We start from the raw sequence: 56,670 nt of genomic DNA, 5'->3' as shown, positions 1-56,670 counted from the left end.
CGGCTTCCAGGCCGCATAGGCGCGGCGATCGCTCGAGGACAGGTAGATCAGACCCGCCTCGTCAAGGCATGCGTGCGGACGGCACGCGGTGCCGACGAAATCGTCCCCCTTGAACTGGCCGCTTCCGACGCCGGCCATCAATTGCTGGAACTGCGTAAAATCCGAGCCGAGCACCATCTTGAAGCTTGCTGCGATTTCGGCGTTGTTGAAGGCGTCGGACGGGTGCGTGAAGGTGCGCTCCCGCAGGTTGCTCCAGCCGCGCGCCTCGTCCGGCTGGAAGGCCACGGGGGCAAGCGGCGTCATGCCGCGATCGACGCTCCACTGCCATCGCTCCGTATCCCGCCCGGGAACGCTCGCCGTCGAAAACAGCAGCGTCGAGCCCTCCACCGCGTGCGACACGGGCGTGCAACTGTCCAGGGGACCGTCTATCCTCGGCGCGCCTTTCTCGGGAAACGACAGCACGAAGGGAGACCCCTCGCAGGCATTGCCTCCGACCGAGCTCGTGCCGACCACCACGACCGTCCCGTCGAAGGCATAGATGTCGTCCAGGAAGATGATCGCATTCGTGTGCAGCTCCCGGCCATCGACGGCGAGCACTTTCTCGAAGTCCCGCTCCTTGATCTCGATCGTGCGGCCCGCGATCTTCTCCAGCTCCACCGCATTGGCGGATACGGCAAGGCCGGCAAGCCAGCCGGCCAGGGAAAATGTGAGAATCAACCGTCGCGTCATGAAAACCTCCTGCACTTTGCGCGCAGGCTAGGCGGCGCGGCTGTCGATCGCAACCGGGCAATCCGTTTTCGCGAACGCCATGAACGGCGACGTTCGCCGTCACGGCTGCCCCTGCCGCGCGGGGCGCCCCGCTGCTGTCATGTCGCGCAGGCTCATTGGCCGGCTGAAAGCCGCGGGCCGGCCGATCTTCCGTCCTGCCGGCGTTTCAGACCGTCAGATGTTGACGCGCCTCCGGTTCGTCAAGCGTCGCGGCGGCGCCTTCGTGTACGATCGAGCCCCGGTCCATGATATAGACGTGATCGGCAAGCTCGCGGCAGAAGTCGAGATACTGCTCGACGAGCAGGATGGCCATGCCGGTGGAATCGCGCAGGTACCGGATCGCCCGGCCGATGTCCTTGATGATCGACGGCTGGATGCCTTCGGTCGGCTCGTCGAGCACGAGGATTTTCGGACGTGTCACCAGCGCGCGGCCGATGGCGAGCTGCTGCTGCTGGCCGCCCGAAAGATCGCCGCCGCGCCGGCCGAGCATGGTGTGCAGCACCGGGAAGAGGCTGAAGATCTCGTTCGGGATGAAGCGCTCCGAACGCTTCAGCGGCGCGTAGCCGGATTCGAGGTTCTCCCGGACGGTGAGCAGCGGGAAGATTTCGCGCCCCTGCGGCACATAGCCGATGCCCTCCCTGGCGCGGCCATAGGGCGCCATGCCGTCGAGCTTCACGCCGTTGAAGGCCACCGAGCCCGAGGAGAGCGGGTGCTGGCCGGTGATGGCGCGCAAGAGGCTCGATTTTCCGACGCCGTTGCGGCCGAGCACGCAGGTGATCCTGCCCGTCTCGGCCGTGAGCGAGATGCCGCGCAGCGCCTGGGCGGCGCCGTAGTGGAGGTTGGCGTTTTCGACGGTCAGCATGCGGGGGCTCCCTTGGTGTCGGAGGCCTTGGCACCCCCCTCTGCCCTGCCGGGCATCTCCCCCACAAGGGGGGAGACTGGATGGGGCGAGGCCTCGCCCATTACGAACGTCGCGTGGGAGCAAAGCTTCTGCCACTTGCCGATCTCCCCACTTGTGGGGGAGATGCCCGGCAGGGCAGAGGGGGGTATCGCCGCAGCGAATTCCAAAGCCAGAAATACCGAATACACCCTCACCTCCCCAGATAGTTCTCGATGACCTTCTGGTCGGCGCTGACGAAATCGATCGAGCCCTCCGCCAGAACCGAACCTTCCGCAAGGCACGTCACCTTGACGCCGAGGTCGCGGATGAAGCCCATGTCGTGCTCGACCACCACCACCGAGCGGGTCTTGGCGATCTCCTTCAAAAGGATCGCCGTCTCCGCCGTCTCGGCGTCCGTCATGCCGGCGACAGGTTCGTCGACCAGCAGCAGTTCCGGCTCCTGCGCCAAGAGCATGCCGATCTCCAGCCATTGCTTCTGGCCGTGGCTGAGGTTGGCGGCGAGGTCGTCCTTGCGGTTGGTCAGGCGCACGGTCGAGAGGATTTCCTCGATGCGGGCCTTGTCCTCCGCGGTCAGGCGATAGAACAGCGTCGAGAAGACACCGCGGTTGCGGTTGAGCGCCAGTTCCAGATTGTCCCACACGGTGTGGCTCTCGAAGACCGTCGGCTTCTGGAACTTGCGGCCGATGCCGAGCTGGGCGATCTCCGCCTCGTCCTTCTGGGTGAGATCGACCGTGCCCTTGAAGAAGACCTCGCCGGCATCCGGCCGGGTCTTGCCGGTGATGATGTCCATCATCGTCGTCTTGCCCGCGCCGTTCGGGCCGATGATGGCGCGCAGCTCGCCGGGCTCGATGACGAAGGAGAGCGAGTTCAGCGCCTTGAAGCCGTCGAAGGAAACCGAGACGCCGTCGAGATAGAGGATGCTGGTGGGTTTTGCATTGCTTGCGAGCGTGTTCATGCCGGTCACTCCGCCGCCTGGGGTTCTGCCGCCGCGAAGGCGCGCGCCTCTTCCGCCGCCTTCGCCTTGTGATATTCCCGGCGCCGCTCGACGAACTGCCGCACGGTGCCGACGATGCCCTTCGGCAGGAAGAGCGTGACGAGAATGAAGAGGCCGCCGAGCGCGAAGAGCCAGAATTCCGGGAACGCCGCGGTGAAGACGCTTTTTCCCCCGTTGACGAGGATCGCCCCGACGATGGGGCCGATCAGCGTGCCGCGCCCGCCGACCGCCGTCCAGATGACGACCTCGATGGAGTTCGCCGGATCGAATTCGCCGGGATTGATGATGCCGACCTGCGGCACATAGAGCGCGCCGGCAACGCCCGCCATCATCGCCGAGACCACGAAGGCGAAGAGTTTCACATGTTCGACCCGGTAGCCGAGGAAGCGCGTGCGGCTTTCCGCATCGCGCACCCCGACGAGGATCTTTCCGTATTTCGAGCGCACGATGCCGGAGGTGATCACCAGCGAGAGGGCGAGCGCGACGGCGGAGGCGGCGAAAAGCGCGGAGCGCGTGCCCTGCGACTGGATGTTGAAGCCTAAAATATCCTTGAAGTCGGTGAGGCCGTTGTTGCCGCCGAAACCCATGTCGTTGCGGAAGAAGGCGAGCAGCAGGGCGAAGGTCATCGCCTGGGTGATGATCGAGAGATAGACGCCGTTGACGCGCGAGCGGAAGGCGAACCAGCCGAAGACGAAGGCGAGCAGGCCCGGCGCCAGCACCGCCATCAGCGCGGCGAACCAGAACATGTCGAAGCCGTGCCAGAACCAGGGCAGTTCCTTCCAGTTGAGGAAGACCATGAAATCCGGCAGCAGCGGATTGCCGTAGGAGCCGCGCGCGCCGATCTGGCGCATCAGGTACATGCCCATGGCATAGCCGCCGAGCGCGAAGAAGGCGGCGTGTCCCAGAGAGAGGATGCCGCAGAAGCCCCAGACGAGATCGAGCGCCAGCGCCAACAGCGCATAGGTGAGGTACTTGCCGAACAGCGAGACGATATAGGTCGGCACGTGCAGCGGGTGATCGGGCGCCGTCAGAAGATTCAGCGCGGGCACGAGGGCGGCGAGCGTGAGCAGGATCGCGACCGTGACGACGATGTTGCGCCCGAGGGCTTTTGCGAGAAACGAGGTGATCATGCTTCCACCGCCCTGCCCTTGAGTGCGAAGAGCCCGCGCGGCCGCTTCTGGATGAAGAGGATGATGAGCACGAGCACGAGGATCTTTCCGAGCACCGCGCCGGCATAGGGCTCCAGCACCTTGTTGAGGATGCCGAGCGAGAAGGCGCCGACCAGCGTGCCCCAGAGATTGCCGACCCCGCCGAAGACCACGACCATGAAGCTGTCGATGATGTAGCCCTGGCCGAGGTTGGGCGAAACGTTGTCGATCTGCGAGAGCGCGACGCCGGCGATGCCCGCGATGCCCGAGCCGAGCGCGAAGGTGAGCGCGTCGACCCACGGCGTCCTGATGCCCATGGAGGAGGCCATGCGGCGGTTCTGGGTGACGGCGCGCATCTGCAGGCCCATCGGCGTCTTCTTCAGGAGGAAGAGCAGGAAGGCGAAGACGGCGAGCGAGAAGAGGATGATCCACATGCGGTTCCAGGTGACCGTGAGGCCGCCGAGCTCGAAGGCGCCGGACATCCAGGACGGGTTGCCGACCTCCTGGTTGGTCGGGCCGAAGATCGAACGCACGGCCTGCTGGAGGATCAGCGAGACGCCCCAGGTGGCGAGCAGCGTTTCGAGCGGCCGGCCGTAGAGGAAGCGGATGATGCCGCGCTCCATGACGAGGCCGACCGCGCCGGTGACGAGGAAGGCGAGCGGCAGGGCGATGGCCAGCGACCAGTCGAACAGGCCGGGAAAGGAGGTGCGGATGACCTGCTGCACGACGAAGGTCGTGTAGGCCCCGAGCATGACCATCTCGCCATGCGCCATGTTGATGATGCCCATCACGCCGAAGGTGATGGCAAGGCCGATGGCGGCGAGCAAGAGCACCGAGCCGAGCGACAGGCCGTACCAGATGTTCTGGCCGGCCGCCCAGAGCGCAAGCTGGTCCTCGATCTGCTGGATGCCGATCTCGATATCGGGACGCAGGCTTTCGTCGGCGGAGGCGAGCGCGGCGGAGAGCAGCGAAAGCGAATCCCGCCCGCCGGTCTGGGCCACCGTGGCGACGGCCGCCTTCTTCTCCGCCACGGGGCGATCGGACACCAGGATGGCAGCGGCGCGGGCCTTTTCGAGCATCGCCTTCACCGCGCCGTCGGTTTCCGCGGCAAGCGCCGTCTCCACGCCATCGAGCGCGTCGGCGGTCGGCGTGCGCAGGATCGTGCCGGCGGCTTGAAGACGCACGGAAGTATCGGGGCTCATTAGCGTCAGCCCGCCGAGCGCGCCGCGGATGACCCGACGCAAGCCGTTGTTGACCTTGACCTTTTCCAGCGCGGCCTTGGCCTCCTCGCCAACCTCATCGCCGGTCAGCGCGTCGATCAGCTTGAAATTGGCGCCGGCCGGCTTGACGATGAACACGGTGCCATCGGCCTTGCGCTGGTAGAGATCGCCCTCGGCAAGCGCTTCGAGCGCCGGCACGATCTTGGGGTCGCCCGTCTTCGCCAGCGCCTCGACCTGCTTCTGGTTCTGCTGGAAACTGCCGCCGCCGAGCGCGTCGACCATGGCACGAAGGTCATCGGCGGCGCGGAGATCGGTCGCCATGAGGCAGAAGGCAATGAGCAGGCATTGCAGGAAACGATGGATGAGCCGCGCTTGCATCTCATGGCCTCGAAGCGTTGGGTGATGTGGCCATCCCGAGCGTCGGGATGGCGGTTCGTCGGGAAGACCCTCTCTGCCTGCCGGGCAATGGCATGTGGCAGGACGATGCCGCATCCCCTTCTCCCCCGGGGGGAGAAGGTGGCCCGAAGGGTCGGATGAGGGGGTGAGACGAGTGGATCATTTTGATCTTTCGCGCCTGCGACCTCCCCCTCATCCGCCTGCCGGCACCTTCTCCCCCCAGGGGAGAAGGAGAATCGTGGCGACGGTTACATTCCATAAGCGATTGCCCTGCCCTTGAGGGAGAGAACCAGGGAAACTTGCACTTTCAGCTTGAGGAGAAGGGTTTTCCGTCCTTCCCTCTCAACCCCTCAGATCACGACCCCTTGCCACCGCACTTGCCGGTGGCGACGTTGAAGTTGCCGCATTCCATGGGCTTGCGCCAATCGGCGATCAGGTCCTTGGAGTCCGGCAGGAAATCCGACCATTCGTCGCCGACGACGAGGCCGGAGGTCTGCCAGACGGTCTCGAACTGGCCGTCGGCCTGGATCTCGCCGATCAGCACCGGCTTGGTGATGTGGTGGTTCGGCATCATGGTGGAATAGCCGCCGGACAGGTTCGGCACGGAGACGCCGATCATCGCGTCGAGCACGGCGTCCGTATCGGTCGTGCCGGCCTTTTCCACGGCCTTCAGCCACATGTTGAAGCCGATGTAATGGGCTTCCATCGGGTCGTTGGTGACGCGCTTGTCGTTCTTGGTGAACGCCTTCCACGTCTTGATGAACTCGGCGTTGGCCGGGTTGTCGACGGACTGGAAGTAGTTCCAGGCGGCGAGATGCCCGACCAGCGGACCGGTGTCGAGGCCGGCAAGCTCTTCCTCGCCGACCGAGAAGGCGACGACCGGGATGTCCTCGGCCTTGACGCCCTGGTTGCCGAGCTCCTTGTAGAAGGGAACGTTGGCGTCGCCGTTGATGGTCGAGACGACGGCGGTCTTCTTGCCGGCCGAGCCGAATTTCTTGATGTCGGAGACGATCGTCTGCCAGTCGGAATGGCCGAACGGCGTGTAGTTGATCATGATGTCCTCGGGCTTCACGCCCTTGGAGATCAGGTAGGCTTCGAGGATCTTGTTGGTGGTGCGCGGATAGACGTAGTCCGTACCCGCAAGCACCCAGCGCTCGACTTCCTCGTTCTCCATCAGGTAGTCGACGGCGGGGATCGCCTGCTGGTTCGGCGCCGCGCCCGTGTAGAAGACGTTGCGCTGGCTCTCCTCGCCCTCGTACTGCACGGGGTAGAAGAGGATCGAGTTCAGCTCCTCGAAGACCGGCAGCACGGACTTGCGCGACACGGACGTCCAGCAGCCGAAGACGGCCGAGACCTTGTTGACCGAGACCAGCTCGCGGGCCTTTTCGGCGAAGAGCGGCCAGTCGGACGCCGGATCGACGACGACGGCTTCGAGCTTCTTGCCGAGCAGGCCGCCCTTCTTGTTCTGCTCCTCGATGAGCATCAGCATGGCGTCCTTGAGGGTCGTCTCGGAAATCGCCATGGTGCCGGAAAGCGAATGCAGGATGCCGACCTTGATCGTGTCGTCGGCCGCGAACGCGCCATGAAAGGCCGTCGTCGAGAGAATGGCTGCGAGCAGTGCGCCGGTGGCGCGCGCCTTGATGGACATGGTCTGAACCCCTCTGTTCTTTTGACCGCAACGGGGCGGATTGGTTTTTTAGCCGTTGCTGGAGGGGACTATCGGCCCGGCATGCTGCGCTGCACATACGTCATATTGCGTAGATGGGAGGGAGAAGCGGGAAGTTTTTGCGGCGCAGCAGGAATTTCGGGGGCGGTACATGTGTGCTACGAAAGGTCAGTGTGTTGGGCGGGCACCGCCCTCTCCTCCGTCATCCTCGGGCTTGACCCGAGGATCCAAAGCCGCGGGTGCCGTGTGGATCCTCGGGTCAAGCCCGAGGATGACGGAGAGTGGGGACATGGCGCGCCACAACGCACCCAAAGAGGGCCGGGTGAACACGGCCCACCAGACAACCGAGGGGAATGACAGCAACACATGGCCGCACGCCAGCGCATCATCCCGATCCGCCGCGAATACAATCGCTGGGTCGCCAACCAGACGCTGGAGGACTATGCGCTGCGCTTCACCGCCAAGAGCGCGCGGCGCTTTTCGTCCGACCGCATCTCGCAGACGGCCATCGGGGCAATCTCCTTCCTCGCGCTGGAGGCCATCGGCGGCGCGATCACCATGTCCTACGGCACGACCAACGCGCTTGCCGCCATCCTCGTCGCCAGCCTGATGATCCTCCTCGTCGGCCTGCCGATCAGCCGCTACGCCATCCGCCACGGCGTCGACATCGACCTTCTCACCCGCGGCGCGAGCTTCGGCTATATCGGCTCCACGCTGACCTCGCTGATCTATGCGAGCTTCACCTTCATCCTCTTCGCCATCGAGGCGTCGATCATGTCCGGCGCGCTGGAGCTGGCGCTCGGCATACCGCTCTGGATCGGCTACATCATCTCCTCCGTGGTGGTGATCCCGCTGGTCACGCACGGCGTGCAGCTCATCTCGCGCTTCCAGCTCGTCACCCAGCCGTTCTGGATCGTGCTCAACATCCTGCCCTTCGTCTTCATCGCCTTCGCGGACTGGGAAAAGGTCGGCGCGTGGCTCGCCTATTCGGGCCTCAATCATCCCTCCGGCCCGCCCGGCACCTATGCGCCCTTCACCCTCGTTGAGTTCGGCGCGGCCTCGGCGGTCATCTTCGCGCTGATGGCGCAGATCGGCGAGCAGGTCGACTTTTTGCGCTTCCTGCCGCCGGACGGGCAGAGGAAGCTGCACCACCGCATCGCCGTCTTCCTCGCCGGCTCCGGCTGGGTCATCGTCGGCGCGCCGAAGCTGATCGCCGGTTCCTTCCTCGTCGTGCTGGCGCTCTCGACAGGCGTGCCCTCGACGCGCGCGGCCGATCCGGCGCAGATGTACTACACCGCCTTCGGCTACATGCTGCCGTGGGATAGCGCAGCGCTGCTGCTGATGGTCGCCTTCGTGGTGGTCTCGCAGCTGAAGATCAACGTGATGAACGCCTATGCGGGCTCGCTCGCCTGGTCGAATTTCTTCTCGCGCCTGACGCACAGCCATCCCGGCCGTGTCGTCTGGCTGGTCTTCAACGTGGCGATCGCGCTGCTTTTGATGGAGCTCGGCATCTACCGGCTGCTGGAAGAAACGCTCGGCGTCTTCTCCATCGTCGCCATGGCCTGGCTCTGCACCATCTCGGCCGACCTCTTCGTCAACAAGCCGCTCGGCCTCTCGCCGCCCGGCATCGAGTTCAAGCGGGCGCATCTCTACGACATCAACCCGGTCGGCCTCGGCGCGATGAGCTTTTCCGCCGTCGTCGCCCTCGTCGCGCATTTCGGCGCCTTCGGCGAAATCCCCGCCTCGCTCGCCCCCTATATCGCCGCCGTCGCGGCCTTCCTCGCCTCGCCGCTGATCGCCTGGGGGACGGGCGGCAAATATTACCTCGCGCGAAAGCCGCGCCGCAGCTGGGCGCAACGCGACACCATCACCTGCTCGATCTGCGAACACCCGTTCGAGCCGGAGGACATGGCCTGGTGCCCGGCCTATGCCGCGCCGATCTGCTCGCTGTGCTGTTCGCTCGACAGCCGCTGCCACGACCTCTGCAAGCCGAAGGCGCGCTTCAACGCGCAGGTCGCGGGCGTCGCCAAAACCATCCTGCCGGAGCCGGTGACGACGGCGCTCGCCACCCGCCTCGGCCGCTACGGCATCGCGACGGCCCTGTCGATCACCGGCATGGGCGTCATCCTCGCGATGATCGCCCACCAGGTCGGCACCGGCTCGCCGGAGACGGCGGCGGTGGTGGAGCGCACGATCGCCGTGGTCTTCTTCGTCTTCGCCGTGGTGGCCGGCGTCGTCTGCTGGTTCTATGTGCTGGCGCATGACAGCCGCGTCGTCGCGGAAGAAGAATCCTCGCGCCAGACGACGCTTCTCCTGAAGGAAATCGCCGCGCACAAGAAAACGGACGCCGCGCTTCAGCAGGCGAAGGAGACGGCGGAAGCGGCGAACCGCGCCAAGAGCCGCTACGTCGTCGGCCTCAGCCATGAATTGCGCACGCCGCTCAATGCCGTGCTCGGCTATGCGCAGGTGCTGGAGCGCGACGAGAGCATCCCGCCGCAGCGCCAGGGCGCGATCCGCGTCATCAAGCGCAGCGCGGATCACCTTTCCGGCCTCATCGACGGCCTGCTCGACATTTCCAAGATCGAGGCGGGAAAGCTGCAGGTCTATTCGAACGAGATCAACATCCACGATTTCCTCGACCAGATCATCGAAATGTTCCGCCCGCAGGCGCAGGCCAAGGGCGTCGCCTTCACCCATGAGCGCGCGAAAAACCTGCCGGCCTATGTGCGCACCGATGAAAAGCGCCTGCGCCAGATCCTTGTGAACCTCATCTCCAACGCGCTGAAATTCACCGACAGCGGCACGATCCGCCTCGACGTTTCCTATCGCAGCCAGGTCGCCACCTTCACGGTGGCCGACAGCGGCCGCGGCATCCTCGAAAAGGACCTTTCCCGCATCTTCGAGCCCTTCCAGCGCGGCGATGCCGAACACGGCCGCATGCCGGGCCTCGGCCTCGGCCTCACCATCACGCGCCTGCTCACCCAGACGCTCGGCGGCGAGATCGCCGTGACGAGCGAGCGCGGCAGGGGCACGGAATTCCGCGTGCGGCTGATGCTCTCGGCCGTCGACCGCCCGACGGCGCCGAAGGTGCGCCACATCAAGGGCTATACGGGGCGGCGGCGCACCATCCTCGTCGTCGACGACAATGCCGACCACCGAAACCTGATGGAGGAGGTACTGCGGCCGCTCGATTTCACCGTGCTGACGGCGAAGGGCGGCGCGGAATGCCTCGCCCTCGTCGAGGGGCTGAGGCCGGACCTCTTCCTCATCGACATCTCCATGCCGGGCATGAACGGCTGGGAACTGGTGGAGCGGCTGCGCGCCCTCGGCCAGCCCGGCCCGGTCGTCATGCTCTCGGCCAATATCGGCGACGGCTCGGCCGCCGCCTCCGAGACCGGGCACAACGACACGCTGGCCAAGCCCTTCGACCTGCGCCAGCTTACCGACAAGCTCGCGCTCCACATGGGGCTCGAATGGACCTACCATGGCGAGGCACGGGCGGAGGAACCGGCGCGCACCCATATCGTCATCCCGGAACGGGACGACGTGGAAGAGTTGATCCGGCTCGGCGAGATCGGCTATGTGCGGGGCATAGAGGCGAAACTGGCCGAAATCGCCCGCACGCCGAAACACCAGCCCTTCACGGAGGCGGTGCGCGCCTATGTGCAGGTGTTCGATCTTGCCGGCTACGACGCCTTCCTGAAAACCATGGACCCGGAGAAAGGACGCCGCCCGTGACGGAACCGGCCACCCCGCGCGACATCGTCCTGCTCGTCGACGATTCCCCCGAAGCGCTCGGCTTCCTGACGGAGGCGCTGGAGCAATCCGGCTTTTCCGTGCTGATCGCCACATCCGGCACGGCGGCGCTCAACATCGTCGACCGCATCACACCCGACATCATCCTGCTCGACGCCGTGATGCCCGGCATGGACGGGTTCGAGACCTGCCTGAAGCTGAAGGCCAACCCGGCCGTCAGCCCCGTGCCCGTCGTCTTCATGACCGGCCTCACCGAGACGGAGCACGTGGTGCGGGCGCTGGAGGCCGGCGGCGTCGATTACCTTACCAAGCCGATCAACATCGACGAACTGCGCGCCCGCATCCGGGTGCATCTCTCCAACGCCCGCTCCGCCCAGAGCGCGCGGGTGGCGCTCGATGCGGCGGGCCGGCATCTGCTGGCCGTCAGCGGCGAGGGAAAGATCCGCTGGTCGACGCCGCAGGCGACCCGCCTCGTCAACGCCGCGACGGGCAGCGACGACGGCCTCGACGCGGTCTCGACCCATATCAACGCCTGGATGAAGACCCGCGGCACCGTGCGCGAAAACAGTTTCGCGATCCGCCAGGCGGGCCAGGCAAGCCTGCAGCTCGCCTTTCTCGGCGCGATCGGCGCGGACGAATATCTCTTCCGCCTCACCGCCGAAAACCGGCTTTCCGAGGACGAGGTGCTGCGCCAGCATTTTGCGCTGACGCACCGCGAATCCGAGGTGCTGCTGTGGATCGCCAAGGGCAAGTCGAACCGGGATATCGGCGAAATCCTCGGCCTCAGCGCCCGCACGGTGACCAAGCACCTCGAACAGATCTACGTGAAGCTCGGCGTGGAAAACCGCGCCTCGGCGGCGGTGAAGGCCGCCCATGTGCTGCACGAGGTCTGACGACGGACAGGCGGCTTCCCGTGCGCCATGAGCTGGGTTGATGGCCACCAGCAGTCGTATGGAATCGAACCAGGGCTGAGCTGGCCGTCGATGCGCCCGCGGCCATGGGCGAAACGGATCGCCATTCCGGCCAAAACCCCGTCACGAACCGTTGCAGGCGCCGTCCTGGCCGACGCCCGGCGCGGCCAGCATCGGCAGGAAACCGTGAAGCCAGACGCCGAAGCTTGCCGCCCAGAGCACCGCGCTGATGGCATGGTGCAGGGGCGCAAGGCCGGCGGCGAAGGCGAATTCGGGAAGGACGCGGACGAACGCGGCGGCGACCATCAGCAAGGCCGCCCCGTGGGCCTGCCTTGGCAGATGCAGGAGATCGCGGCCGGTATGCCGCAGGCCGGCGATGACCAGCACGGCCATCACCGCGCAGCCGAGCGCCCCGACCGACAGCATGTGCAGGCCGGCGACGGGGGGAAGGTCGAGCCCGAGCCGCGTTGCGCCGAGCGCCAGGAAACCGGCGCCGGCAAAGGCATTGCCGAGGGCGAGAATGACCACCTCGGTCCTGAAGGCGGGGCGGCCGATGAACCATTCCGCCAGCCGGTCGAGGAACGCGGCGCCCGCCGCCAGCGCCAGCCAGGCCGAAACGCCGCTTTCCGGAAAGATCAGGGCCGAGGCCATGTAGAGCACCGTCATCGCCGCGGCCGCATGGCGCCGCCCGGGATGCGGCCTGTAGGGCGTCGTCTCGCCGGTCGGATCCAGCGCAAGGTTGATCACCACGACATTGATGCGCGAGGCGGACAGCGAAAACAGCACGATGAAGATGCAGAGCGCCGTTTCCAGCAGGCGGGCGGAGAGCGCGACATCGCCGACGAACCAGCCGTAGCGCACGCCCGCCGCCACCGCGGCGAAGGAAAGCAGCCAGAACAGGAAGGCGAGATGCTTCGTCGTGCGGCGCTCCAGCATCGCCCGGCCGATCAGGGCGGAAAGCGCGACCAGGAAGGCAAGGTCGAAGACGGCGGCCACTAGGCTCAGCGCATCCGCCCCCACCGCGCCGACCAGGCGCGCCGGCAGCCAGAGGGCGGCAAGGCAAAACAACGCCCTGCCCCGTGGCGGGCTGGTATCGGTCCATTCCGGCACGGCCGAGCCGAGGAAGCCGGCGAGCGCCATGCCGTAGGTGCCGAAGATCATTTCATGCGCATGCCACTGCGAGGACGGGATGTCGGAGGAAAAAGGCAGCTCGTAGCCGCCCAAGACCACCCAGAGGAACGGCAGCAGCGCGCCATGGGCGGCGGCCAGGGGAAAGAACAGCCGCAGCGCTTCGGCAAGGATCGGCCGCTCCCTCATCGCGCCCGCTCCGTCGCCGAGAAGAGCTCGCCGAAGACGGGATCGCGCGACCATGCCTCCACCTGCTCGAAGATCGCCCGTTCGGAGCGTTCGCCCGGCCGGCCGGCAAGCGCGCGGCTCGCGGCGATGCGTCCGTCCCGGCCCGAGAGAACCGCGATGCGATCGGCCACGCGGACCGCTTCGGCAAGATCGTGCGTCACCAGCAGCACGGAGAAGCCACGGCTGCGGGCGGCGGCGATCAGGAGGTCCTGAAGATGGCGGCGCAGGCCGACATCCGTCGCGCTGAACGGTTCATCGAGGAACAGCATGTCGGGATCGACGGCGAGCGCCCGCGCCACGTTCGCCCGCTGCCGCATGCCGCCGGAAAGCTCCGCGGGGTATTTTGTGAAGTCAGCCTCTTCCAGGCCGACGGAGAGCGCGAGGCGCTCCGCCGTCCTGCGGCGCGCCGCCTTCCCCTCGCCCCTTGCCGCAAGGCCGTAGGCGATATTGTCCGTCAGCGTCATCCACGGCAGCAGGCGCGGTTCCTGGAACACCACCGCCTGACGGCGGTATCCGCGCAAAACCCGCCCCTTGACCGGCTCGACGATGCCGGCGGCGATCTGCAGGAGGGTCGTCTTGCCGCTGCCGGACGGGCCGAGCAGCGCCACGGCCTCGCCCTTGCCGATGGCAAGGTCGAAATCCTCGAAGAGGCTGCGCCCGAGAAAGGCGTGCCCGACGCGGGAGAAGGTGAGCGCGGGGCTTTGCCTCATCGCTTCACGCCCCAGGGAAGGCCGGCGCTGCGCCAGCGCTCCGCGGCCTCGCGCACCACATGCAGCACGCCATAGTCGGTGGCGAGCGCGAGGATGACGGTGATCGCCAGCCAAGCCGTGACGAGCGGGATGTCGAAAAGCGCGCGTGCCGTCGCCAGCTCGCCGCCGATGCCGCCGGAATTGGAGAGAAGCTCCGCCATCACCGTGACCTTCCAGGCGCTGCCGGCCGTCGTCGTCCAGGCGGGAAAGAGGTAGGAGAGCACATGCGGCAGGGTGATCGTGCGCAGCCGGTAGGCCCATGAGGCGCCGAAGGACTGGGCCATGATGTCGAGCTGCCGGTCGCGCTTGGCGACGCCTTCGAGCGCGCCCGCGAAGGAGAGCGGCGCGGAGGCGATGACCACCGTCATGACGGCCGTGCCGCCGGACGAGCCGAACCAGATCAGCGCCAGCACGATCCAGCCGATCGGCGGCACGCCCAGCATGACCGTGACCACCGGCTTCATCAGCCGCATGGCGGCGAAGGAATAGCCGGCGACGAGGCCGGCCGCCGTGCCGGTCACGGCGGCGAGCGCGAAGCCCGAAAGCGCCCGGCCGGCACTCTGCGACAGGATCGTCCAGAAATCCGGCCGCGCGGCGAGCGCGTCGATGGCTGCTGCCGTTTCCGCCGGCGACGGCAGGATGAAGGAGCCGTAGATCTCGTGCCCGGCCTGCCAGACGGCGAGGAAACAGAAGATGCCGGCAAGGCCCGCCCATCCGGCCCACAGATAGCGCCCCGTCCAGCCGAGGCCGGCGAGAACATGGCTCATCGCATCACACCAGATAGAATCCGTCGCCCGGCAGCTTGCCGCCGATGATCGCCGGATTGGCCTTGGCCAGCACGCCGTAGAAGCCTTCGAGGGTCTGCCTCGCCGCGCTGGCGGGGATTGCGCTCAGGTGGCTGGTCGGGAAGGATGCGGCGATGATCTCCGGCGGGAAACCGAGCGCGTCCGCGACGGCATTCGCCGCGGCCTCGGGATCGGCCAGCGCATCGGCGAGCGCGGCCTCGATCGCCGTCTGCAGGGCGTGGGCGCCTTCCTTGCCGAGCGCCTGCTGCACCTCGGTCGTCAGCGCGAGCCCGGCCTGCGGGATCTCCGACGTGCCCGCGACGGCCTGCCATTCCGCCTGGACGTCGATGGCGCGGTAGACGGTCATGAAGAGCGATTTCGCCTTGATGATGACGCCGGTCGCCGCCGGTTCGCTGAGGAGAGCGGCATCGACGCGGCCGGTCAGGAGCAGTTGCACCGCCTCGGGCGGCGAGGCGGTATATTCGAGCGTCACGTCGCCCTCTCCCAGCCCCGCCTGTGCCAGAAGCCGTGCCATCACGAAATCCGGCATGTCGTTCTTGAACGGCAGGGCGAGCGTCCTGCCCTTGAGCCCGGCGACCGTCTTCAGGCTCTCGTCCTTCGAGACCACGTAGAGGAGGCCGGTGGTCAGCACATCGAGGAGCCCGATGCCGAGGCCCCGGTTGTGCAGGTTGGCGGCGGCATAGCTCGGCATCACCACGGCGCCCATGGAGCCGGAGGCAACGGCGGCGCGCATCTCGTCCGGCGTCTTCCAGGCGCGGAAGACCGCCGAGGGCGCAACGTCCTTCAGGAAGCCGCCCTTGACCGCATGGGCAAGGACGGCGGAGGGCGCGGCCGGCGGACCGTAGAGCGTCAGCGGCGCGGCGGCCCTGAGGATCGCGGGCGCCGCCAGCGTCGTGACCGCGAGCGCGGAGAGGCCGGCAAGAACGTCACGGCGGGTGGGAAGGGTCATGTCCATCGTCCTTTCGTCAGAAACGCGCCTTGATACCGGCGTAGAAGCCGCGGCCATCGCCCGGCAGGTAGACCGCCTGCCCGGGGCCCGCCTGGTCGAGGACCAGGGTGGAGGAGGCATAGGTCTTGTCGAAGAGGTTGGTGACGGCGCCGTAAAGGCTGAAGGCCTCGCTGATGCGGTATTCGGTCTTGAGGTCGACGACCGCATAGGGATCGGCGTAGAGCGTGTTCATGTTGTCGACGGGCGTCTTTGCCGGGACCCATTGCAGGGCCGCGCCGATATCCCAGTCCTCCGCCACCGCATATTGCAGCGCGAGGTGGACGACATGGCGGGGCGCGCCGGCGAGGCGATTGTCGCCGCGCACCGGATCGTCGTCGAAGCGGAAGTCCTGGAACGTATAGGCAAGCCGGCCCGTGAGCGCCTGCACGATCTCGCCGGAGACGCCGAGCTCCAGTCCCGCATGGATCGTCCGGTCGGCATTGACGGCGGCCAGCAGCGAACCGCTGCTGTCACGCAGGCTGAGAAGCTCGTCGTCCACCCAGGAATAGTAGGCGACGGCATCGACGCTCCACGTCTCGTAGCTGCCCCGCCAGCCGATCTCGACGGTGGTCGCGGTCTGGGCGTCGAGGTCAGGCGTGGAGAAGCCGGTCGCCGAACTGTTGGGCGTGCCGCCCATGGTGCCGAGCAGGTCGTCATGGGTCGGCGGCTCGAAGCTGCGGCTGATCGCGGCGAACAGCAGGTTGCTTTCGTCGGGCCGCCAGCTTGCGGCCAGCGCCGGCGACCAGCCGCTATAGCTTCGGTCATAGCTCGTATCGACCGCCGGAATTCTCGACAGGACCGGCCCGCCGGGCGTGAAGCCCAGCCACGGGCGGGTCGCCGTGCCCCAGAGATCGTCGTTTCCGCGCGTCGCATAGGTGTAGGACAGCGAGGGCGACAGCGTCACCGCATCGCCGACCGGCACATTGAGGCCGGCCGTGAGCGACAGGGTCTTGGCGTCGAGATCGTTCCGGGAGAAGGCCGGCCCGTCGGCGCCGGCGCGATTGATGTTGTAGGTCCGCTCGGCCGAGCCGATGGAATATTGCGCCGTCGTTTCGAAGAGCGGCAGGAGAGCATCCGCATCCGGCTGGTAGGCATAGCGCAGGAGGCCGGTCAGGTCGCCGCCCTCCGTGCGGCGCACGCCGCTCGACACGGGGAAGCGGAACATGTCCTCGGTATAGGTGTAGCCGAGCCCGATATCGAACAGGTGGTCGTCCAGCACGATGGAGGTGCGCGAGCCGATGAGGAACTGGGTGGCCTCGCGGCGCGGCCTGTCGCGCTCGACATTGGGGCCGAGGCTGGTCGGCGGGCCGAGCGAGATCTGCGTCGGGTCGGCGTTCAGCGCGCTCAGCGTCAGGGGACCGGAAACGTCGAAGCCGAGATCGGTATAGCCGATGAAGGCGCGCGTCGTGACGCTGTCGGAAATCTCCGCCTCGATCGTGCCGCCGACGCTCGTCCGGCGGGAGCCGTTGTGCCGGCGGAAGCCGTCGCGGCGGCTGCTGTCGATGGAGAAGCTGCCGGCGAAGCGGTCGCTGTCGAAGCCCGTGCGGGCGGAAACCTCCGCCGCGCCGAAACTTCCGCCGCCCGCCGAAACGCTCGTTCCGGCCTCCACCGGCGAGGCGAAGTTGATCGCCCCGCCGAGCACGCTCGCGCCGAGCCGGTTGGCGGTATAACCGCGATAGACCTCGATCAGGCTCGCCTGGCCGGGATTTGCGAGGCCGACGATGTAGGACCCGTCCGCGCGGTTGATCGGCAGGCCGTCCCGCAGGACGAGGATGCCGCGCTCGACCGGGTTCTGCTGCAGGCCTGAGCCGCGGATCTGCACCCGCGGCTGGTCGTTGCCCCCGAAGAAGCGCTGCACGACGACGCCCGGAACGAGGGCGAGCGCTTCGGAAAGTGTCGGCACGGCCCGTACCGCCGGCTCCTCCCCGCCGATGGCCGCCACCCCGCCGGGAATGGCCGCCAGGCGCTCGCGCGCCCTCTGGACCGTGTCGCTCCACCTTGTGCCATCGACCACGACGGCGTCCAGAACCGTGGTCGAGCCGGGTGTCGCCGACTGTGCCAAAGCCCCCGTCGCCGTCCCGGCCAGAAGAACCGCCGTAACGAAACCAAGTCCACCGATGCGCGCCATGATATCCCCGCTCGCCAATTGCCCTGCCATGGGAATTGCACATCCGGGAAACGCCGCTCTTTGCGCTGGCGCAAACAAGAGTCAAAACTTGAGTATTTCACGCATGTTATTGCGGGACAGTGCCGCGCAAGGCGCGCCCAAGCGGCCCCAACGCGATCTATGGCGCGATTTCAACCGTTTCCTGCAATCGCACGAGCTCGAAATCGCTGACGAGAATGTCGATCCTCACGCGCCACCGCCCGGCCAGGGGAAGGATGACGTCCGTGGCCTGCCAGGTCCCGTCGCCCTGCAATGCGGCCCGCCGGCGCATCGGCTCGATGCCCGCTTCCGGGTTCGAGAGCACGAACGTGACCTCCTTCGGGCTGAGGGGCGTGAAGTCGGGCGACAGGATGACGGCGGATAGCCGGACCGGGCCGGCGCGACCCGGCGTGAGGGCGATTTCGGCCATCGCCTTGTCCGAATGGATATGGATCGAGGCCGGCTGCGCCGCCGCGAGCGCCAGTGCGCGCGGCGGCGGCGTGAACCGCCAGGCCGCGGCGACGGCAAGAACCGCAAGGACGATCATGGTCTCCACGATGATCGACCGGACAAGCCGCCGCGTCGCGCCGCGATCCCCGCGCGCGGCGGGCCGGGTGAAAACCCAGCGGTTGAGAGCCACGAGCGAAAACAGGACCGCAAGCAGCGCCATCTTCACCAGAAGCACGGCGCCGTAGGCCGTCGAAAAGAGCGCGCCGAATGCCTGGATCTGGACGACGGCAAGCAGCAGGCCGGCAAGGGCCAGCGCGGCAACGCAGGCCGGGATCAGGCGCGAAAACCGGTCAAGCGCCTGCCGGCCGGCATCGCCGCCCCGCCGCACGGCACAGGCCAGCGGCAGGAGGGCGCCGATCCAGACGGCGATCGTGATCGCATGCACGAAGACGGCGGGTTGCGTCAGCCATTGCGGCGCGGCCGAACTTGCATGGCCGCTCAACGCCAGGGCCCCGCCTCCGGCGAGGAGAGACGCAAGGGATGCCGCACGACCGGCGAATGCCGCGCGAAAGGAGGCAACCACCGCCAGGCAGAAGGCCGCCAGAAGCACGATGACGGTGAGGCCGAAACGCGTGGCGAGACCGGCTTGCCATACCGTCCGGTCCATCAGGCCGGATAGCGGAACGCCGAGCGCATCCAGTCCCTGAAACCCCAGCGAGAGGACGGCCGCCGCCAGGCCGAGCAGCGTTACCCCCCTTATGACGCGCAGGCCATCCGCGCCGCCCGGGATCAGCCAGCGGACGGAAAAGAGGCCGCCGATCCCGAAGAAGAGGCCGACATAGAGCGCGACCCGCGCAAGCCACAGCGCGATCCTGACCGGCCAGTCGGCCGCCGTTTCGGCGACGGGCGGCGCGCTGCTCGGCGCGCCGATCGAAAAGACCGTGGATCCGGCGACCGGATGCCCGTCCTCGGACACGACACGCCAGACAAGGACATGGGTGCCAGCGCCGAGGCCGTCCGGCGGGACGATCTCAAGCACGCGGTCGCGGAGCACGAAAGTCCCGAGCGTCCTTGCCTGCCCGTCCGGCAGGACGAGCCGCAGCACGAGCGGCGAAACCGGCTCGCTGAAGGACAGCGAGAGGCTTTGCGGCGGCGTGTCGACGACCGCGCCATCCGCCGGCACCGACCCCGTCAGGGAGGCATGCGCCATCGCCGCCGCGGCGAGGCAGCACCAGAGGATGCCGGCCAGGAATACCTGGATACAGGCTCGGCCAGGATGGTCCCGCACGAACGCCCTCCGAACGACAGATGCGGCCGGCACCCCGATGGCGCCGGCCTTCACGGAGCCAGAGCGTTTGCGCCGTTCTTCAAATCGCAAAGACACCCCCGCCTCCTTTTTCGCCGCAATCTTGCACGCAAGACCGCGTCATGCCTTTTCTGGAACAGCCTTTAATGGCCGCCTGCGGCCTCGACCAGCTTCACGCCGGGCGCGGGAAGCTCGAGATCATCGGCCGACTGGCCTTCGGCGGGGATCTCGATCCAGCGCTCGGCCATGCCGTCGGGGCACTCCTGCACCACGGGGAAATACAGCGTTTCGCCCGCCTTCAGGTCCTTCGTCAGATAGACCCGCAGCACGAACTCGTCATATTCGTCATCGCCGAGGCTGCCGCCGCTCCATACGATTTCCTTCACGCCTTCGCTGGTCGGCGTGCCGTGGTAGTCGTAGGATTTCGCATAGGCGCCCTTGATCTTTTCAAGCGTCCAGCCGGCCTTCGGCTGCGGCTTGACCGCGATCACGCCCTCCGGGATCTGCACGCGGAGCACATTCGTCGGCCTGCCTTCGCAGCCATGCGGCACCTGGAGGATCGCGCGATAGGTCGAACCGACCGGCGCCTCCTTCGATTGCAGCGAGACATGGGCAAGGGCGGCTCCGGAACCGATGGCAAGGACGGCAACGGTTGCAAGCATTCTTTTCAGCATAGTCAGTCTCCATGAAGCCGGTCATCCCTGCCGGCAAGGTTTGATGGAATAAAAATTGGAAGGCGCGATCGCGGAGCGCCCGGCGGGGCGCCGACGACAGGACGGACGGGAGCCGGGAGGCACAGCAATGCGCATCATGCGTGCGTGGAGAACGGGAGCCTCGCGGCGCCCCCTGCCCCGTCGGCCAATATGGCTCGGGCAGGCGCATCGTCACGGTCGCCAGCGGGTGCCGGCCCGGCGGTCAGGCGATGGCGGGAGGGCCGCGCGGATGTCCGGGGAGAGCGTCGTGCGCTGAGGGGACCATGTCGCCATACCCATCGAGAATCCGCTGCGATGGCTGGGCGCGCGGATTGAACAGGATGGGAACGGAGCGGTGGGTCGGAACGAAGGCCGCGGCCATGCCGCAGGCAAGCGTGCAGCAATCGGGAGCGAGGGAACGCTCCTTGCCCGGCGCGGAGGCCGGTTCCTGCTCCTCGGCATGGCTGATGCAGAGCGGATTGCCGAAGGCATCGACCGGCGAAGCGCCGGCGGCGGCTGCAACGGCAAGGGGGCCGAGAAGCGCCTGCAACGCCATCAGGACGGCGACGGCGAAGGCCACCATTCCAATCCGGCGCTGTTGCAGATGCGTGTTCATCGAAACCTCTCGCGCCAAGGCTTACCAACCAGGCAGCGCGATGAAAAGGCTCTCCGCCTGCCGAATTGTCGCACAGTTTGCGATGCAGCAATGAGCCGCGCGAAAATCGCCGGGCTTGCTAGTAGGCTGCGCGGTAGAGGGCCAGCGCGTCCGCCTCTTCCAGCGGCACGGGATTGTTTGCGAGGAGCCGTGTCTGCAACATGGCGTCCGCCGCGAGCGTCGGGAGCATGTCTTCCGCCACACCGGCATCGCGCAGCCGGCGCGGCGCGCCGGAGGCATCCATCAGTTCCAGCATCCGGGCAAGGAAACGGCGGGCAAGGCCTTCCTCGCTCCCGGCGCCCGCAAGATCCGCCCCGGCCGGCGCGGCCAGCCGGGCGTAGAGTGGCGCCGCGGCCTTCAGGTTGAAGCCGAGCACCGGCCCCAGCATGAGCGCATTGGCAAGGCCGTGCGGGATGTGGCAGCGGCCGCCGAGCGGATAGGCCAGGGCGTGCACCGCGGCCACCGGCGCATTCGCGAAGGCCTGCCCGGCCAGCGTCGCGCCGAGCAGCATCGCTTCGCGCGCCGTGCGGTCGTTACCGTTGCGGCATGCGGCAACCAGATGGGTGGACAGAAGCCGCAACGCCTCGCAGGCGAGAAGATCGGATATCGGGTTCTTCCTGTGCCGCGACGTATAGGCTTCGATCGCATGCACCATGGCGTCGATGCCGGTTGCGGCGGTGTGGAGCGGCGGCAGGCCGCAGGTGAGCGCCCCGTCGAGCAGCACGCGGTCGGCATAGAGCTGGTCGGCGACCACGCCCATCTTCGTCGTCTCGCCGGTTGTCAGGATCGTGATGTTGGTCACTTCCGATCCCGTGCCGGCCGTGGTCGGGACCTGCACGAGCGGCAGCCGCCCGCCCTCGACCTTGCCGATGCCGTAGAGGCTGGCAAGGCTTTGCCCGGAGCGGATGAGAACGGCGGCGAGCTTGGCCACGTCCATGGACGAGCCGCCGCCGAAGCCGAGCACGATGTCGACCTGCGCGGCCCTGGCGCGCGCGACGCAATCGAGAAGCACGCTTTCGGGCGGGTCGGCGACGACGGCGTCGAACACGGTGACGGTAAAGCCGCTCGCCTGAAGCGAGGCAAGCGCGGGGTCCAGCACGCCCGAGGCCCTGAGGCCGCCATCCGTGACGAGCAGGAGGTTGCGCGCGGTAAACCAGGCGCCCAGCCTCTCGCCGATATGGGCCGCGCCGCCCCATTCGACGGCAAGGCTCGCAACGGTGTCGAACTGGAACGGCTGCATGGGATCAGGCCGCCAGATAGCCGCCGTCGACGGGCACGATGGCGCCGTGGATATAGGAGGCGTCTTCCGACAGCAGGAATGCCACGACCCGGGCGATCTCCACCGTGGCGGCCCACCGCCCCAGGGGAATGCGCGCGTCGATCCGGGCGCGCCGCGCCGCATCCGCCCGTGCTCCTTCCGAAATACGCGTCTCCACCCAGCCGGGCGCCACCGCGTTGACGCGGATGCCGCTCGCGCCCCAGGCGACGGCCAGCGAACGCGTCAGCGCCGCGACGGCCCCCTTGCTGGTGCCGTAGGCCGGCGCGACCGGGTTGCCGAACCAGCTCCACATCGAGGCGATGTTGACGACCGAACCGCCGCCGCGCTGGAGCGCGTCGCGGGCCGCCGTGCAGGAGGAAAGGACACCGGTGACGTTCACCGCCATGACCTTCTCGAAAACCGCCGCGTCCCACTCCCTGCCATACTGGATGGTTCCCGCGCAGGTCACGAGCCCGCCGAGCGTCTCGACCCCTTCGAAGACTTTGGCCAGCGAGGCGGCATCGGTGACGTCGCATTCAACGAAGCGGGCGGCATCGGGAAAACCGTCCTCCCGCTCCAGCCCGGCAGCCGTTACCTGCCAGCCGCGCTCGACAAGCACCTGGGTCGTCGCCAGCCCGATGCCGGTCCCTCCACCGGTGACCACCACGTTCCTTGCCTCTCCCATCGTCAGTTCCTTTCGTCGAGGGCCCGCATCGCGCGCACGAGATCGCCGGCATCGAGCTTGCGGTAGTAGTTCGGCGCATAGGGCGCGGCGAGCGCGATCTCGGCCATGCGCCGGAAATCGGCCTCTGCCGTGATGTCGAATACCTTGAAGCCGGTGGGCAGGCCGATGCGGCGGAAGAAGCCGGCGAGCGCGCGGATCTCCTCCGCGCTGCCCTGCCCGGCGGCGAGCTGCGTCAGCGTGCCGAGCGCGACCATTTCGCCATGCAGCAGACCGCCCAGCGCCGGCATGACCGACAGTCCGCGCACCATGGCGTGGGCAATGGAAAGGCCGCCGCTTTCAAAGGCGAGGCCACTCAGGAGCACTGCCGCCTCGACGACGCGCTCGAAAGCCTCGTCGGGCGCCGTTGCCGCCATGGCGGCCTCGCTGTCGGCGAGAAGGATCTCCTGCGCGCGGGAGACGATCGCCTGCGTCAGTTCCGTCGGCCGGCCCGAGAAGAAGTTGAGCCCACCGCCGGCCAGCGCGCCCGCAAGCTCGTAGGGCTTCGACATCGCATCGCCGATGCCGGCGGCCAGGAACCGGCGCGGCGCCCCGACGATGACGGCAGTATCCACCAGCACCAGCACGGGATTGGTCTTCATGCGGCGCACGCCCTCGACGGCGTGGTCCGGCGTGTAGACGACGGCGATATGGCTGGTGGGGCTGTCGTTGGAGGCGATCGTCGGCACGATGGCGACCGGCAGGCCGCGCTCGATCGCGGCCCCCTTCGCGGTGTCGATCGCCTTGCCGCCGCCGACGCCGATGAGAAGCCGGGCATCGCCCGTCTCCGCGGCGCGCGCGGCGATTTCCGCCGCGGTGCACTCGCCGCCGAATTCCATGAGGCGGGCATCGGGCAGCTGGCGGAGGATGCGTTCGCCAAGAAGGTTGCGGGCAACCGGATCGATGACCACGGCCACCGGCCCGCCCCCGACGATCGCAACCTCTTGCAGACAAACTGAGCAGCCGTTGGCTGCGGCATTTGCGATGCCCGCCTGCCGCTTTAACCAACAGCCGCAGCCGATCGCCCTCCGTCCATTTGTCGCTCGGCGTGGGGTGGATGCCGCCGCCTCGAACGGATTGTCCGGCGGGCGATCCCGGCCATTGCTCAATTGTTCTCCGTATCCTTCAAGCGCGATCGACCAGAGGAGCCTTGGTCCCCACCCAGCCAAGTTCCTTGGTCTCATGCGTCAAGTGGAGGCGGCCCCATGTTCATACTTAGCCTTTCACCGCCCCGGCGGTGAGCCCGCTCACGATCTGGCGCTGGAACGCCATCACGAGCAGGAACAGGGGCGCAGTGATCGAAACGGCCGCCGCGATGGCCTGGACCTGGTCGGTCGTCGTCGTCTCGCGGTTGAAGTAGGCGGCGATCGCCGGAACCATCGTCATGTCCGACTGGTCGAGCAGCAACGAGGTCACAAGGAAGTCGTTATACGCCAGCAGGAAGCTGAACAGCCCCGTCGTGATCACGCCCGGCCACATCACCGGCATGATGACCCTTCGGAACGCCTGGAAATGGGTACAGCCGTCGACGCGCGCCGCCTCGTCCAGCTCGGCCGGGATGCTCTGGAAGAACGAGCGTAGCATCCAGATCGTGAAGGGCTGGTTGATCGACACCAGCACGATGATGACGGCAAGAGGCTGGCCGTAGAGGGTCGGCGCATTTTCTCCCAGGAGCGGCCGCAGAAGCTCAGCCGAATTGATGAAGACCGGAAGATAGCCGGCCACCAGCACGGAATGCGGCAGCGCCCTGAAGACCAGCGCGCCAATCAGCAGCCAGAAGGCGAGGTTCGAGCCCGAACGCGACAGCCCGTAGCCGGCGAGCGTTCCGACGGTCAGCGAGATCGTCACCACGCCGGTCGTCACGATCGCGGAATTGACGAAATTCTGCCAGAACGCGTTCTCCACCCAGACGGCATGATAATGCTGCGTCGTGAAACCGATGACCGGATCGAGCGCCATGGCTGCGTTCACCGCCTGCGCCAGGCGCGGCAGCAGGATGAACCCCGCCAGAAGCACGATGATGCAATAGCCGATGAGCGCCAGGATCCAGCCGAGCGGCCTGTAGCCGGGCGGCACGTGGCGGGCGACCAGCCCCGGCAGGACCTTGATCGCAAACCAGATGGCCAGCCCTCCCCCGAGAAGAGCCGCCGCGATATCGGCAAGCGTCAATCCGTTGCCCTGCGCGATCGTGGCCGGCCCCAGGATCACGTCGAAGGGATTGGCGGCGAAGGCGTCGAGCGGTGCCTTGATGCTCATGACCGCGATCCAGGCGATCGGGAACAGGGCAAGCACGCACCAGAAGAGCAGGAAACCGGCCGACACTATCTGCAGCGAGGCGGGCTGGCGCAAAGCCTTTACAGTGGACATCAGCGGGCTCCCTTGTGATCGCGCCAGGACTTGCGCAGCAGCGGAACGAGAAGGATGACGATGCCGATCATGGTCAGCATGGCGGAGGCGGAGGCGCGGCTGACCGCACGGTTGCCCGCATCGTCCGGCTGCAGCAGGTCGTAGGTCAGCCATTGCAGCGAGATGACATGCGCCTGGCTTCGGAAGCCGACCACTTCCTCGAAGACCCGGTAGGCATCCATGAGATGGATCAGCGACACGAACACGATCAGCGGCATCAGATGCGGCACGATGACATAGCGCAGCCGCTCGAAGCGCGAGGCGCCGTCGACCATCGCGGCCTCCAGCGTCTCGCGGTTCATCGTCTGCAATCCGGCATAGAAGATGACGAAGGCGAAGGGCGCGACATGCCAGACGCGGTAGAAGAGCATCAGCAGCTCGATGGTCCATCCTTGCGCGAACATGGCGATCTCGGTGCCGCTCCAGGCCTCCATCGCGCGGGTCAGGATCCCGTCGCCGACGAACAGCCAGCGGATCGACAGCGCGCCGATCACGGGCGTGACGATGAAGGGAAGCAGCGATACGAAGATCACCGGGCCGCGGATCGAGCGCATGGTGTTGTTGACCGCCAGCGCGATCGCAAGACCCAGGCCGACGACCAGCGGCAACGTCACCAGCGTGAAGGTGAGCGTGAAACGCAGCGCCTTCCAGAAATCGATCGACATCAGGGCCTGCCAGTCCCATGCCGACAGCGCGGCGAAGGCGCGGTCGGGCCTGACCACGGCGCGATAATTGTCCAGCCCGACGAAGCGCGTCGTCGTCACGACCGCGCCGTTCTCATCCAGCACGGGGACGTTCTTGATCTCCGTCGTGCATTGCTGCTCCAGGAATCCGGCCGTGCAGCGCTCGGTCTCGACCCGCTGGATTTGCGGCTGCGTGACAAAGAAACTCTGCACGAACACGCTGGTGAGCGGCGCGGCGATGAACAGCACCATGAGCAACAACGATGGCGCGACAAACGCCGCGAATGTCCTGAAGCGCACCGTCTTCTCCCTGCTTTTGCGAAAACTGTCCGCGGGCCGCGCCGTTCATCGCGGCCCGCGCGAATGGTTCATTGAAGAAGGCCGGCCTCGCGGGCTGCCGTCCCGTATTCCTCCTCCGCCGCGCGCAGGGCCGCCTCCGCCGACTTCGCTCCCGTGAAGAAGCCGCTGATCTGATTGCCGATCGCGGAATGGATGAGCCCCATCTCGATCGTCATGGGATAAGAGATCGGGCTGGGCTGGGCGCTGGCCGTGGCGACCGCGCCTTCGGCAAGCCGGCCGGGCTTGTAGCCTTCGATCAGCCAGACGGCATCGTCGTTGTGCGCCTGGACCATTTCGGTATCGAGCCCTTCCATCGCGACCCGGAAGGCCGCCTCGGCCGCCTCGTCGGAGATGTTGCGGGGGATCACGATACCATCCCAGAAGAGCATGGCGACCGGTCTGGCATCCTCGGCGGCCAGGGGCGACGCAGCCGTATAAATCTTGCCGACCACCTTGGATTCGGCCTCGTTGTCCGCCGCGCCGGCACGACTGGCCCAGATGTTGGCCATCGCGATCTTGCCCTGCTGCATCTGCTGCTGGACGAAGGTGGAATCCGACACGAGATATTCGGGGTCCATGTATTCGCTCGCGCGCTTGAGCAGTTCGAGCGCCTTGATGCCGTTCTCGTTGTTGAAGTTCGGCGTGCCGTCCGCGTTGAGGAAGCTGTCGCCGGCAAGGCTCGCATAGACGTTGAGCCATTCCAGCGCCATGTTCCAGCCGGACATCGTCATGCCGCCGAGCGGATAGTCCACCTTGCCGGATTGCCGGATCTTCTCGGCGGCCTCGAAGACCTGATCGTAGGTCTTGGGCACGTCCAGCCCGAGCTCGTCGAAGATGTCCTTGCGATAGGCGAATTCCTGGGTGTTCACCATCATGGCGATGGCCACGATGTCGCCGCCCACCTTGATGAGCTGGTTCGGCTTGAGGTGCTGGCCGTACTTCTCGACCAGATCGTTCAGCGGCCGGATCCTCTTCTCGTTCAGCAACTGGGGAATCGTGTTGTTGGCCACGCCGCCGAGCTGGTAGAGCGCCGGATTTGCGGCAAAGGCGGCGGACTGCTTCAAGCGGAAGTCCTGGTCCAGCGATGCCTGGACGTTCCCACATTCGGCCATCGCGTCGGTCACCGACTTCCACGCCTCGAAGGCGGCGCTGAGGACCTTTATCGGCACCTCGTTCGAAAAGCTGCAGGCGGCGTTGGCCGGTCCGGAGCCGAGCGCGGCAAGGACGGCGAAGATGAAGAGATTTCGACGTTTCATTTTGATTCCCCTGCTGTTTGCTGCCGGCACGTTTTCCGGCATTGGTGGTTGGATTTATCCGGCGGTCTCGATGCGGTTGCCTTCAGCGGCATCGAAGAGATGACAGATCCCTGCGGGCACCGAGATTTCGACCGGAGCACCGATCTCGATGCGGTAATCCTTCTGGGCCTTAACGGTGACAAGCGCGCCGCCGGCGCGCACCGCGACCATCGTGGCGTCGCCCAGAAGCTCCATGGTGTAGGTCGGCGCGACGATGTCGCCGCCGGCGGGCACCACCGAGGCATCCTCGGCCCGAAACCCCAGGACGACGGCGCCGTCCGGCCCGTTAATCCCGGCAATGCGGACGTTCTCGCCGCTGAAGACGCCGCCGCGAAGCTCTCCGGTCATCAGGTTCATGGCGGGATTGCCGATGAAGCCGGCCACGAAGGTGTTGGCCGGCCGGTCGTAGATCTCCACCGGGCTTCCGACCTGCTGGATCACTCCGCGCTTCATGATGACGACGCGGTCGGCCAGCGTCATCGCTTCCACCTGGTCGTGGGTGACGTAGATCGTCGTCACCTTCAGCTCGTGGCTGAGGTTCTTGATCTGCGCGCGCGTCGAAACCCTGAGCTTGGCGTCCAGGTTGGACAGGGGTTCGTCCATGAGGAACACGTTCGGCTGGCGGACGATCGCACGCGCCAGGGCCACGCGCTGGCGCTGCCCTCCGGACAGCTCGCCCGGGCGGCGCTCCAGGAATTCGGTCAGCTCGACCATCCGGGCCGCGCGCATGACCCTTTCGTGATGTTCGGCGGCCGGCACGCGCCGCACTTTCAGCGGAAAACGGATGTTTTCGTAGACGTTCATGTTGGGATAGAGCGCATAGCTCTGGAAGACCATCGCGATGTCGCGGTCCTTCGGATCCAGGCCGTTGACCCGCCGCCCGCCGATCAGGATGTCGCCCTCGCTGGCCTCTTCCAGCCCGGCGATCATGCGCATGGTGGTCGTCTTGCCGCAGCCCGACGGCCCCAGCAGAACCAGGAATTCCTGGTCCGCTATCGTCAGGTTGGTGCGCTCGACACCTGTGAAGCTGCCCCATCGTTTCGTGAGGTTGCGCAAGACGATCTCGGCCATTCGGGTTGAGCTCCTTCCTCTGTGCATTCCCTTTGTGCATTCGAATGCATAAATACCCTAGACACAGAATTTGATATCTGGCAACTAATAATATGAGAGGACGGCGAAAGAGCCTGCGAGGGTTCGGACCCGCCCTGATCCGGCGCGCTTGGGGCATGGCAGCGCACCATGGCCCCGGGTCGGACGACGAAAAACAACCAGCTTTATCGCCCCGGCTTCCGCAGGATGTGCCGGCCGGCGCCGGCCGTGGCGTCGCCGAACAGCCGTGGTTTCCCTTCGCCAGCAACAGGACAGACAAGAGGTACAGTCATGAAAGGTTTTGATCCGAAATGGCGGGATGTCCCGCATTTCATCAACGGCCTCACCCAGCAGATCTGGGAGGACCGCCAGATCGGCAGCCTGCGCCGCCACTATGCCCCGGGGCTGATCGTGCGCTCGCCCGCCTCGGTGGTGGTCGACAACACCAATGTCATCGCGGCGACCATGGCGACCCTTGCGGAATTTCCGGACCGGGAACTGCCGGGCGAGGACGTGATCTGGTGCGAGGACCCGGCCGGCTCGACCGAGACCTCCGACGCCTTCCTGTCCTCGCACCGGCTGATTTCATGGGCACGGCACACGCGGCCCGGCATGTATGGCGCGCCGACCGGAAAGCACTTCGCCTATCGCATCCTCGCCGACTGCGCGATCCGCGACGACGCGATCTATGACGAATGGCTGGTGCGCGACCAGTCGGCGATCGTGCGGCAGATGGGCTTCGACGTGATCGACTGGACCCGCGACCTGATCGCGCGCGAGGGTGGACCGGAGCGTTGCGTCAAGCCGCTCACGAAGGACAACGACGTGCCCGGGCCCTATAGCGGCCGCGGCAACGACAACGAATGGGGGCAGCGCCACGCCGAGATCCTGAACCGCATCATGGCCGCAGACATGGAGGTGATCCCGCGCAGCTACGACCGCGCCTGCAACCTGCACTATCCCGGCGGCGAGACGCTGTTCGGCCGCGCGCAGGCGGACCAGTTCTGGATGGGCCTGCGGGCCGCCTTCCCCCATGCCGAGTTCCGCATCGAGCACGTCATCGGCCGCGAGGACCCGCTGATGCCGCCACGCTCAGCCATCCGCTGGTCGCTGTGGGGCAAGCATTCCGGCTGGGGCCGCTTCGGCACGCCGACGCAGGCGCAGGTCTATGTGCTCGGCATCAGCCATGTCGAGTTCGGCCCGTTCGGCGACGACGGCGGCCCGGCGATCCGCAACGAATTCACCCTGATCGATGAAACCGCCATCTGGAAGCAGATCCTGCTTCAGACCGGCGCGCACGACTGACACGCGGGAGCGCACGACATGAACGATCAACCGAACATCCGCCGCAATCCTCTCCGCGAGAGGCTTGCTGAGGGGCAGACCATCGTCAATGCCTGGCTGTCCATCCCCTCGTCCTATTCCGCCGAGGGAATGGGACATGCCGGGGTCCATGCCGCAACCGTCGATCTCCAGCATGGCATGATCGGCCCGACCGACGCCCTGCACATGCTGCAGGCGATTTCCGCCACCCCCGCGGTTCCGCTGGTACGCGTTCCCTCGCTCGATCCCGCATTCATGATGCGCGTGCTGGACAGCGGCGCCTACGGGGTCATCTGTCCGATGATTTCCACCGCCGAAGAGACGGCGGAACTGGTGCGCGCCTGCCGCTATCCCCCGACGGGCATCCGCTCGTTCGGGCCTGCCCGCGGCCTGCTTTATGGTGGGGCGGACTATGTGGCGCATGCCGATTCCGAGATTCTCGTCATCCCGATGATCGAGACCGTCGCGGCCGTCGAAAACCTCGACGCGATCCTCGCCGTCGAGGGGGTCGACATGATCTATATCGGCCCGAACGACCTCGCCTTCGTCTTCGACGGCTGCGTCGGACCGGACCGGCGAAAGTCCGAAGAGGTCATCGCCCATGTGCTGGAAAAGGCCAAGGCCGCGGGAATCCCGGCCGGAATCTTCTGTGCCGACGGCGCCGAGGCGGCACGCCGCGTGGCGCAGGGCTTCGCTCTGGTCACGCCCGGCAACGATTTCGGCATCCTTACCCGCGGCATGCGCGCGGCGGTGGCCGAGACCCTTGGCGCAACGGCCGCGTGCTCGCCGGCGCAGGGCGGCTATTGATGGCGGCGCGCTGGTGGCTCCTGCCGGGGACGCTTTGCACGGCCGACGTCTTCAGGCCGGTCCTCGATATCCTGAATGTTCCGCCGCAAGATTGCCGGACAGTGATGCTCGACCGTCCTTCGGTCGAGGATTACGCCGGAGACCTCGCCGCGGTGGAACCGCAGGACATCGTTCTGGGCTTTTCCCTCGGCGCGATCCTCGCAGCCCACCACGTCGACCGGATCCGGGCGCGCGCGGTTGTTCTGCTGGCGGCCAATCCCTTCGCCGACATGCCTGAAAAACGCGCCGCGCGGCTGGAGCAGCTGGCGGCGGTTTCCAGCCGGGGGGCGCGGCCCGTCATGTCCGCGCTGTGGCCTGCCATGGTCTGCCCGGCGGCGAGCGGCAACCCGCTCATCGGCGAGCGGATCGTCGCCATGGCCGAGGCAGCGGCCGCCCATCTTCCGGCGCAGACCGAACTTGCGCTGACACGCCCGGGCGCCGAGCCGATGCTCGCGGCCACGCGCGCGCCGGTCCTGTTCGTGACGGGGCGCGAGGATAAGGCCGCCCCTTACGAGCGGGCGGAACGCGCGGCAGGGATCGGAGCACACACGCTGATCCTGATCGAGGGGGCGGGGCATTTCCTGCCGCTGGAGGCACCGCAGGCCTGTGCCGAGGCGATAGCCGGTTTTTTGAAGGAAAAGGAGATCCGCCCATGCTGATCGGCGCCATCGGGGACGATTTCACCGGATCGGCCGACCTGGCCAACATGATTGCGCAGGCGGGGCTTGCCACCCGCCTCTATGCAGGCCCGTTGCCGGCCTCCGCCACCGACGAGGCGGCGGCGATCGTGGCGCTCAAGACCCGCTCGGTTCCCGTGGCCGAGGCCGTCGCCGCCTCGCGCGCGGCGGTGGACTGGCTTTTGAAGCAAGGTGCAGAACGCATTCTGTTCAAATATTGCTCGACCTTCGATTCGACGCCCGAGGGCAATATCGGTCCCGTCGCCGAGGCGCTGGCCGACGATCTCGGCGCGGACCGCGTCCTGTTCGTGCCCAGCTTTCCCACGACGGGACGCACGGTCTATCAGGGGCACCTGTTCGTCGGGGACCGCCTGTTGTCGGAAAGCCCGCTGGCGCAGCACCCGCTGACCCCGATGACCGACCCCGACCTGCGGCGATGGCTGGCGCGGCAGACGTCGCAGACAGTCGGCCACCTGCCGCTGGCCGTACTGCGGGCGGAGAATGCCGCAGCGGCGCTGGCCGAAGCGGACGCACGCTTCATCATCGCCGATGCGATCGACGACGGTGACATCGATCGATTGGGACGGCTTGTCCTCGATGCGCGTCTGGTCACGGGCGGCTCGGCCATCGGCAGCGGGCTTGCCCGTGCACTTGGCGCAGAGGGCATGGCCCGCGGCCGCTGGACCGGCGTCGATGGCCGGGCCGTCCTGATGGCCGGCAGTTGCTCGGCCGCGACGCTCGGCCAGATCGCCGCCTATGACGGGCCGCAACGCCGGCTGAGCGTAATCGAAGCGCTCTCCGCCGACGACACCTTCATCGAGACGCTGGCGGCATGGGTGCTGCAGCAGGACCGCCCGCCGCTGATCGCCGCGTCCAGCCCGGCCGACGAGGTCACTGCCGCGCAGGAAACCTATGGCCGCGAGCGCGTGGCCACCGCAATCGAAAATACCTTCGCGCGCCTTGCGGCGGCGTTGCGCCAGCACGGCGTGCTTCGGTTCGTCGTGGCGGGGGGCGAGACCTCTGGCGCGGTCGCCACCGGGCTCGGCATTACCAGCTTCGAGGTCGGCCCGCAGATCGCGCCCGGCGTCCCCGCGCTGACGGCTGGTCCCCTGCGGGTCGCTCTCAAGTCGGGCAATTTCGGCGGTCGGGATTTCTTCCACCGCGCACTGGAGGTTCTGGAAGGCCGATGACGGAAACCGAATTGAGACAGGAGTTTTGCGCTCAGGGCGCGGCGCTCGCCGCACAGGGGCATGCGCGCGGCGGTTCGGGCAACATCTCGGCCCGGCTCGCCTCGGGCGGCTTCCTGATTTCACCGAGCGGCTACGCGCTGGGCTCGTTGCAGCCGGATGACCTTTCCCTGTGCGACGACGCGGGAACGCATCGTTCCGGGCCGCCGCCTTCCAAGGAACTGCCGCTGCATCTCGCCCTTTACCGCAGCAGGCCGAAGACCGGCGCCATCGTCCATCTTCACACGCCCCATGCGACGGCCTGGTCCATGGTGGACGGAATAGATCCGGACAATGCGCTGCCCGCCGTCACGCCCTATGCCGTGATGCGGCTCGGCGCGGTCGCCCTGCTGCCGTTCGCCGTCCCCGGCGATCCCGTCCTCGGCGACTGGATTTCCGGACGGGCATTGCGGCATTCGGCCTTCCTGCTCGCGAACCACGGCTCGGTCGTCGCCGCGCGCACTCTGAAGGACGCCGCTTTCGCGGCTGAGGAACTGGAGGAAACGGCAAGGCTTTGCCTGATACTGCGCACCATCCCGCATCACGGCCTGACACCCAATCAGGTCGAGGCGATCGAAACGCATTACGGCGACCGTTTCAGATAAGTGGCCGTGCATTCAAGCGGGCGGCGATCCGTTCGCCAAACGGGCCGAACTTCTCTCGATGAGTTCTCCGGGCACCATGATCCGGCGCGGCGGCAGGTCCGGGTCGCCGATCCGCGCCAGAAGCAGGGACGCCGCCGTTTCCGCCATGTCGACGATCGGCTGCCGGACTGTCGTCAGCGCATAGCTCGGTCGTCCGGCTTCGGCGATGTCGTCGAAGCCGATGATGGAGATGTCCTCGGGGATGCGCCATCCCAGATCGAACCGGCAGGCATCGATGACGCCCAGGGCAAGCTGGTCGTTGGCGCAGAACACCGCGTCCGGGCGTTTCATGCCGCCAACCAGATCAAGGAAACGGCGCCGCCCGTCGGCATAGGAGAAATCGGTGCAGACGGTGGGGATCGACCCTATCCCGAACTCGGCCATCCGGTCGCGGAACGCATCCACACGCAACTGGCTGACCGGCGCCCGTTCCGGCCCGCGGACGCATACGACGGACCGATGCCCCGCCCGGTAAAGCGCCTCGGCGATCCGCCTGCCCGCCCCGGCATGGTCGAGCGTGATGCAATCTACCAGGCTGGAATCGACAAGGCGGTTGAAGAACACCATCGGCACACCGCGGTTGGCGAACTGCCTGATCCAATCCTCGGGCATCTGCGCGCAGCAGATCAGGCCGTCCAGCGGATATTCCATCGCCTTCTGCAAGGAAGCGCCGATGGCATCGTCGTTTTCGACAACCATCAGGAACAGGCTGTTTCCGGCATTCTGCAAGGCTTCGCCGAGCGCATAGATCAGTTCCGGGTTGTTGCGGATCGTGAAGGCGGTGACAATGACGCCGACCACGTTCGAGCGCTGGGTAATGAGGGAGCGCGCGAGCGCGTTGCCGGTATATCCCATGTCGCTGGCGATCTTGAGGATATGGTCGCGCGTCTTCGCCGAGATCTTGGCGTCGTCCTTGAAACATCTGGAAACGGTCGACTGCGCGACGCCAGCGGCGCGCGCAACATCGTAGGACGTCGCCCGCCTGGGGCGCGCTGTCGGTGAGGAATGCATTCTATCCATCTCGTCGTCGGTTCCCATCGAACATATCCCTCAATGTCAAGCGTGCAAGAGGCATGCGGTTCCCGGTTCGGCATAGCCTGAGCAGCCCAAACCCGATTCATCCATTCCACTTTATCTGACTGGAAGACAAAGAAAAGCATTGCCTGCATTCGAATGCAGCGATATCGTGCATTCGAATGCATAGGAAATCTACGGCAGAATTCCTCCCATCCGGCGACATGCGCTCTCCTTCAAGCGCAACCGACGGCAGGAATGCTGCTCGTCGTTTCCCTTTTCTCAACCTCGCATCAAAGGAGCGATCTCGATGACCCCTACCCCGTCCGCCGTTCAAGTGTCCGAGGCGGAAAGCCAGCGCCGTCTTGTCCGCCGCAAGGATATGGTGGCGGAACGCGTCGCCTTCATCGATTGCAAGATGCCGGGCTCCCATCTGAAGGAGAACTACTCGCTCATCGGCCCGGGCGTGACCCAGTCGAAGGATCAGAAGGTCAGCCTCTCGGAGCCGCACGGCTTCAGCCTCGGCGTCGCTGCCATGCCCGCCGGGATCACCAACAACCTGCACATCCACTATACCGCCGAAGTCTTCATGATCTTCAAGGGTACATGGCTATTCCGCTGGGGCGCCGACGGGAAGGACGGCGAAGTCGTCTGCACCGCCGGCGACGTGGTCAGCATACCGACGTGGATCTTCCGCGGCTTCACGAATGTCGGCGACAGCGACGGCTGGATCTTCACCGCGCTCGGCGGCGACGACACGGGCGGCATCCTCTGGCATCCCCGGATCCTCGAAGTCGCGGCGGAGCACGGCCTGTACCTGACCCGCAACAATATGCTCGTCGATACGCAAAACGGCCAGCCCAAGCCGGACGATTCCGAACTGATCGAGCCGATGACGCGCGAGCAGATCGAGAGCCTGCGCAAATATACCGTCGAGGATATGAGCCATCGGGCCGTGCGCCGCGATGATCGCGTCTTCTCCACCACTGCCCTGCTCGACAGTCGCATCCCGGGCCACGGCGCCGAGCTTGCCCCCGTGCTCGGCCACGGTATCACCGAGGATCGCGATCACGTTCCGCCGATCTCAAATCCGCACGGCATGTCCATCGAATGGGGCCGCATTCCGGCAGGCGGCTCCATCGGCCGCCACCTGCTGCGCGAGAAGCAGGTTATGATCGTCTTCTCCGGCGCGGTCGAGATCACCCAGAACGAGGGGGATGCCGAACTGACCCAGACGGTCGACGCGCAGGACCTCTACTCCTTCCCGGCCGACTCCTGGCGGTCGATCCGCAACACCGGCAGCCAGACCGCCGAATTCGTGCTGATGACGGCGGGCGACCACAAGAAGCGGATCGTGTGGTCCGATGAGATTCGCAAGCAAGCGGCGAAGTTGGGCTATGCCATCGATCACAACGGCTATGTCGCGCCGCTGGCGCTCTTGCCGCAGAAGGTGAAACAGACGTTCGCGCCATAAGTCCGCATCCGGCGTCCCAAACAAACGCCAGCCATGTCATCTCAGACGCTTCGGTCGAGACGCTTAAGTCCGGTCGAAGCGTCACAATCACCTGCCATGGCCCGGGACCGGGAGCGTATTGTGCCCCTCTATCAGATTTGAGTAGTAGAAGTTCATCGAACGCACCAAATCGCCGACAGAAGCCCGCATAAGCGGGTGCAGGCGCGCAGCGAAGCGGCTGGCCGCCGACGTCAACTCGATTGTCAGATCTTCCAGGTCCCGATTGCTTTCGGGGAGGAGTGGCTCAATGCTCGCGAGCGTTACCATTTTTGCCGATTTCTATACCGATAAATTCATCTTTATGAACAGAGCGATAGGCGTGATCTTATGCAATCGTTTGCCGGTCTTATTGCCGATCTTGTTATGGCAAGATTTCATCGTCCATGATGATGCCGAACTGCAAAGATTGCAAAGCTAGTGGCTGTGCGGCCCTATTCCCCGTCGCCCCCGCCTCGGCCATCGCGATGTCTGCCGGCATGGGCTGCCGACTTAACAACCCTTCGCTTGAGCGCAACGCAGACAGCTTCAATAAGCGATCAACGATTGGTCCGTGCACTGTCGCGTAGCTACGCAGGAACTTGACGTCATCCTGATCGAAATCGCGCGGCTCCGCTGCGTCGCGTGGTTTGCAAAAGTAATCACGATCACGCCGGCTTAGTGAAGCTGCGCGGCTGAGCGTGGCCATTCTTGCTTGGGCTCCAGACCGCAGCCCTGGATTTCTGACGTGGCGTACGATCGCAGGCGGAGGCAAAGGCGGAAATTTCCGTGCCGCATGTCACAATCCTTGGCTCCTTTCGTCCTTGTCGGCGAAAGGAGATTTTCATGCGATCCCTGCTTCTTGCCCTTGCCGCCCTTCAGCTTTTCAATGGCGCCCTCATGCTGGCGGCGCCCCAATTCTGGTATGGCACTGTACCCGGTGTGACCGAGACCGGCCCGTTCAACGCCCATTTCGTCCGAGACATCGGCCTCGGCTTCCTGAGCGCGGGCTGTGCGCTCGGTCTGGCCGGCTGGCACAGCGCCATCGCCCGGCCTTTGGTGGCGGTGGCCAGCATCTTCCTGCTCGGCCATGCGCTGCCGCATCTCGCGGAAATGGTCCTGCACGGCTCCGATCCCGGCCATGCCGCGCGGGACATCGCCCTGATCGTGGTGCCGGCGCTGCTGCCGTTTGCCGTCTTCATGCGGAGGACCTCCCATGCTTAGGAAATGCCTGAAGAATGCCGTGCGTCGGTTCGGCGCCCGTTATGACTACGATGTCGGCTATATGGAGAACCTCGCCGACCTCAGCCCAGGCGGCTTCCTCAAGCTCGGCATGCTTGTTCCTTTCACCCAGGAGCGCTTTGGCCTGTCGGCGGCGCCCTATTATGCGGCGAAGTTCATTGCAGCCCGAACATCCGGATGCGGCTCCTGCGCGATGCTGGTGGTCCGCATCGCGCAGGAGGCGGGCGTCAGCACCGCGCAACTGGCCTCCATCGCCCGGCCGGGTCTTGCCGATGCCGACATGCGGCTCGCCGCCGACTATGCGAACGCCGTGCTCGCCGACTCGTTGGAGCTTGCGGGACTGATTGAGGCAGTCCGCAGCCGCTTCGGAGAAAGAGGCCTCTGGGGCCTTGCCTCCGCCGTGACGGCTGGCCAATTCTATCCCACACTGAAGCGCGGTATCGGCGCGGCGCTGAGCTGTGAAATCATGCCCGCGGAATTCCGGGAGGCGGCATAGTGCAGGGCGGTAGAAACGATGGACCGATGCCCGATGCGCTGCGCCGTCGGCTGGTGCGGCTCGCCTACCGCTATCTCGGCGCGGTCACCGATGCCGAGGATGTCGTGCAGGAGGCCGCGATCAAGCTCATCGCCAGCGAGGTGGTGCGGGATCGTGAGGCGTGGCTGGCACGGGTCGTCACCAATGCCTCGCTCGATCGGCTCAGGCAGATCAAGGCGCGGCGCGAGACCTATATCGGCCCATGGCTGCCCGAGCCCGTGATCGAGACGGATGAAAATCCGAGCGACCGCGAGCTCGACATCTCCTTCGCGGTGATGCGCACGCTCGAGGCGCTTTCGCCGCTCGAACGCGCCGCCTTCTTCCTGCACGACCTGTTCGGCATGGACTTCGACACGGTCGGCGAGACGCTCGGTCGGTCACCCGCCGTCGTCCGCAAGCTGGCCTCGCGGGCACGGCAGGCCGTGAAGGACGGGCGATCGCGCTTTGCGGCGAGCGAGGCGGATGTCGAGCGGCTGCTGACGGCGATCGGCACGGCGGTGAAAACGAACACAGTCGAGGGGCTGGCGGCGATGCTGGCCGAGGATATCGAGCTGATCTCCGATGGCGGTGGCAAGGTGATCGCGGCGCTCCGTGTCCTCCGCGGCCCGGCCGAGGTCGTAGATTTCCTCATGCATATCGCCCGCAAGCCGTCCAATGGCGGATGGCGTTTCGACCGGACGCAGGTGAATGGCGGAGCAGGCGTGCTGATCAGTTCCGAAACCGGCCTCGACACGGTGATGATGCTCGATCTCGATGCCGACGGGCGGATTGCCACGGTTTATCTCGTGCGCAATCCCGACAAGCTCGCGCATGTGACCTGAAGGGCGAGGAGCGCCCGTCGATGGCAATGTCATCGACATCATGCATGCGCTCCACAAGAGCCTGGCTGCCAGCGAGAAAGGCAAGCTCGCATCTGAAATCTTCACTGAAGACACCTATGTTCGGACTCTCCGCATGTGATGGACACCGATGAATCGAAAGCGCCAATCCGTCATCCCCCTTTACGATGAGCCCCGCGAGACGCTGCAGTCGCGTCCGGTTTGCAAACGCGACGCGACCCAGAGCAGCCGAGCCTGCCGTTCGATCCGATGCCTGAATGCGTCGAGCCCTGTCTCGCCCTGCTCCGGCCGACGCCGCCGGAAGGGCCGGACTGGCTCTACGAACTCAAATGGGACGGGCTATCGCCTGGCGATCTATATTGAGCCGAAGGGCGTGCGGATTGTCACGCGCGGCGGCCACGACTGGACGCATCGTTTTCCCAGGATTGCAGAGGCCGCCGGCAAGCTCGGCATCGGGACCGCTATCCTCGATGGCGAAGCCGTCGTCCTCAACAAGGAGGGCCACGGCGATATCGAGCCCAATGGAGCTTGTACGAGATCGAGTACACATTGACCTTGCCCGTCTCTAAACTCGCCACGTCACGAGATACGAATCGAAGGCCCGCAAAGTCTATAACGGTCTCACCTTATCTTCTCACCAGTAGCCTTGTCGAAAAGGTGCGCCTGGTTCGGGTCGATGACGATTGGCAGTTTGTCGCCCGGCTTGAAGATGTCACGTCCGCGATATGAGACGGAAATGCTATCGCTGTCGAACTCTGCAAGGATCAGGGTTTCGGCGCCCATGGGCTCAACCACGGTAATCGTCGGACTAAGCGTGGGTTCCCGGCCGTTTCGGGCAATCTCGACATGTTCTGGCCTGATACCATAAACCGCCTCGCGACCCATTTTTGCGGCAAGTCCATGCGGCATGGGCATCGTGAACCCGCCCTTGGAGCGGAAGGTCGAGCCCGCTTCCAGTATCCCTTCAATGAAGTTCATGGAGGGGCTGCCGATGAACCCCGCGACGAAAAGATTGGCCGGGTTGTCATAAAGTTCAAGCGGTGTGCCGGCTTGTTCGATATTTCCACCATTCATCACCACGATACGATCGGCCATGGTCATCGCCTCGACCTGATCGTGGGTGACATAAATACTCGTGGTCTTCAACCGCTGATGCAGCGCCTTGATTTCGGCGCGCATTTGTACGCGCAGCTTGGCGTCGAGGTTCGAAAGGGGTTCGTCGAACAAAAACACCTTCGGATCGCGCACGATGGCGCGGCCCATGGCGACCCGCTGACGTTGACCGCCAGATAGCTCCTTGGGGTAGCGGTCGAGCAACTGGCCAAGATCGAGCATGCTGGCAGCCGTCTTGATCCGGGCATCGGCCTGCGCCTTCGGCGCCTTGGCAAGCCGGAGCGAAAAGCCCATGTTCTCCGACACCGTCATATGCGGGTAGAGTGCATAAGTCTGGAAGACCATTGCGATATCGCGATCCTTCGGCGAAACTCCGATCACGCTTCTGCCACCGATGCGGATATCGCCACCAGTCGCCTGCTCCAGGCCGGCCAGCATACGCAGCAGCGTCGATTTTCCGCATCCCGATGGGCCGACGAGAATGACGAACTCACCGTCGGCCACGTCGAGCGAGATACCTTTGAGCACTTCATGTGCGCCAAAAGCCTTGCGTGTCCTGTCGAAACTCACCGTCGCCATGTCTTTCCTCCTAATTTCCACTTACAGGACCGATCTGATCCGCGTCACATGACGAAGACGGCCTTTTCGGTCTTGCGCTCGTCAAAAAGCCGGAACGCGGTTTCCGCCTCGTCGAGCGAGAACGTATGGGTCGCGAGTCTCTCGAGATCGATCTTGCCGGTCTCTACGATGCGCAGAATGTCCTCATATTCCGCAACACCGAAATACCAGGAGCCCATGAGGGTGACCTGCTTGCGGATCAACTGGTCGCTCGGCTTGATCGTCGTCTCGCGGCTCTCACCGACGAAGGCCACTTTGGCGAAAGGTGCCGCGACATCGAGCGCCATGTTCTGAGCGGCGCTGTTGCCGGAGCAATCGAGTCCTGCCGAGATGCCCTTGCCGCCCGAGAAGTCCATGATTTCTTCGCATGCAGTGGCTGATGTCGGATCAATTGCGAGATCGGCGCCGAGGCCGAGCGCAAATTCGCGACGCTCGGCAATCGGATCAAGCGCGATGACCTTTCCACCTAGCGCCTTGGCGGCGAGCACGCCGGCCGACCCCATTGGCCCGAGCCCCCATATGCCGACGGTGCTCAGACCGTTGATGCCGAGCTTGCGAGCGGCGCTGCACAGCGTACCGAACGCATCGGTGGAAATCGCACCGGCGACATAGGACATGTCGTCGGGGAGTTTCAGCAGGTTGCGTTCGGGAACGGCGATATACTCGGCATTGCCGCCATCGGCGGTGAAGCCGAGGCAGGTCCATTCGCGGCAGAGGTGAAAGTGGCCTGCGCGGCAATAGGAGCAGACACCGCAACCGACCGCGAGATGGATCGCGACACGGTCATCCTTCTTGAACTGGCGGACCGCAGAGCCAACCTCGACGATGACGCCCGCCGGTTCGTGGCCGGTGATACAACGGCCTGCCGCGTCACCACCGACAACGGCATTGCCATAATAAAGGCTGAGATCGCTGCGGCAGATGCAGGACGCCTTGACCTGAACCAGCACTTCGTCCTGACGCGGTTTCGGCACTTCGACAGCGCGGATCTCCACTCGCTTGTTGCCGGGAAGAAAGACAGCTTTCATGGGATGACTCCGGATTTCGATGGTTATTTGACTGCCCCGGCCGTGAGGCCGCGCGTGAATGAGCGTTGCAGAACAAGGAACAGCACGACGATCGGCGCAAAGGCGATGATGCCGGCCGCAGCAATGCCGCCATAGTCGACACCGTAGCGTCCCTGAAGTGTGGCTGCGCCCACGGTCAGCGGCTTGAGCGTTTCGTCCTGGATGACAACGAGCGGCAGTAGATATTCCTGCCAGGAAAACAGGAAGGCGATCAGCGCCAGTGATAGGAGACCGGGTTTGACCACCGGGACGACGACCTTGATGAAGGTCTCGAAGAGCGTCGCGCCATCGATCGTCGCTGCCTCGAGCAATTCGTCCGGAACGTCCTCCATCACCGTGCGCATCATGAAGATGGAGAACGGCAGCAGGAGCGCGGCCTGAGGCAGGATGACGCCGATACGAGTATTGAGCAGGCCGAGCATCTGGAGGTCGCCATAGAGCGCGACGATCACCGATGGAGCCGGGACGACCAAACCCGCGAGGAACAGGGCAAAGACCGCTTCCTTGCCTTTGAACTTGAGCTTGGCAAAAGCAAAGCCAGCGAGCGGCGCCGTCAGCATGACCAGAGCGGTGGAGCCGACGCTGATCACCAGGCTGTTGACGACGAATTGCGAGAAGCCGCTCTCGAACCAGACGCGCTGGAAATTGGAGAAGTCAATCGGCCACGGCAGCGTGAGAGGGCCGGAGAAGAGGTCCGCCTCACTCCGCACCGATGCCAGGAGCACGAGATAGACCGGCATCAGGGCATAGAGCGCGAAGATCAGCAGGAAGACGTGTTGGAGAATGCGGGACGGGCGGGTCATGACTGCCTCAAAATCCGGTAGCTCAAGCCGCCGACCGTAAGCACGATGACGAGCAGCACGACCGAAAGGGCCGCGGCGTAGCCGAAGTCACCGACGAGGAAGAAGGTCTTGTAGATGTGCGTGGTCAGCACTTCAGTGTCGTAGCCCGGGCCGCCCTGGGTCGTGACCCAGACGAGGTCGAAGAAGCGCATGGCTTCGATCGCGGAGTAGAGACCGAGGAACAGCGTGGTGCTCTTCAGCAACGGTACAGTGACAAAGCGGAACCGCTGGCCCCAGCTTGCGCCATCAAGCGACGCGGCCTCGTAGAGCGAGGGATCGATCGACTGGATCGCCGAAAGATAGATCAGGACGCAAAAACCGTAGAAGGTCCATGCGCCTGCGACGTTGAGCGAGATCAGTGCCGTACCGGATTCGGCAAGCCAGGCACCACCCCATGAGCCGAGCCCGACGAGGTCGAGCACGTAATTCAGCAATCCGAAGATGGGATTGTAGATCCAACCCCAGATGATACCTGCAACGACCAGCGGAATGGTGCGCGGCAGGAAATATATGGCGCTCATGACCTTCACGACCCGTGGAGAGCGCTCGGCCAGGATCGACGCCAGGATGAGTCCGATCAACAGCGGAAAGCAGAGCGTGAGTATCGCCCAGATCGCATTGTGGCCCAAGGCCGTCCAAAAGACGCCGTCGGTGCCCAGACGGGCGTAATTGGCAAGGCCGCTGAAAGCCTTGATCGACCCGTTGTCCCACGAAAAAAGGCTATAGGCGGCGACCTGCAGGATCGGTACCGCGACGAAGGCGGCATAGAGCAGCAATGCAGGCAGCACGAACATCCAGGCTTGGCGGCTCGTATACATGATCTTGTCCAGAGCTTGGGGATGGCGGCCCGAGCCGCCATCCGGGTTGATCCCGGGGCTTGGTCAGGGAACCCAGCGTTCGCCATTGTCGATGGCCGCCTGCCAGGAGGCCTGCATCGCCGCGAGAAACTCGTCCGGCGTCGCTTCCCCACCGATCAGCTTTTGGAGTTCGGGATAGAGCACCTGCGTCACGCTCTCCGGCACTGTCGTGTGCAAATCGTAGAAATTGGTGTCCGGTGTCTTCAAGCCTTCCGCATAGAAGTCCTTGACCACCGGCAGCGTGTTCCAGGCATTGAGTTCGTCGGGCGTCGTGCCGATCGGCACCAGATAGCCCTTCTCGACCCAGACCTTCCGATTTTCCTTGGAGGTCAGGCAATTAACATAGCTCGCCGCCGCGTCCTTGACGTTCTGTGCAGCACTTGCCGCAATCTGCCATTGCGAGCCTTCGCCCCACATCGTGCCGGCTGGCGCATCCTCGGAGATCGGAGGCAGCATGAACACGCCGAGATCGAACTTCGCCCCGCGCGCCATGTCCTGCAGCACCCAGGTGCCGGTGATCGTCATCGCGGCACGGCCGCCGAGGAAGAGCGCATTCGCCTCGTCATAGCCAATGCCGTTGAAGCCACGCGGGAAGTAGCCGTCATTGCCCCATTGCCGAAACGTCTCGGCTGCAAGCTTGAACTTCGGATTGGTCCAGGGCTCGTCGCCGAAGAACACCTTCTCTTCGCCGGCACGTCCTGCGGTGAGGCCCAATATCAGGCTCATCGTATTGGTGGCCGGCCAGCGGTCGCGGTTGCCGAAGGCAATCGGAATGCGGCCCGCTGCCTTGATTTTCTCGACCACGTCCTTGAATTCGGCATAGGTCTTCGGCACGTCGAGACCGAGTTCCTCGAACATCGCCTTGTTGTAGTAGACGCCCATCAGGTCCTGTTCCATCGGAACGGCGTAGAGCTTGCCCTGGTAGGAATTGCGGCCGCGATAGAAGGCGTCGACATTCTCCCAGCCGTACTTCTCGTAATAGTCGTCGAGCGGGGCGACCTTGCCGGTGCGGGCATACCCCGCCAACACCGATGCCGCCGGCCAAGTATAGCCGAGGTCCGGGGTCTTGTCGGCGGACACGGCCAGACGATAGCTTTCTCGAATGCCAATCGAGGGAACGACGGTGCGAAGGATTTTCACATCCTTGAGCGATGCTTCGCAGACCTTGATCAATTCATCCATAGCCGGTCCGGCCGCCGTGATACCGGCATTGGAGAACTGGTCCCACTGTACCACCACGTTTTCCTGCGCCATCGCGCCGGATGCCGTGGCGAGTATCAGCGCCGATGCGGTGGCCTTCGCAAGGTTGCGATAATTGAATTCCAGATTCATAGGGGGCTCCTCCTCCCGCTGCCAATCAACCCAGGGTTTTCTCTAGTGATTTGAGATAGTTCAAAGCGCTCCGCGCGACCCGGTCGGGGTCGAAATCACGGCCGCTGAAGCCGACTTCCATCGTGACGTAGCCGTTGAAGTCGATTTCCTTGAGGGCCTTCAGGACACCGAACCAATCGACTGTGCCCTCGCCTGGCGGCAGTCGATCCGTGTCGGCGAAATGCACATGATCGAGGTGATCGGCCATTTCTCGCACATAGTCCGAACTCACCTCGTTACGATAGAGCGCGTGGTAGGTGTCGAACATCACCTTCACCGAATCCGAGCCGGCCTGTTCACGTAGCAACAACGCCTGTCCTGGCGTATCGATAAGGTTAGAGTCGGCCGACGTCGGCTCAATGCTGATGCCAACGCCCTTTTCCCGCGCATGGGCTGCGATTTCCTTGAGCGCTGCCAGGCTCCAGTCCCAAGCCTGCTGGTAGCCGGTGCCGAAGGACCGCCATCCGGCGATATAGAGCACGCGATCGGCCCCGAGGTCATGGGCGAGATCCACGACTTCCTTGTAGTGCGCTATCGTCGCCCTGCGTTCCGCCTCGAGAAGCGAAGCCGGGTTGTTGCCGGGGCCACCGCCGGGTGCAGGCAGCAGGCTGACGGGCTTGAGGTTGAGATCGGCCATCAGGGACTTGAGATCGCGGCGATGGGCGGCGGAAAGATGCGCCGGCCACGCATGCGGCGCCGCGCAGCCGATCTCGATGCCGTCATAGCCGATATCGGCGATCCGGCGGATCGTCTCCTCGATGGAATAGGAGGGCACCCAGACGGGAAAGCTGGAATAGGCCCATGTGTTGAATGCGTATCTGAACGCCATCGAAATCGCTCCTCCCGGGCACAATTATCCAATGAGCCGGTGCCGCCCGGCTCCGGTCTCCCGCGCGACATCGCGCAATTGCTGTTCATGCTGTTAGTGGTGCTCCTGCGGCCGTGACCGTCAGGGGCTTGTCCTTCCCAGTTTCCGCAGCCTCCACTGCGGCCGCATCTCCGCGGCTCGAATGCGAAGAGGCTAAGATAGGATGCAGACTTGGACTAGCCGATATTTTATCCAAGATGGATAAAACCCGGCATCAAGGAGAACTGATGCAATGCTTTTAATAATGCCCCTGCTTGCGCATGACGGCGTCGGCGCGGTTCTGGGCATCGGTCAGCGCCTGCCCGACCCCCTTGCGACCGGCAAGGAGTTCATGGATTTCCTCACCGGCAATGGCGATGATCTCGGGGATGCCGACGATTGGCGGACGCGGCCACATGCCAAGATAACCGCGTGTGGCAAAATCATCGATTGCACCGATAAAGGGAGAAATCGAGCGGATCTCGGGATCGTTGCTGACGCTGATACGCGAACTCGCGAGACTTCCATTCATCAGATAGAGCTTCACTGCATTTGAGGACGTGAGTACGCGTAGCGCCTGCCAGACAGATGGAATGCGGGCCTGGGCGATATTCGCCGGAATGCAGAGCGCATAGCCTCCGACCGGCACGATTGGCCGGCCATGTGGCCCGACAGGATGCGGCAGATATCCCGTCTTGCGATAGGCAGGCGATTGCGGCACGGTCTCGTAGAGATGGGCCAGCAGCGAATGCGAATAAGCCATGGCCGCATTGCCGTTGGCATATATGCTGGTCCGCTCGAACCAAGTGATGTCGAGTATGTTCGGCGGCGAAAACGCGATCAGTTCGCGCATGTAATCGACGGTCTGCCTCGCCTCTTCCGAGAGGAAGGTTGGGCGGAGCGCAAGGCCATGTGCGCCTGCTACGTCGAAGCCATACCCGGCCCGTTCGAGATCGACGATAGGACGGCCGAAAGCGCCCATCATCATGATGAAACTGTGGCCCAATGCGGTACCACGCCCGCCGTTCCAGACGACGCCAAAAACGCCCTTCCCGGGTGCATGCAACTGTCGCGCCGCCTCGATGACATCCGCTGCGGTCCGGGGCGGAGCGATCCACTTCTCCTCAAGGAGATCCGTTCGATAGGCCAACACCTCGCCCGTCATCAGCATGGGTATGCCGAGCTGCCGGCCGCCATGACATGAACTCGCAAGCGCCTCGGGATAGATGTCCCCGACATCGACGGGCTTCTCTACCATCAACTCGTCAAGCGGCAACAGCCGGCCATGGTGCCCCATCTCGCCGAACCATGGCAGATCGCAGGCGATCAGGTCGTAGCGAGATTGCGACCGCTTCGAGTTCGCGACGATCTCATCATGCAGCGGATCGATCGGGCGAGCGCGCGCTTCGATGGGCACACCGAGGATCAGCTCGAACTGCCGCTTGAGCGCGCTCATGGCCATGAAGGTCGTATCCGCATGCACGAGGATGCGGAGCGCACGCCCGAGCGACAGCTTATCCGTGAGCACTGCCGGCGGCGGAATGATCCCAGGCGTGACCTCCGACGCAGGTCGCCGCCCGACCGCCCGGTCGCCATGCACCTCCGACGTGACATCGCGAAGCAGCTTCTCACCACGATGCGCGAAGGCGTGCCAGCGCGAAATCAAGTCGCCTGATGGATGAAGCGAGTAGGACAGGCCGGTCGAGGTTCGCGGCCGCGTGACGATCAGCTTGGCTTCCAGCATGGCGTCGATTGCTCGCATCGCCGTGCCGTAGGAGAGGCCGGAAGAAGCTGCGAGAGACGACTTCGTGACCAGCATCCCGGAAAAGTGGTTGCGGACGAGCTCTATGACGAGCCGCATATCCCGCTGCGCGATCTGGAACCCGAATATGCGTTCGCTTTCGTCATAGAGCGCCACGACGAAATCAAGAAATCGGTTGAGATCCTGCTTCTGCAGCGTTCCCCGAACATAACCGGGCTCGTTCTCATATGGCCCCTCGGGCGATTGAGCAGTTTGCCTGCTTGGTGTTTTCTCAGCCATGAAGGCATCCTAATGCCAAGCTGCATCGTGGGCGAGATGGTTTACATAGGGAGCCGGTCGAATGAAGACGACAGGATCGACCGCATCGACGCGAAAGGCGTATTTAGGCAACGGAGTTCGGAGTGTGTTGGTGCCATCTGGGTGCAAGCAGGCGATACAACTCTTCCCGCGTTTCCGAGCAGGCCGTGACGCCGCCGATGACGGTGGCAATCATCCGTCAATTCCTTTTCTGACTGAGCGCGACGGCGAGGATGATGATGCCGCCACGGGCGATCAGTTGCTGGCTGAATTCGAGGCCCATCAGGATGAGGCCGTTGTTGATGAGGCCAATCATCAATGCGCCGACGATTGTGCCGATGACGGTTCCTTTGCCGCCGAACAGGCTGGTACCGCCAAGCACCGCGGCGGCGATGACCGAGAGCTCGTCGCCCTCGCCGAGCTGGAAGCGGCCGGATTGCAGGCGCCCGGCATAAAGCATGCCGGCGAGTGCTGCTGCCGAGGACGAGATGACCAGCACCTTGAACTTAACGGCCTTGGTATCGATGCCGGAATAGCGCGCCGCCGTCTCGCCGCCGCCGGTCGCAAGCACCCGTCGGCCAAAGCCCGAACGACGCAAGACGATGTGTCCGATGCCGCCGAGCACCGCCATCCAGACGAGCAGCACCGGCACCGGTCCGAGATTGCCACCGCCGAAGAGCCAGGCATAGCCGGGCGACAGGATCGGCACGGCCGCGGTCGCCGATATCCACATGGCGACACCCTTGGCGATGCCCATCATGGCGAGCGTGGTGAGAAAGGACGGGATACCGATGCGGGTGGTGAGCCAGCCATTGAGCATGCCGACCGCAAGTCCCGTGGCGATGCCGGCACCGACGCCGACGAGCGGGCCGCCTGCGGCGATCGCCATAGCGACGGTGACGGTCGAAAGGCCTGCGACCGCGCCGACCGAAAGGTCGATTTCGCCGGCCGAGAGCACGAAGGTCATGGCAATCGCCATGACGGCGATCATCGCCGTCTGCCGCACGATGTTGAGCAGGTTGTTCGGGTTGAGGAACCCCTTGTCGGCCAGCGTCACCGCGAAGACGAGGAAAATGACGACGAAGCCGATATAGATGATGTTCTGGCGCCAGTTGGCGAAGAAGGCGTTAGCCATGGGAAACCTCCTGAACCGAAAGGGCCTTCTGGATTTCGATCTGCAGGCGCTGTTCGGCGGCCTGGAGACGGTGGGCAAGGTCGTCGTCGGGCACGGACGGATCCTCCAGCGCTTCGCGCGGCAGATCCTGGTGCACGCGCCCATCGGACATGACGAGAATGCGGTCGCAAGCGGTCAGCAATTCGGAAAGCTCCGACGAGATTATGACGATGCCCTTGCCAGCGGCGGCGAGTTCACGCACCAGGCGGATGATCTCGGATTTCGAACCGATATCGATACCCGCCGTCGGCTCGTCGAGGATGAGGATGTCCGGATCGGTGGCGAGCCACTTGCCGATGACCACCTTCTGCTGGTTGCCGCCCGAAAGCGTCGAGACGGCATGGTCGCGGCTCGCCGTCTTCACCCGCAGGCGCTCGATTTGCGCGTCGGTCAGGGCGTTTGCCGCCTTCGTGTCGACGAGACCGCCCTTGGACAGCCGGTCGATGACGGCGAGGATCATGTTGGAGGCCACCGAATGGGCGGGAATGATGCCCTGCGTTGCGCGTGCCTCAGGCACCAGCGCGACACCCGCGGCGATCGCATCGCCCGGCTTGCGGATCGTGACGGCGCGGCCCTTGATACGGATCTCGCCCTTGGCCGCCGGGTCGATGCCGGCGATCACCCGCGCCAGAGACGAGCGGCCCGAGCCGAGCAGGCCGGCAAGCCCCACCACTTCGCCGCGATGCAGCGTCAGGGAAATGTCTTCCGGCTTGTGAACGCCGCTGACACGATCGAGCTCCAGCAGCACCTCGCCCCTGGTGGAATGGCCGCGCTCGACATCGGAGAGCCCTTTCGAGCGCCTGCCGACGATGTGCTCGATCATCGTATCGATCGGTAGCTCGCCAAGAGGCGCGGTGATGACATGCCGGCCGTCGCGCAGGATCGTGGCGCGGTCGGCGATGCGGGCGATCTCGTCCATGCGGTGGCTGACATAGATGATCGCCACGCCCCTGGCCTTCAGCTTGCGCAGGAAGACGAAGAGCCGCTCGACATCGGAAACGGCGAGCGCCGTGGATGGCTCGTCCAGAACCAGAATCTTGGCGTCCTGCGAGATCGCCTTGGCGATTTCGGTGAGTTGCTTCTGGCCGGCCCCCAGATCCCCGACCACGGCTTTCGGATCGACGAAGACTTCGAGCAGCGCGAAAATGTCTGCCGCGCGCCGCTCGGCTTCCCGGTCGTCGATGAGCCCCATGCCGTCACGGCATTCCCGCGTCAGGAAGATGTTCTGGGCGACTGTCAAAGTCGGGACCAGGCTCATTTCCTGGTAGTTCATCGCGATGCCGGCGGCACGCGACGCCTCCGGTGTATGTGTCGTCAGGGGTACGCCGCCGACTTCGATTGCGCCCTGATCGGGGCGATGCACGCCGTTCAAGACCTTGAGGATCGTCGACTTGCCGGCGCCGTTGCCGCCGAGCAACGCATGAACCTCGCCGGGCAAGACCTCGAAGGAGACGTCGTCCAGCGCGCGCACCCCGCCGAAGGCCTTGCTTATGCCGGTCATGCGGACGGCAGCGGCGCTCGCAGTCATCCCACCTTCTCCCACTGTCCCGTCTCACCCGAGCGGATAAGGGCGTCGGCGACGAGTTCCGTCAACAGGCCATCCTCGAAGTTCGGGCTCGGCAGCCGGTTCTTCGCGATTGCCGAGAAGAAATCGTAGCATTCGACGATCTTGGTCTCCGAATAACCGATGCCGAGGCCGGGGATCGGCCAGAGGCCATTGCCATAGGGATGCGCCGGACCCGTATAGACGGTGCGGAAGCCGCGGGCATCGGCCGGGTCGTCGGCGAACATCACCTGCAGCTCGTCGCGGCGCTCGTAGTTGAAATGGATCGAGCCCTTGGTGCCGTGAACCTCCAGCGTGATGAAGTTGTTGCGGCCATAGGCGTTGCGGGTCGCTTCCAGGCTTCCGATCGCGCCGCCCTCGAATTTCAGCATGGAGACGACCTCGTCGTCGACATCCACCTCACCGCGTTCCGCATCCTTGGCTTTTTCCGCCGCGCCGAGCTTGTCGACGCCGCCCTGCTGGAGGGGGCGCGTCTTGTTGTAGGTGGTGGTGAGCGCGCTCACCTCGGCGATCGGTCCGACAAGATAGTGGGCGAGATCGACCACATGGGTGGCGATGTCGCCGACCGAGCCGGAGCCGGCGATCTTCTTCTGGAAGCGCCAGGAGAGCGGTGAATCCGGATCGGCCGACCAGTCCTGCAGATAGGTGCCGCGGAAATTCAGGATGCGGCCGATGCGGCCTTCCTCGATATATTTCCTGGCGAGTGCGACGGCCGGCGTGCGGCGATAATTAAAGGCAACCATGTGGATGACGCCGGCAGCCTCCACCGCGTCATGCATCGCCCTCGCCTCTTCGACCGTGCGGGCGAGCGGCTTCTCGCAGATGATATGCTTGCCGGCCTTCGCCGCCTCGATGGCGATTTCGGCATGCACATTGTTGGGCGTGCAGATGTCGACGACGTCGATATCCGGACGGTTGACGACAGCGCGCCAGTCCGAGGATGCCTCTTCGAAACCATAGCGGCGGCGTGCTTCCTCCGCCATGCCGTCCGTCACGTCGACGACGACCTTGCGATGGGGAATGGCCGGCGCGGGCCAGAAGAACATCGGCATGGAGGCATAGGCCATGGCATGCGCCTTGCCCATGAAGCCGCCGCCGATCATGGCGACGTTCATCACTTTGGTCATCGGGTTTCTCCTGAATGATAGCGGCTAAGGCAAGCCGCGTTCCATCTGCCGGCCTGGGCCGGCTCACTCCATGCGGCACGGAGCATGATCATGCCCCGTGCCTGCCATCATCACTGGCCGAGGCTCGTCTTGATGTTGTCGGTCGCTTCACTGGAATAGACCGCTTTCCAGCCGTCGAGCAAAGTCTCCCGCGTCACCGGGAGAGCGGGAAGTGCGACGAAATCGGGGGCTTCCTTGCCGAGCAGCGCATAGCCGGCGAGCTTGGCCTCGACCACGCCGGCATCATAGGGCCGCTGCGCACCGAGCCCCTTGACGAAACCACCCTGGGCCATCGAGATCGCCACGTTCTCGCCGAGGTCGATGGTGGTGATGACGAGGTCGTCGCGACCGGCGACACGCGCGGCCGAGATCACACCTTCTGCCGGCACGTCCCAGACGGCCCAGATGCCCTTGATGTTTGGGTTGGACGTGAGGATCGCAGACGCCGCCTTATCGGCGTCGCCTGAGAAATCCGGCCCACCGATGCCCTGCTCGGCCACGATCTTGATGTTGGGGTAATCGGCGGCGATCGTTGCCTTGAAGGCTTCGTAACGCTGCTTGGTGACGAAGAAGTCGGCAGCGTGGAACACCAGGCCGATATCGCCCTCGCCGTTCAGCGCCTTCGCCATTAGATGAGCCGAGGCGACGCCATTGCCGTAATTGTCCGCCGAGACGACCGACACGTAGTCCTTCCCGGCCACAAAGCCGGTCGGCACGTTGTCCATGAAGACGAGCTTGGTGCCGGCCTCCGCCGCCGCCTTGTAGGCTGCGGCCGTCGCCGTCGGATCGGTCGGGATCGAGACGATGACGCTCGGCTTCTGCGCCATGATCGTCTCGATATCGGCGACCTGCTTTTCCGGCTTGAAGCCCGCATCGGTCACTGCAAGAACCTTGATGCCCATCGCGGCGAACTGGGTTTGCAGGCCGTTGACCTGGGCGCGCGACCAGTCATTGCCGCCATAATGCATGACGATCGCCGCCGTCGCGTTCATGCCCTTGATCTTGGCGAGTTCCTCGTCGTTCAGCATAACATCGGACGCCGGCGACGGATCTTCGCCGGAAGGCCCCTTGGAGAGGACCGTCTTCTGGAGCTCCGCCAGCGCGGTGTCCGGATCGGCCGAAGCCGGTGCAGAATAGGTAAGAGCAAGCGCCAGCGCGGCGGCCGTACCCAACAGGAATCGTCTCGTCATCATCACTTTCTCCTCCCGAAAGTGGGGCTCCCGCCCCGGTCGCGGCCGTCAGGCCGATTTAAGATAGGCCATGCTCGCTTTCGCTCCCTCAAGCGGATCAGGCCAGGAATCGAGTTCGGTACAAACCCAGCCGGCAAAGCCGGCCTCCCGAAGGACTGCGATGATCCCGTCCGTCGGGACGTCGCCACGGTCGATGGGCGTGAAGGTGAAGGGCTCCTTCTGGAAACCCTTGAGATGGACATAGGAGATGCGCGCCGCATGCTCGCGAATGAGGGCGGTCGGATCACCGCCAGCGGCCGCGAGATGGGCCGTGTCCGGGCAGAAATGGATGCCGGTTAGCCCGAAGATCTTGCGCACGTCTGCCGGCCCCTCGACGATTGTCGAAAGATGGGGGTGATAATGGGCGGTGAGGCCGCGCGCCTCGGCGATCTCCTTCACCCGGTCGAGCGCGGCCGCGAGCTTGTGATAGTCCGCCTCGCGGATGCCGTCGAAGCGCTTGGCGCCGCCGCCGACAACGAGATGGGGTGCACCGAGTTCGGCGGCGCGATCCGCCGCGCGCACCACGCGGGCCAGTTCCTCCGGCAGGATATCGTCGAAGATGAAATTGCCGCCGGCATAGGTCGCCACCAGCGCGAGCCCATTATCGGCGAGCAGGGAGCGCATGTCGTCAGTGCTGAAATCGAGAAGGTTGCCGTCGAAGAGCTCGACGCCTTCGTAGCCTGCCGCGGCAATGTCGGCGAAGGCACGGCGCATGTCACCGAAGGTGCGGTAAGCGAGATTGGTGATCGAGGTTACGCCGACTGCATCCCCGCCGAGATTGCCCCAGCAGTTCGCATGATAGGCGAGCTTGAAGTTCGACATCGGCGCCTCCTCCCAGTGACCGTCGTGACTTGCAGACCGTCTTACGGCGCGAAAAACCTGATGTCAATTATTTATGCGCATATCTTCTAGCTCTTTTGCAGATTTAATGCAAAAGACCGATGTTGCCAGTCGAAACAAGCGGCATTATCAAGGGAAAGAAGGCGAAGCCGCCAGAAAGGAAAACCCATGCCGACGACGGCGACCGCGCAAACTGATGGATATCCCCGCCGCAAAGGCCGTCCGCGCGTCTCCGAAACCGCTGCCCCCAGCCTCGTCGACATCCTCAACCTCGTTCGCACCGAACAGGCCACCACCCGCCAGGAAATCGAACGCCACAGCGAGCTTGGGCGCGCCGTCGTCGCGGATCGGCTCGGAACGCTCGGCGAACTGGGCCTCATCGATGAAAGCGAGCTCGGCACCCCCACCGGCGGCCGCGCGCCGCGCCTCGTGCGGTTTGCGGCAGATCGCGGCCGCATTCTCGTTGCGACGCTCGACCAGACCGCCATCGGCGTCGGCGTCGCCGATCTCGCCGGATCCCTGCTCATGGAGCATCATGAGGCAGCCGAGCTGGCCCAGCCGGTTTCCGCCCTGGCAGAGCGACTGATCACGCTTTTCCGCTGGATTCTCGAGCGGCAGGCGGATCCGCAGCTCTATGGCATTTCCATTTCCGTACCCGGTGCGGTGCCGGATGGCGGTGAAGCGCTTTTCCAGCGCAGCACGCCCGGGGTCCTGCCCGGCTGGGAGAGCTTCCCGCTGGTCGAGACGCTCATCGCGGCCTTCGACGCTCCGGTTTGGTTGCGCTCCAGTGTCGAGACGATGACGATGGGCGAACTCCATGCCGGCGCTGGCGGCGGCCGCAACACCATGCTGTTCGTCAAGGTCGGCAAACGCATCGGCGCCGGTCTTGCAAACGACGGCGCGCTGTTTCGCGGCGCGCAGGGCGCCGTTGGCCTTATCGGTTCCGTTCCGGTGACGGTGGGCGACAGGACCGGCACGCTGGAAGCCATGGCCGGTTCCGACCACATCGCCCAGGACGGCAAGGTGGCGGCCGAGCATGGCGCGAGCCCTATCCTTGCCGAGCATATGCGGCGCGGTAGCGAGATCACGGCCCTCGAAGTCGCGCAGGCTGCACAAATGGGCGACGCCGCGGCGATCGATATTCTCGCGCAGAGCGGCCGGCTGATCGGTCAGGTGGTCGCGACGCTGGCCAACATGCTGAACCCGGCACTCATCGTGCTATCGGGTTCGATCGCCCAGACGAACGACATCCTTCTTGCCGCCGCGCGCGAGGCGATCTACGGCGCCTGCCATCCGCTGGTGAGCCGGGACCTGCAAATCATCCGCTCGCAGATGGGCAGTTCGTCAGGGCTTGTCGGGGCCGCGATCGTCGCGACGGAAGGCCTGTTCGCCCCTGCCATGCTGAGGGACTGGATCATGGCCGGCCGGCCCCAGGCGCATCCGCTCTTCCAGCAGGTGAAGGACGAGATTGCCCGGAGGAAGACCATGGAGGGAAACAGCCTGCGGCCGCCGGATGTTTGAGGAGGAAGCAATGGCGATTACTGGTCTCGGCCCTCACGGCGAGCGGGCATCGGCGCCCGAGCGGGTGCTGCTGCTGCCGGAAGACATGGCGCGCGCACGGGCAAGCGGCTTCCGTGTCGCGATCGTGCTCCACACGCTTGCCAGCGACTGGGCCAAACAACAGCTCTCCGGCATTGTCGGCATGCTCGGCAATTGCGGGGTCGCGGTCATCGATGTGGTCGATTGCGCCTTCACGCCGGAGGTGCAGATCGAGGCGCTGGAGCGGCTGATCGGCGAGGCACCGAACGCCATCATCTCGCTGCCCGTTGCGAATTCCAAAGTGGCAGCGGCGCATGCGCGCGTCGCGGCGGCCGGCATAAAGCTCGTCCTGCTCGACAACGTGCCGACCGGCCTTCTTCCGGGCAAGGATTATATCTCGCTCGTCTCGGCGGACAATTTCGGGCTCGGCAAGATTGCGGCGGAAGGATTGTCGCCTCATCTGCCTGATGGTGCGGAGGTTGGCGTACTTGGTTATGACGCCGACTTCTTTGCAACGAACGAGCGCGAAATCGCCTTCGTCAAGTGGATGCAGATCAACCGTCCGGATGTGACGCTGCGTATGCGGCGGTTCCCTGCCCTTTCAGAAGTCGCCAAGACCACGCGAAACCTTGCCGAAGCCCATCCCGGACTTGCCGGCCTCTTCGTCGTCTGGGACACGCCGGCAATGACCGCTGCCCAGGTTCTCGAAACGATGGGCCGCAGGATTTCGATGGCGACGGTGGACCTTGGCCAGGAGGCTGCAATCGGACTCGCCGCCAGTGAACCGCTCGTTGCCATCGCCGCCCAGCAACCCTTCCGCCAGGGCGAGACCGCCGCTTCCATAGTCGTGACCGCTCTCCTCGGCCGGCTAGCCCCCGCCTGGGTCGCGCTGCCCGGCCTTGCCGTCACGGCGCGCAATGTCGTGGAATGTTTCCAGACCGTCTGGCGCATGCCGGCGCCGCGCGAAGTGCTGCGCAAGCTCAGCCTCGTCGGCCCGGAAAAATAGCCCCGCTCTTGAAAGGATTCGAACGATCGGCGCGATCTTGAACTAAGTTTGGGGCCATACCACATCCAGCCCTGCCCTCCGAAATAACACGGCCTGCGCCAGCATCACGAAATGCGCGTTGGGCGCCGCGAGCATGATGATCTGGATGATTTCGAGCGGGGTGATGCCGCCCGAAAGCAGTTGTTGCGGCGCATCATCATCAGCAGGAGCGCGAACCAAGGCATAGAGCCGGCGACAGTAGCAAGAAAGATGCCGAGGCAGGTCATGGCGAAGATGTCGAGTGCCGCTCGGCAAGGAACAGGACCAGCGAGCCGTTGACGACACGGCGAGCACGCCTCCCACGACGAAGACCAGGCTGAAGGCGGACGCCGCCAACAAGATAAGGCCCATCGACCAGACCTTGCTCACCATGATCTCGAAGGCGGTTACCGGCATCACCAGCAGGTGCTCGATGGTGCCGTGCTCGCGCTCGCGGATGAGCGCCGCGCCGGTGAGGACGATCGACAGCATGGTGATCGAGGTGATGACGTTGCTTATCGCGCCGAACCATCCCTTGTCGAGCTCCGGGTTGAAGCGGGCGCGCAGGTTGAGGGAGACTGGCAGAGCGGTTTACGAGCGGTGGCCGGCAGGGAACTCGCCGACCTCAACCGATACGATCGACTGAACATAGCCGCTGCCGGTGAAGGCCTGCGACATGCGCGCGGGTAGACGCCGTGCCGATGCGCGGACCGCGCCATGTCGCCGCCGAGAACCTCGATGCGGCCCTCATGGCAACTGTGTTCAAGCGAAGTTGGTTTTGTCGCGCTGCATTGCATTGAGGATCGTGATGAGCTTTCTTGCGACG

General features: G+C 65.1%; 48 protein-coding genes and 2 pseudogenes (1 of these 50 only partly in view). 14 read left to right on the top strand and 36 right to left on the bottom strand.

What is annotated here, in order from left to right; translation table 11 throughout:
* The 6 genes from MUU56_RS22285 to urtA form a co-directional block, all read right to left on the bottom strand.
* Positions 1-729 carry the 5' portion of a hypothetical protein gene (locus tag MUU56_RS22285; protein WP_244769470.1) on the bottom strand. The gene continues 96 nt to the left of window position 1, outside the view, so only the first 729 of its 825 coding nucleotides appear in the window; its start codon is at positions 727-729; the stop codon falls past the left edge of the window.
* Positions 730-934: 205 nt separating this feature from the next.
* A complete protein-coding gene (gene urtE / locus MUU56_RS22280) occupies positions 935-1,630 on the bottom strand; it encodes an urea ABC transporter ATP-binding subunit UrtE (RefSeq protein ID WP_244769469.1) in 696 nt (231 codons plus the stop codon).
* A 229-nt stretch (positions 1,631-1,859) separates the two neighbouring features.
* The gene (urtD, locus tag MUU56_RS22275; protein WP_244769468.1) at positions 1,860-2,624 is read right to left on the bottom strand and encodes an urea ABC transporter ATP-binding protein UrtD; all 765 of its coding nucleotides are present in this window, start codon (positions 2,622-2,624) and stop codon (positions 1,860-1,862) included.
* Between the two features lie 5 nt (positions 2,625-2,629).
* Positions 2,630-3,793, bottom strand: coding sequence for an urea ABC transporter permease subunit UrtC (gene urtC, locus MUU56_RS22270; protein ID WP_244769467.1), 1,164 nt, complete (start codon positions 3,791-3,793; stop codon positions 2,630-2,632).
* Positions 3,790-5,394: an urea ABC transporter permease subunit UrtB gene (gene urtB / locus MUU56_RS22265; RefSeq protein WP_398431539.1), complete on the bottom strand. Its 1,605-nt coding sequence runs from the start codon at positions 5,392-5,394 to the stop codon at positions 3,790-3,792. The genes urtC and urtB overlap by 4 nt, the downstream gene beginning before the upstream one ends.
* A 388-nt stretch (positions 5,395-5,782) precedes the next feature.
* Positions 5,783-7,075: an urea ABC transporter substrate-binding protein gene (gene urtA / locus MUU56_RS22260; protein ID WP_244769466.1), complete on the bottom strand. Its 1,293-nt coding sequence runs from the start codon at positions 7,073-7,075 to the stop codon at positions 5,783-5,785.
* Between the two features lie 384 nt (positions 7,076-7,459).
* Here urtA and MUU56_RS22255 point away from each other — a divergent pair, with 384 nt between their 5' ends.
* Both MUU56_RS22255 and MUU56_RS22250 read left to right on the top strand, forming a co-directional pair.
* Complete coding sequence (locus MUU56_RS22255; protein ID WP_244769465.1) at positions 7,460-10,831, top strand: hybrid sensor histidine kinase/response regulator; 3,372 nt, start codon at positions 7,460-7,462, stop codon at positions 10,829-10,831.
* Entirely contained in the window at positions 10,828-11,742 is a 915-nt protein-coding gene (locus tag MUU56_RS22250) for a response regulator transcription factor (RefSeq protein ID WP_244769464.1), read from the top strand. Before MUU56_RS22255 ends, MUU56_RS22250 begins: the two co-directional genes overlap by 4 nt.
* Positions 11,743-11,883: 141 nt before the next feature.
* Here the strand turns inward: MUU56_RS22250 and MUU56_RS22245 are convergent, their stop codons facing one another.
* The 15 genes from MUU56_RS22245 to MUU56_RS22175 all read right to left on the bottom strand — a co-directional run bounded on the left by MUU56_RS22245 (position 11,884) and on the right by MUU56_RS22175 (position 28,681).
* The gene (locus tag MUU56_RS22245) at positions 11,884-13,077 is read right to left on the bottom strand and encodes an NnrS family protein (RefSeq protein WP_244769463.1); all 1,194 of its coding nucleotides are present in this window, start codon (positions 13,075-13,077) and stop codon (positions 11,884-11,886) included.
* A complete protein-coding gene (locus tag MUU56_RS22240) occupies positions 13,074-13,826 on the bottom strand; it encodes an ABC transporter ATP-binding protein (RefSeq protein ID WP_244769462.1) in 753 nt (250 codons plus the stop codon). Before MUU56_RS22240 ends, MUU56_RS22245 begins: the two co-directional genes overlap by 4 nt.
* Positions 13,823-14,632, bottom strand: coding sequence for an ABC transporter permease (locus MUU56_RS22235; protein ID WP_244769461.1), 810 nt, complete (start codon positions 14,630-14,632; stop codon positions 13,823-13,825). Before MUU56_RS22235 ends, MUU56_RS22240 begins: the two co-directional genes overlap by 4 nt.
* 4 nt (positions 14,633-14,636) lie before the next feature.
* Entirely contained in the window at positions 14,637-15,620 is a 984-nt protein-coding gene (locus MUU56_RS22230) for an ABC transporter substrate-binding protein (protein WP_244769460.1), read from the bottom strand.
* Between the two features lie 16 nt (positions 15,621-15,636).
* A complete protein-coding gene (locus tag MUU56_RS22225; protein WP_263193699.1) occupies positions 15,637-17,787 on the bottom strand; it encodes a TonB-dependent receptor family protein in 2,151 nt (716 codons plus the stop codon).
* 157 nt (positions 17,788-17,944) lie between these two features.
* Positions 17,945-19,543, bottom strand: coding sequence for a copper resistance CopC/CopD family protein (locus MUU56_RS22220; protein ID WP_244769458.1), 1,599 nt, complete (start codon positions 19,541-19,543; stop codon positions 17,945-17,947).
* 161 nt (positions 19,544-19,704) lie between these two features.
* On the bottom strand, positions 19,705-20,235 hold the full coding sequence (locus MUU56_RS22215) for a YcnI family copper-binding membrane protein (protein ID WP_244769457.1): 531 nt from the start codon (positions 20,233-20,235) through the stop codon (positions 19,705-19,707).
* Positions 20,236-20,476: 241 nt separating this feature from the next.
* Positions 20,477-20,869, bottom strand: a complete 393-nt coding sequence (locus MUU56_RS22210; protein WP_244769456.1) for a hypothetical protein — start codon at positions 20,867-20,869, stop codon at positions 20,477-20,479.
* Positions 20,870-20,987: 118 nt separating this feature from the next.
* Positions 20,988-22,148: an iron-containing alcohol dehydrogenase gene (locus tag MUU56_RS22205; RefSeq protein ID WP_244769455.1), complete on the bottom strand. Its 1,161-nt coding sequence runs from the start codon at positions 22,146-22,148 to the stop codon at positions 20,988-20,990.
* Positions 22,149-22,152: 4 nt separating this feature from the next.
* Complete coding sequence (locus MUU56_RS22200; protein ID WP_244769454.1) at positions 22,153-22,851, bottom strand: SDR family NAD(P)-dependent oxidoreductase; 699 nt, start codon at positions 22,849-22,851, stop codon at positions 22,153-22,155.
* A gap of 2 nt (positions 22,852-22,853) precedes the next feature.
* The gene (locus MUU56_RS22195) at positions 22,854-23,804 is read right to left on the bottom strand and encodes an iron-containing alcohol dehydrogenase (RefSeq protein WP_244769453.1); all 951 of its coding nucleotides are present in this window, start codon (positions 23,802-23,804) and stop codon (positions 22,854-22,856) included.
* Between the two features lie 298 nt (positions 23,805-24,102).
* Positions 24,103-25,254 (bottom strand): carbohydrate ABC transporter permease, encoded by a 1,152-nt coding sequence (locus MUU56_RS22190; RefSeq protein WP_244769452.1) that lies wholly within the window; start codon positions 25,252-25,254, stop codon positions 24,103-24,105.
* Positions 25,254-26,276: a carbohydrate ABC transporter permease gene (locus tag MUU56_RS22185; protein WP_244769451.1), complete on the bottom strand. Its 1,023-nt coding sequence runs from the start codon at positions 26,274-26,276 to the stop codon at positions 25,254-25,256. The genes MUU56_RS22190 and MUU56_RS22185 overlap by 1 nt, the downstream gene beginning before the upstream one ends.
* Before the next feature lie 68 nt (positions 26,277-26,344).
* Complete coding sequence (locus MUU56_RS22180; RefSeq protein ID WP_244769450.1) at positions 26,345-27,571, bottom strand: ABC transporter substrate-binding protein; 1,227 nt, start codon at positions 27,569-27,571, stop codon at positions 26,345-26,347.
* A 54-nt stretch (positions 27,572-27,625) separates the two neighbouring features.
* A complete protein-coding gene (locus tag MUU56_RS22175; RefSeq protein ID WP_244769449.1) occupies positions 27,626-28,681 on the bottom strand; it encodes an ABC transporter ATP-binding protein in 1,056 nt (351 codons plus the stop codon).
* A gap of 309 nt (positions 28,682-28,990) precedes the next feature.
* Here MUU56_RS22175 and MUU56_RS22170 point away from each other — a divergent pair, with 309 nt between their 5' ends.
* From MUU56_RS22170 to MUU56_RS22150, 5 genes are read left to right on the top strand one after another with little or no spacing between them, the layout of a single operon-like run.
* Positions 28,991-30,004, top strand: a complete 1,014-nt coding sequence (locus tag MUU56_RS22170) for a nuclear transport factor 2 family protein (RefSeq protein ID WP_244769448.1) — start codon at positions 28,991-28,993, stop codon at positions 30,002-30,004.
* Between the two features lie 18 nt (positions 30,005-30,022).
* Positions 30,023-30,829: an HpcH/HpaI aldolase family protein gene (locus tag MUU56_RS22165; RefSeq protein ID WP_244769447.1), complete on the top strand. Its 807-nt coding sequence runs from the start codon at positions 30,023-30,025 to the stop codon at positions 30,827-30,829.
* Complete coding sequence (locus MUU56_RS22160; RefSeq protein ID WP_244769446.1) at positions 30,829-31,527, top strand: alpha/beta fold hydrolase; 699 nt, start codon at positions 30,829-30,831, stop codon at positions 31,525-31,527. The genes MUU56_RS22165 and MUU56_RS22160 overlap by 1 nt, the downstream gene beginning before the upstream one ends.
* Positions 31,521-32,735, top strand: coding sequence for a 3-oxo-tetronate kinase (otnK, locus tag MUU56_RS22155; RefSeq protein ID WP_244769445.1), 1,215 nt, complete (start codon positions 31,521-31,523; stop codon positions 32,733-32,735). Before MUU56_RS22160 ends, otnK begins: the two co-directional genes overlap by 7 nt.
* Complete coding sequence (locus MUU56_RS22150) at positions 32,732-33,376, top strand: class II aldolase/adducin family protein (protein ID WP_244769444.1); 645 nt, start codon at positions 32,732-32,734, stop codon at positions 33,374-33,376. Before otnK ends, MUU56_RS22150 begins: the two co-directional genes overlap by 4 nt.
* Before the next feature lie 12 nt (positions 33,377-33,388).
* Here the strand turns inward: MUU56_RS22150 and MUU56_RS22145 are convergent, their stop codons facing one another.
* The gene (locus MUU56_RS22145) at positions 33,389-34,453 is read right to left on the bottom strand and encodes a LacI family DNA-binding transcriptional regulator (protein ID WP_244769443.1); all 1,065 of its coding nucleotides are present in this window, start codon (positions 34,451-34,453) and stop codon (positions 33,389-33,391) included.
* A gap of 286 nt (positions 34,454-34,739) precedes the next feature.
* Between MUU56_RS22145 and MUU56_RS22140 the strand changes: the two genes are divergently transcribed.
* On the top strand, positions 34,740-35,903 hold the full coding sequence (locus MUU56_RS22140; RefSeq protein WP_244769442.1) for a cupin domain-containing protein: 1,164 nt from the start codon (positions 34,740-34,742) through the stop codon (positions 35,901-35,903).
* Between the two features lie 400 nt (positions 35,904-36,303).
* Here the strand turns inward: MUU56_RS22140 and MUU56_RS22135 are convergent, their stop codons facing one another.
* On the bottom strand, positions 36,304-36,627 hold the full coding sequence (locus MUU56_RS22135; protein WP_244769441.1) for a hypothetical protein: 324 nt from the start codon (positions 36,625-36,627) through the stop codon (positions 36,304-36,306).
* A gap of 137 nt (positions 36,628-36,764) precedes the next feature.
* On the opposite strand from MUU56_RS22135, the gene MUU56_RS22130 reads away from it, so the two are divergent.
* The 4 genes and pseudogenes from MUU56_RS22130 to MUU56_RS22115 all read left to right on the top strand — a co-directional run.
* Positions 36,765-37,142, top strand: a complete 378-nt coding sequence (locus tag MUU56_RS22130) for a hypothetical protein (RefSeq protein ID WP_244769440.1) — start codon at positions 36,765-36,767, stop codon at positions 37,140-37,142.
* 19 nt (positions 37,143-37,161) lie between these two features.
* Positions 37,162-37,656 (top strand): carboxymuconolactone decarboxylase family protein, encoded by a 495-nt coding sequence (locus tag MUU56_RS22125; RefSeq protein ID WP_244769439.1) that lies wholly within the window; start codon positions 37,162-37,164, stop codon positions 37,654-37,656.
* Positions 37,657-37,682: 26 nt separating this feature from the next.
* Positions 37,683-38,516: an RNA polymerase sigma factor SigJ gene (sigJ, locus tag MUU56_RS22120; RefSeq protein ID WP_244769438.1), complete on the top strand. Its 834-nt coding sequence runs from the start codon at positions 37,683-37,685 to the stop codon at positions 38,514-38,516.
* Between the two features lie 148 nt (positions 38,517-38,664).
* Positions 38,665-39,075, top strand: a pseudogene (locus MUU56_RS22115) (ATP-dependent DNA ligase); the annotation flags it as partial.
* Between the two features lie 80 nt (positions 39,076-39,155).
* On the opposite strand, the gene MUU56_RS22110 reads toward MUU56_RS22115, so the two are convergent.
* The 12 genes from MUU56_RS22110 to MUU56_RS22055 form a co-directional block, all read right to left on the bottom strand.
* Positions 39,156-40,226, bottom strand: coding sequence for an ABC transporter ATP-binding protein (locus tag MUU56_RS22110; RefSeq protein ID WP_244769437.1), 1,071 nt, complete (start codon positions 40,224-40,226; stop codon positions 39,156-39,158).
* 44 nt (positions 40,227-40,270) lie between these two features.
* Positions 40,271-41,293 carry an alcohol dehydrogenase catalytic domain-containing protein gene (locus tag MUU56_RS22105; RefSeq protein WP_244769436.1) on the bottom strand — a complete coding sequence of 341 codons (1,023 nt, stop codon included), beginning with the start codon at positions 41,291-41,293 and terminating at the stop codon, positions 40,271-40,273.
* Positions 41,294-41,316: 23 nt separating this feature from the next.
* A complete protein-coding gene (locus tag MUU56_RS22100; RefSeq protein ID WP_244769435.1) occupies positions 41,317-42,135 on the bottom strand; it encodes a carbohydrate ABC transporter permease in 819 nt (272 codons plus the stop codon).
* Positions 42,132-42,992 carry a carbohydrate ABC transporter permease gene (locus MUU56_RS22095; protein WP_244769434.1) on the bottom strand — a complete coding sequence of 287 codons (861 nt, stop codon included), beginning with the start codon at positions 42,990-42,992 and terminating at the stop codon, positions 42,132-42,134. The genes MUU56_RS22100 and MUU56_RS22095 overlap by 4 nt, the downstream gene beginning before the upstream one ends.
* A 63-nt stretch (positions 42,993-43,055) precedes the next feature.
* Positions 43,056-44,363, bottom strand: coding sequence for an ABC transporter substrate-binding protein (locus MUU56_RS22090; protein WP_244769433.1), 1,308 nt, complete (start codon positions 44,361-44,363; stop codon positions 43,056-43,058).
* Positions 44,364-44,388: 25 nt separating this feature from the next.
* Entirely contained in the window at positions 44,389-45,231 is an 843-nt protein-coding gene (locus MUU56_RS22085) for a sugar phosphate isomerase/epimerase family protein (protein WP_244769432.1), read from the bottom strand.
* 277 nt (positions 45,232-45,508) lie between these two features.
* Entirely contained in the window at positions 45,509-47,290 is a 1,782-nt protein-coding gene (locus tag MUU56_RS22080) for an extracellular solute-binding protein (RefSeq protein ID WP_244769431.1), read from the bottom strand.
* Positions 47,291-47,507: 217 nt separating this feature from the next.
* Positions 47,508-48,443 carry an ABC transporter permease gene (locus MUU56_RS22075; protein WP_244769430.1) on the bottom strand — a complete coding sequence of 312 codons (936 nt, stop codon included), beginning with the start codon at positions 48,441-48,443 and terminating at the stop codon, positions 47,508-47,510.
* Complete coding sequence (locus tag MUU56_RS22070) at positions 48,436-50,010, bottom strand: sugar ABC transporter ATP-binding protein (protein WP_244769429.1); 1,575 nt, start codon at positions 50,008-50,010, stop codon at positions 48,436-48,438. Before MUU56_RS22070 ends, MUU56_RS22075 begins: the two co-directional genes overlap by 8 nt.
* A complete protein-coding gene (locus MUU56_RS22065) occupies positions 50,007-51,173 on the bottom strand; it encodes a levoglucosan dehydrogenase (RefSeq protein ID WP_244769428.1) in 1,167 nt (388 codons plus the stop codon). The genes MUU56_RS22070 and MUU56_RS22065 overlap by 4 nt, the downstream gene beginning before the upstream one ends.
* A 110-nt stretch (positions 51,174-51,283) precedes the next feature.
* On the bottom strand, positions 51,284-52,402 hold the full coding sequence (locus MUU56_RS22060) for a substrate-binding domain-containing protein (RefSeq protein WP_398431541.1): 1,119 nt from the start codon (positions 52,400-52,402) through the stop codon (positions 51,284-51,286).
* Positions 52,403-52,450: 48 nt separating this feature from the next.
* Positions 52,451-53,263 (bottom strand): sugar phosphate isomerase/epimerase family protein, encoded by an 813-nt coding sequence (locus tag MUU56_RS22055; RefSeq protein ID WP_244769426.1) that lies wholly within the window; start codon positions 53,261-53,263, stop codon positions 52,451-52,453.
* Between the two features lie 186 nt (positions 53,264-53,449).
* Here MUU56_RS22055 and MUU56_RS22050 point away from each other — a divergent pair, with 186 nt between their 5' ends.
* On the top strand, positions 53,450-54,802 hold the full coding sequence (locus tag MUU56_RS22050) for an ROK family protein (RefSeq protein WP_244769425.1): 1,353 nt from the start codon (positions 53,450-53,452) through the stop codon (positions 54,800-54,802).
* Between the two features lie 10 nt (positions 54,803-54,812).
* Positions 54,813-55,826 (top strand): substrate-binding domain-containing protein, encoded by a 1,014-nt coding sequence (locus MUU56_RS22045; protein WP_244769424.1) that lies wholly within the window; start codon positions 54,813-54,815, stop codon positions 55,824-55,826.
* A gap of 48 nt (positions 55,827-55,874) precedes the next feature.
* Here the strand turns inward: MUU56_RS22045 and MUU56_RS22040 are convergent.
* Positions 55,875-56,525 (bottom strand): annotated as a pseudogene (locus MUU56_RS22040) (ABC transporter permease); the annotation flags it as partial.
* Positions 56,526-56,670 lie beyond the last annotated feature (145 nt).

Source organism: Shinella yambaruensis, from assembly GCF_022899355.1.
Taxonomy (GTDB): domain Bacteria; phylum Pseudomonadota; class Alphaproteobacteria; order Rhizobiales; family Rhizobiaceae; genus Shinella; species Shinella yambaruensis.
Note: the sequence above shows the minus strand (reverse complement) of the source record. Positions and strands in the feature narration are given on the sequence as shown.

What these genes read in the sequence shown, in the direction of transcription:
- urtE (WP_244769469.1), bottom strand. Translation starts at nt 1,630, where the DNA reads ATGCTGACCGTCGAAAACGCCAACCTCCACTACGGCGCCGCCCAGGCG.
- MUU56_RS22230 (WP_244769460.1), bottom strand. Translation starts at nt 15,620, where the DNA reads ATGACCCTTCCCACCCGCCGTGACGTTCTTGCCGGCCTCTCCGCGCTC.
- MUU56_RS22050 (WP_244769425.1), top strand. Translation starts at nt 53,450, where the DNA reads ATGCCGACGACGGCGACCGCGCAAACTGATGGATATCCCCGCCGCAAA.
- MUU56_RS22150 (WP_244769444.1), top strand. Translation starts at nt 32,732, where the DNA reads ATGACGGAAACCGAATTGAGACAGGAGTTTTGCGCTCAGGGCGCGGCG.
- MUU56_RS22145 (WP_244769443.1), bottom strand. Translation starts at nt 34,453, where the DNA reads ATGGGAACCGACGACGAGATGGATAGAATGCATTCCTCACCGACAGCG.
- MUU56_RS22080 (WP_244769431.1), bottom strand. Translation starts at nt 47,290, where the DNA reads ATGGCTGAGAAAACACCAAGCAGGCAAACTGCTCAATCGCCCGAGGGG.
- MUU56_RS22210 (WP_244769456.1), bottom strand. Translation starts at nt 20,869, where the DNA reads ATGAACACGCATCTGCAACAGCGCCGGATTGGAATGGTGGCCTTCGCC.
- urtC (WP_244769467.1), bottom strand. Translation starts at nt 3,793, where the DNA reads ATGATCACCTCGTTTCTCGCAAAAGCCCTCGGGCGCAACATCGTCGTC.
- MUU56_RS22160 (WP_244769446.1), top strand. Translation starts at nt 30,829, where the DNA reads ATGGCGGCGCGCTGGTGGCTCCTGCCGGGGACGCTTTGCACGGCCGAC.
- MUU56_RS22140 (WP_244769442.1), top strand. Translation starts at nt 34,740, where the DNA reads ATGACCCCTACCCCGTCCGCCGTTCAAGTGTCCGAGGCGGAAAGCCAG.
- MUU56_RS22065 (WP_244769428.1), bottom strand. Translation starts at nt 51,173, where the DNA reads ATGACCAAAGTGATGAACGTCGCCATGATCGGCGGCGGCTTCATGGGC.
- MUU56_RS22090 (WP_244769433.1), bottom strand. Translation starts at nt 44,363, where the DNA reads ATGAATCTGGAATTCAATTATCGCAACCTTGCGAAGGCCACCGCATCG.
- MUU56_RS22070 (WP_244769429.1), bottom strand. Translation starts at nt 50,010, where the DNA reads ATGACTGCGAGCGCCGCTGCCGTCCGCATGACCGGCATAAGCAAGGCC.
- MUU56_RS22225 (WP_263193699.1), bottom strand. Translation starts at nt 17,787, where the DNA reads ATGGCGCGCATCGGTGGACTTGGTTTCGTTACGGCGGTTCTTCTGGCC.
- otnK (WP_244769445.1), top strand. Translation starts at nt 31,521, where the DNA reads ATGCTGATCGGCGCCATCGGGGACGATTTCACCGGATCGGCCGACCTG.
- MUU56_RS22255 (WP_244769465.1), top strand. Translation starts at nt 7,460, where the DNA reads ATGGCCGCACGCCAGCGCATCATCCCGATCCGCCGCGAATACAATCGC.
- MUU56_RS22130 (WP_244769440.1), top strand. Translation starts at nt 36,765, where the DNA reads ATGCGATCCCTGCTTCTTGCCCTTGCCGCCCTTCAGCTTTTCAATGGC.
- MUU56_RS22240 (WP_244769462.1), bottom strand. Translation starts at nt 13,826, where the DNA reads ATGAGGCAAAGCCCCGCGCTCACCTTCTCCCGCGTCGGGCACGCCTTT.
- MUU56_RS22170 (WP_244769448.1), top strand. Translation starts at nt 28,991, where the DNA reads ATGAAAGGTTTTGATCCGAAATGGCGGGATGTCCCGCATTTCATCAAC.
- MUU56_RS22135 (WP_244769441.1), bottom strand. Translation starts at nt 36,627, where the DNA reads ATGGCCACGCTCAGCCGCGCAGCTTCACTAAGCCGGCGTGATCGTGAT.
- MUU56_RS22180 (WP_244769450.1), bottom strand. Translation starts at nt 27,571, where the DNA reads ATGAAACGTCGAAATCTCTTCATCTTCGCCGTCCTTGCCGCGCTCGGC.
- MUU56_RS22085 (WP_244769432.1), bottom strand. Translation starts at nt 45,231, where the DNA reads ATGGCGTTCAGATACGCATTCAACACATGGGCCTATTCCAGCTTTCCC.
- MUU56_RS22175 (WP_244769449.1), bottom strand. Translation starts at nt 28,681, where the DNA reads ATGGCCGAGATCGTCTTGCGCAACCTCACGAAACGATGGGGCAGCTTC.
- MUU56_RS22095 (WP_244769434.1), bottom strand. Translation starts at nt 42,992, where the DNA reads ATGTATACGAGCCGCCAAGCCTGGATGTTCGTGCTGCCTGCATTGCTG.
- MUU56_RS22205 (WP_244769455.1), bottom strand. Translation starts at nt 22,148, where the DNA reads ATGCAGCCGTTCCAGTTCGACACCGTTGCGAGCCTTGCCGTCGAATGG.
- MUU56_RS22045 (WP_244769424.1), top strand. Translation starts at nt 54,813, where the DNA reads ATGGCGATTACTGGTCTCGGCCCTCACGGCGAGCGGGCATCGGCGCCC.
- urtD (WP_244769468.1), bottom strand. Translation starts at nt 2,624, where the DNA reads ATGAACACGCTCGCAAGCAATGCAAAACCCACCAGCATCCTCTATCTC.
- urtA (WP_244769466.1), bottom strand. Translation starts at nt 7,075, where the DNA reads ATGTCCATCAAGGCGCGCGCCACCGGCGCACTGCTCGCAGCCATTCTC.
- MUU56_RS22055 (WP_244769426.1), bottom strand. Translation starts at nt 53,263, where the DNA reads ATGTCGAACTTCAAGCTCGCCTATCATGCGAACTGCTGGGGCAATCTC.
- MUU56_RS22235 (WP_244769461.1), bottom strand. Translation starts at nt 14,632, where the DNA reads ATGAGCCATGTTCTCGCCGGCCTCGGCTGGACGGGGCGCTATCTGTGG.
- MUU56_RS22165 (WP_244769447.1), top strand. Translation starts at nt 30,023, where the DNA reads ATGAACGATCAACCGAACATCCGCCGCAATCCTCTCCGCGAGAGGCTT.
- sigJ (WP_244769438.1), top strand. Translation starts at nt 37,683, where the DNA reads ATGCCCGATGCGCTGCGCCGTCGGCTGGTGCGGCTCGCCTACCGCTAT.
- MUU56_RS22200 (WP_244769454.1), bottom strand. Translation starts at nt 22,851, where the DNA reads ATGGGAGAGGCAAGGAACGTGGTGGTCACCGGTGGAGGGACCGGCATC.
- MUU56_RS22105 (WP_244769436.1), bottom strand. Translation starts at nt 41,293, where the DNA reads ATGAAAGCTGTCTTTCTTCCCGGCAACAAGCGAGTGGAGATCCGCGCT.
- MUU56_RS22245 (WP_244769463.1), bottom strand. Translation starts at nt 13,077, where the DNA reads ATGAGGGAGCGGCCGATCCTTGCCGAAGCGCTGCGGCTGTTCTTTCCC.
- MUU56_RS22110 (WP_244769437.1), bottom strand. Translation starts at nt 40,226, where the DNA reads ATGGCGACGGTGAGTTTCGACAGGACACGCAAGGCTTTTGGCGCACAT.
- MUU56_RS22075 (WP_244769430.1), bottom strand. Translation starts at nt 48,443, where the DNA reads ATGGCTAACGCCTTCTTCGCCAACTGGCGCCAGAACATCATCTATATC.
- MUU56_RS22215 (WP_244769457.1), bottom strand. Translation starts at nt 20,235, where the DNA reads ATGCTGAAAAGAATGCTTGCAACCGTTGCCGTCCTTGCCATCGGTTCC.
- MUU56_RS22190 (WP_244769452.1), bottom strand. Translation starts at nt 25,254, where the DNA reads ATGTCCACTGTAAAGGCTTTGCGCCAGCCCGCCTCGCTGCAGATAGTG.
- MUU56_RS22100 (WP_244769435.1), bottom strand. Translation starts at nt 42,135, where the DNA reads ATGACCCGCCCGTCCCGCATTCTCCAACACGTCTTCCTGCTGATCTTC.
- MUU56_RS22060 (WP_398431541.1), bottom strand. Translation starts at nt 52,402, where the DNA reads ATGACGAGACGATTCCTGTTGGGTACGGCCGCCGCGCTGGCGCTTGCT.